This is a genomic window from Pseudomonas sp. NS1(2017) (assembly GCF_002269425.1).
Taxonomy (GTDB): domain Bacteria; phylum Pseudomonadota; class Gammaproteobacteria; order Pseudomonadales; family Pseudomonadaceae; genus Aquipseudomonas; species Aquipseudomonas reactans.
Window position 1 is genome coordinate 4,540,897 of the sequence record NZ_CP022960.1, and the last position, 40,526, is coordinate 4,581,422.

43 protein-coding genes, 1 pseudogene and 1 riboswitch (1 of these 45 running past the window's edge) are annotated in these 40,526 nt (G+C 58.8%); of the genes and pseudogenes, 21 read left to right on the forward strand and 23 right to left on the reverse strand.

What is annotated here, in order from left to right; genetic code table 11:
• Nucleotides 1–119, reverse strand: partial view of a glucarate dehydratase gene (gene gudD, locus CI807_RS21315; RefSeq protein WP_095016092.1) — the 5' end (the start) only. The gene continues 1,207 nt to the left of window position 1, outside the view; 119 of the gene's 1,326 nt are visible here — the first part of the coding sequence; the start codon lies at nucleotides 117–119; the stop codon falls past the left edge of the window.
• A gap of 19 nt (nucleotides 120–138) precedes the next feature.
• On the reverse strand, nucleotides 139–1,500 hold the full coding sequence (locus CI807_RS21320) for an MFS transporter (RefSeq protein ID WP_095016093.1): 1,362 nt from the start codon (nucleotides 1,498–1,500) through the stop codon (nucleotides 139–141).
• A gap of 382 nt (nucleotides 1,501–1,882) precedes the next feature.
• Between CI807_RS21320 and CI807_RS21325 the strand changes: the two genes are divergently transcribed.
• From CI807_RS21325 to CI807_RS21345, 5 genes are all read left to right on the forward strand, one after another.
• On the forward strand, nucleotides 1,883–2,602 hold the full coding sequence (locus tag CI807_RS21325; RefSeq protein ID WP_016976456.1) for a FadR/GntR family transcriptional regulator: 720 nt from the start codon (nucleotides 1,883–1,885) through the stop codon (nucleotides 2,600–2,602).
• Nucleotides 2,599–3,294: a tRNA (adenine(22)-N(1))-methyltransferase TrmK gene (locus CI807_RS21330; protein ID WP_095016094.1), complete on the forward strand. Its 696-nt coding sequence runs from the start codon at nucleotides 2,599–2,601 to the stop codon at nucleotides 3,292–3,294. The genes CI807_RS21325 and CI807_RS21330 overlap by 4 nt, the downstream gene beginning before the upstream one ends.
• Before the next feature lie 39 nt (nucleotides 3,295–3,333).
• Nucleotides 3,334–3,624, forward strand: a complete 291-nt coding sequence (locus tag CI807_RS21335) for a DUF3144 domain-containing protein (RefSeq protein ID WP_095016095.1) — start codon at nucleotides 3,334–3,336, stop codon at nucleotides 3,622–3,624.
• Between the two features lie 904 nt (nucleotides 3,625–4,528).
• Nucleotides 4,529–5,902 carry a methyl-accepting chemotaxis protein gene (locus CI807_RS21340; protein ID WP_371858014.1) on the forward strand — a complete coding sequence of 458 codons (1,374 nt, stop codon included), beginning with the start codon at nucleotides 4,529–4,531 and terminating at the stop codon, nucleotides 5,900–5,902.
• Nucleotides 5,903–6,054: 152 nt separating this feature from the next.
• The gene (locus CI807_RS21345) at nucleotides 6,055–7,791 is read left to right on the forward strand and encodes an OPT family oligopeptide transporter (protein WP_095016097.1); all 1,737 of its coding nucleotides are present in this window, start codon (nucleotides 6,055–6,057) and stop codon (nucleotides 7,789–7,791) included.
• Nucleotides 7,792–7,829: 38 nt separating this feature from the next.
• Here CI807_RS21345 and CI807_RS21350 read toward each other — a convergent pair whose 3' ends face one another.
• Nucleotides 7,830–8,270 carry a hotdog fold domain-containing protein gene (locus tag CI807_RS21350; protein WP_016976467.1) on the reverse strand — a complete coding sequence of 147 codons (441 nt, stop codon included), beginning with the start codon at nucleotides 8,268–8,270 and terminating at the stop codon, nucleotides 7,830–7,832.
• Between the two features lie 136 nt (nucleotides 8,271–8,406).
• Between CI807_RS21350 and CI807_RS21355 the strand changes: the two genes are divergently transcribed.
• The gene (locus CI807_RS21355; RefSeq protein ID WP_016976468.1) at nucleotides 8,407–9,033 is read left to right on the forward strand and encodes a TetR/AcrR family transcriptional regulator; all 627 of its coding nucleotides are present in this window, start codon (nucleotides 8,407–8,409) and stop codon (nucleotides 9,031–9,033) included.
• On the opposite strand, the gene CI807_RS21360 is transcribed toward CI807_RS21355, so the two are convergent.
• Complete coding sequence (locus tag CI807_RS21360; RefSeq protein WP_016976469.1) at nucleotides 9,011–9,466, reverse strand: VOC family protein; 456 nt, start codon at nucleotides 9,464–9,466, stop codon at nucleotides 9,011–9,013. The two genes, CI807_RS21355 and CI807_RS21360, sit on opposite strands and share 23 nt — an antisense overlap.
• Before the next feature lie 130 nt (nucleotides 9,467–9,596).
• Between CI807_RS21360 and CI807_RS21365 the strand changes: the two are divergent.
• Nucleotides 9,597–10,224 (forward strand): annotated as a pseudogene (locus tag CI807_RS21365) (glutathione S-transferase family protein).
• Here the strand turns inward: CI807_RS21365 and CI807_RS21370 are convergent.
• Entirely contained in the window at nucleotides 10,225–10,851 is a 627-nt protein-coding gene (locus CI807_RS21370; RefSeq protein ID WP_095016098.1) for a LysE family translocator, read from the reverse strand.
• A 126-nt stretch (nucleotides 10,852–10,977) separates the two neighbouring features.
• On the opposite strand from CI807_RS21370, the gene CI807_RS21375 reads away from it, so the two are divergent.
• A complete protein-coding gene (locus CI807_RS21375; RefSeq protein WP_095016099.1) occupies nucleotides 10,978–11,700 on the forward strand; it encodes a BPL-N domain-containing protein in 723 nt (240 codons plus the stop codon).
• A gap of 12 nt (nucleotides 11,701–11,712) precedes the next feature.
• On the opposite strand, the gene solA is transcribed toward CI807_RS21375, so the two are convergent.
• The gene (gene solA / locus CI807_RS21380; RefSeq protein WP_095016100.1) at nucleotides 11,713–12,888 is read right to left on the reverse strand and encodes an N-methyl-L-tryptophan oxidase; all 1,176 of its coding nucleotides are present in this window, start codon (nucleotides 12,886–12,888) and stop codon (nucleotides 11,713–11,715) included.
• A gap of 67 nt (nucleotides 12,889–12,955) precedes the next feature.
• Nucleotides 12,956–14,194 carry an epoxide hydrolase family protein gene (locus CI807_RS21385; protein WP_095016101.1) on the reverse strand — a complete coding sequence of 413 codons (1,239 nt, stop codon included), beginning with the start codon at nucleotides 14,192–14,194 and terminating at the stop codon, nucleotides 12,956–12,958.
• A gap of 108 nt (nucleotides 14,195–14,302) precedes the next feature.
• Here CI807_RS21385 and CI807_RS21390 point away from each other — a divergent pair, with 108 nt between their 5' ends.
• A complete protein-coding gene (locus CI807_RS21390) occupies nucleotides 14,303–14,890 on the forward strand; it encodes a TetR/AcrR family transcriptional regulator (protein WP_095016102.1) in 588 nt (195 codons plus the stop codon).
• Here the strand turns inward: CI807_RS21390 and CI807_RS21395 are convergent, their stop codons facing one another.
• From CI807_RS21395 to CI807_RS21405, 3 genes are all read right to left on the reverse strand, one after another.
• Nucleotides 14,891–16,138 carry a hypothetical protein gene (locus CI807_RS21395; protein WP_095016103.1) on the reverse strand — a complete coding sequence of 416 codons (1,248 nt, stop codon included), beginning with the start codon at nucleotides 16,136–16,138 and terminating at the stop codon, nucleotides 14,891–14,893. It abuts the gene before it with no gap.
• 70 nt (nucleotides 16,139–16,208) lie between these two features.
• Entirely contained in the window at nucleotides 16,209–16,571 is a 363-nt protein-coding gene (locus CI807_RS21400) for a hypothetical protein (protein ID WP_095016104.1), read from the reverse strand.
• A gap of 47 nt (nucleotides 16,572–16,618) precedes the next feature.
• On the reverse strand, nucleotides 16,619–17,482 hold the full coding sequence (locus tag CI807_RS21405; protein ID WP_028617169.1) for a LysR family transcriptional regulator: 864 nt from the start codon (nucleotides 17,480–17,482) through the stop codon (nucleotides 16,619–16,621).
• 112 nt (nucleotides 17,483–17,594) lie between these two features.
• Here CI807_RS21405 and CI807_RS21410 point away from each other — a divergent pair, with 112 nt between their 5' ends.
• Nucleotides 17,595–18,203 (forward strand): LysE family translocator, encoded by a 609-nt coding sequence (locus tag CI807_RS21410; RefSeq protein ID WP_095017592.1) that lies wholly within the window; start codon nucleotides 17,595–17,597, stop codon nucleotides 18,201–18,203.
• A gap of 17 nt (nucleotides 18,204–18,220) precedes the next feature.
• Here the strand turns inward: CI807_RS21410 and CI807_RS21415 are convergent, their stop codons facing one another.
• Nucleotides 18,221–18,520 carry a hypothetical protein gene (locus tag CI807_RS21415; RefSeq protein ID WP_068932124.1) on the reverse strand — a complete coding sequence of 100 codons (300 nt, stop codon included), beginning with the start codon at nucleotides 18,518–18,520 and terminating at the stop codon, nucleotides 18,221–18,223.
• Between the two features lie 286 nt (nucleotides 18,521–18,806).
• Here CI807_RS21415 and CI807_RS21420 point away from each other — a divergent pair, with 286 nt between their 5' ends.
• Nucleotides 18,807–20,645 (forward strand): ATP-binding protein, encoded by a 1,839-nt coding sequence (locus CI807_RS21420; protein ID WP_095016105.1) that lies wholly within the window; start codon nucleotides 18,807–18,809, stop codon nucleotides 20,643–20,645.
• A 318-nt stretch (nucleotides 20,646–20,963) separates the two neighbouring features.
• Here CI807_RS21420 and drt3b read toward each other — a convergent pair whose 3' ends face one another.
• A complete protein-coding gene (drt3b, locus tag CI807_RS21425; protein ID WP_157742057.1) occupies nucleotides 20,964–22,952 on the reverse strand; it encodes an antiviral reverse transcriptase Drt3b in 1,989 nt (662 codons plus the stop codon).
• Nucleotides 22,953–22,954: 2 nt separating this feature from the next.
• Nucleotides 22,955–24,220 carry an antiviral reverse transcriptase Drt3a gene (gene drt3a / locus CI807_RS21430; protein WP_095016107.1) on the reverse strand — a complete coding sequence of 422 codons (1,266 nt, stop codon included), beginning with the start codon at nucleotides 24,218–24,220 and terminating at the stop codon, nucleotides 22,955–22,957.
• Between the two features lie 37 nt (nucleotides 24,221–24,257).
• Here drt3a and CI807_RS32170 point away from each other — a divergent pair, with 37 nt between their 5' ends.
• Entirely contained in the window at nucleotides 24,258–24,833 is a 576-nt protein-coding gene (locus CI807_RS32170) for an SLATT domain-containing protein (RefSeq protein ID WP_157742059.1), read from the forward strand.
• Nucleotides 24,834–25,261: 428 nt separating this feature from the next.
• On the opposite strand, the gene CI807_RS21435 is transcribed toward CI807_RS32170, so the two are convergent.
• Nucleotides 25,262–25,501 carry a DUF6124 family protein gene (locus tag CI807_RS21435; protein ID WP_095016108.1) on the reverse strand — a complete coding sequence of 80 codons (240 nt, stop codon included), beginning with the start codon at nucleotides 25,499–25,501 and terminating at the stop codon, nucleotides 25,262–25,264.
• 342 nt (nucleotides 25,502–25,843) lie between these two features.
• A complete protein-coding gene (locus tag CI807_RS21440) occupies nucleotides 25,844–26,833 on the reverse strand; it encodes a zinc-dependent alcohol dehydrogenase family protein (protein WP_095016109.1) in 990 nt (329 codons plus the stop codon).
• A 103-nt stretch (nucleotides 26,834–26,936) separates the two neighbouring features.
• Between CI807_RS21440 and CI807_RS21445 the strand changes: the two genes are divergently transcribed.
• Entirely contained in the window at nucleotides 26,937–27,821 is an 885-nt protein-coding gene (locus CI807_RS21445; protein ID WP_095016110.1) for a LysR family transcriptional regulator, read from the forward strand.
• Between the two features lie 44 nt (nucleotides 27,822–27,865).
• On the opposite strand, the gene CI807_RS21450 is transcribed toward CI807_RS21445, so the two are convergent.
• The 4 genes from CI807_RS21450 to CI807_RS21465 form a co-directional block, all read right to left on the reverse strand.
• Nucleotides 27,866–29,098 carry a serine hydrolase gene (locus tag CI807_RS21450; RefSeq protein WP_095016111.1) on the reverse strand — a complete coding sequence of 411 codons (1,233 nt, stop codon included), beginning with the start codon at nucleotides 29,096–29,098 and terminating at the stop codon, nucleotides 27,866–27,868.
• A gap of 173 nt (nucleotides 29,099–29,271) precedes the next feature.
• On the reverse strand, nucleotides 29,272–29,790 hold the full coding sequence (locus CI807_RS21455; protein WP_177409593.1) for a flavin reductase family protein: 519 nt from the start codon (nucleotides 29,788–29,790) through the stop codon (nucleotides 29,272–29,274).
• The gene (locus tag CI807_RS21460; RefSeq protein ID WP_095016112.1) at nucleotides 29,790–30,818 is read right to left on the reverse strand and encodes a methionine synthase; all 1,029 of its coding nucleotides are present in this window, start codon (nucleotides 30,816–30,818) and stop codon (nucleotides 29,790–29,792) included. The genes CI807_RS21455 and CI807_RS21460 overlap by 1 nt, the downstream gene beginning before the upstream one ends.
• A gap of 28 nt (nucleotides 30,819–30,846) precedes the next feature.
• Nucleotides 30,847–31,830: a DUF1852 domain-containing protein gene (locus CI807_RS21465; RefSeq protein ID WP_095016113.1), complete on the reverse strand. Its 984-nt coding sequence runs from the start codon at nucleotides 31,828–31,830 to the stop codon at nucleotides 30,847–30,849.
• Between the two features lie 279 nt (nucleotides 31,831–32,109).
• Between CI807_RS21465 and CI807_RS21470 the strand changes: the two genes are divergently transcribed.
• Complete coding sequence (locus tag CI807_RS21470; protein ID WP_095016114.1) at nucleotides 32,110–32,343, forward strand: hypothetical protein; 234 nt, start codon at nucleotides 32,110–32,112, stop codon at nucleotides 32,341–32,343.
• On the opposite strand, the gene CI807_RS21475 is transcribed toward CI807_RS21470, so the two are convergent.
• A complete protein-coding gene (locus CI807_RS21475) occupies nucleotides 32,340–32,804 on the reverse strand; it encodes a putative adhesin (RefSeq protein ID WP_095016115.1) in 465 nt (154 codons plus the stop codon). The genes CI807_RS21470 and CI807_RS21475 overlap by 4 nt on opposite strands.
• 178 nt (nucleotides 32,805–32,982) lie before the next feature.
• On the opposite strand from CI807_RS21475, the gene CI807_RS21480 reads away from it, so the two are divergent.
• The 6 genes from CI807_RS21480 (at nucleotide 32,983) to CI807_RS21505 (ending at nucleotide 36,269) form a co-directional block, all read left to right on the forward strand.
• Complete coding sequence (locus CI807_RS21480; protein ID WP_095016116.1) at nucleotides 32,983–33,543, forward strand: nucleotidyltransferase family protein; 561 nt, start codon at nucleotides 32,983–32,985, stop codon at nucleotides 33,541–33,543.
• 65 nt (nucleotides 33,544–33,608) lie between these two features.
• Nucleotides 33,609–34,049 carry a TspO/MBR family protein gene (locus tag CI807_RS21485; RefSeq protein WP_095016117.1) on the forward strand — a complete coding sequence of 147 codons (441 nt, stop codon included), beginning with the start codon at nucleotides 33,609–33,611 and terminating at the stop codon, nucleotides 34,047–34,049.
• On the forward strand, nucleotides 34,049–34,993 hold the full coding sequence (locus tag CI807_RS21490) for an alpha/beta hydrolase fold domain-containing protein (RefSeq protein ID WP_095016118.1): 945 nt from the start codon (nucleotides 34,049–34,051) through the stop codon (nucleotides 34,991–34,993). The genes CI807_RS21485 and CI807_RS21490 overlap by 1 nt, the downstream gene beginning before the upstream one ends.
• A gap of 34 nt (nucleotides 34,994–35,027) precedes the next feature.
• A complete protein-coding gene (locus CI807_RS21495; protein ID WP_256578567.1) occupies nucleotides 35,028–35,492 on the forward strand; it encodes a GNAT family N-acetyltransferase in 465 nt (154 codons plus the stop codon).
• 58 nt (nucleotides 35,493–35,550) lie between these two features.
• On the forward strand, nucleotides 35,551–35,775 hold the full coding sequence (locus CI807_RS21500) for a hypothetical protein (protein ID WP_095016120.1): 225 nt from the start codon (nucleotides 35,551–35,553) through the stop codon (nucleotides 35,773–35,775).
• Nucleotides 35,772–36,269, forward strand: a complete 498-nt coding sequence (locus tag CI807_RS21505; protein ID WP_095016121.1) for a GNAT family N-acetyltransferase — start codon at nucleotides 35,772–35,774, stop codon at nucleotides 36,267–36,269. The genes CI807_RS21500 and CI807_RS21505 overlap by 4 nt, the downstream gene beginning before the upstream one ends.
• Nucleotides 36,270–36,386: 117 nt before the next feature.
• Here CI807_RS21505 and CI807_RS21510 read toward each other — a convergent pair whose 3' ends face one another.
• Genes CI807_RS21510 through CI807_RS21520 form a run of 3 tightly spaced genes read right to left on the reverse strand, consistent with a single transcriptional unit; the run spans nucleotide 36,387 to nucleotide 39,159 of the window.
• Entirely contained in the window at nucleotides 36,387–37,151 is a 765-nt protein-coding gene (locus CI807_RS21510; RefSeq protein ID WP_095016122.1) for an ABC transporter ATP-binding protein, read from the reverse strand.
• Complete coding sequence (locus CI807_RS21515) at nucleotides 37,148–38,152, reverse strand: iron ABC transporter permease (protein WP_095016123.1); 1,005 nt, start codon at nucleotides 38,150–38,152, stop codon at nucleotides 37,148–37,150. Before CI807_RS21515 ends, CI807_RS21510 begins: the two co-directional genes overlap by 4 nt.
• Entirely contained in the window at nucleotides 38,149–39,159 is a 1,011-nt protein-coding gene (locus CI807_RS21520; RefSeq protein WP_095016124.1) for an ABC transporter substrate-binding protein, read from the reverse strand. The genes CI807_RS21515 and CI807_RS21520 overlap by 4 nt, the downstream gene beginning before the upstream one ends.
• A 101-nt stretch (nucleotides 39,160–39,260) precedes the next feature.
• Nucleotides 39,261–39,456: riboswitch (cobalamin riboswitch) on the reverse strand.
• A 103-nt stretch (nucleotides 39,457–39,559) separates the two neighbouring features.
• Here CI807_RS21520 and CI807_RS21525 point away from each other — a divergent pair.
• Nucleotides 39,560–40,003: a hypothetical protein gene (locus CI807_RS21525; protein ID WP_095016125.1), complete on the forward strand. Its 444-nt coding sequence runs from the start codon at nucleotides 39,560–39,562 to the stop codon at nucleotides 40,001–40,003.
• Nucleotides 40,004–40,526: the final 523 nt, after the last annotated feature.

Consider the following 40,526-nt stretch of genomic DNA (forward strand, 5'->3'; position numbering starts at 1 on the left):
TTGAGGATGACGATATTGCGTGTGAAGTACGGGCCGTGGGCGCCGCTGAGGTTGAGCAACATGCTGTCGTGGCCGGCGACGGGGATGACCTGGAAGTGAGTAACGACGGGCGTAGTCATGGCAAGTTCCTGAATAGTCTTAAAGAGGTTTGCTGAGGGCGGCGCGGGTGGGCACGGCGCTCGGTGAAGCCAGCGCGGCAGAGGGCGCGGTCTTGGCGAAAAACACCAGGATTGCGGCGAGCACCGACGTGCCGGCCAGGCCATAGAGGCCGCCCTGGATCGAGCCGGTGGTCTGTTCCAGGAAGCCGAACGTGGTGGGTGCAACAAAACCGCCCAGGTTGCCGATAGAGTTGATCAACGCGATCACGGCGGCGGCGATACGCACATCCAGGTAGCCCTGGGGAATCGGCCAGAACAGCGACGATGCCGACTTGAAGCCGATTGCCGCAAAGCAGATCGCCACAAAGGCAAAGATCGGCCCGCCCGTGGTGGACATGAACATGCCCGCTGCCGCAATCAACAGCGCTGCCGCCACCCAGGCCTGCTGGAACTTGAACTTGCCCGACAACGAGGCGAAGGCGTACATGGCGATGATCGAGATCAGCCAGGGGATCGAGTTGAAGAAACCGACCTGCACATCACTGAGGTCACCCATCTTCTTGATGATGCTCGGCAGCCAGAAAGTGGCGGCGTAGATCGTCAGTTGGATGCAGAAATACAGCGCGCAGAACAGCAGAATCTGGCGGTCCTTGAGCAGCTTGCCGAGGGTCGGCTTGACGCTGGTGAGGGCCTCACGGTCGCGCTGTTCCTGGTCGATGGCATTGACCAGCGCGTCCTGCTCTTCGCGGCTCATCCACTTGGCGTCGTGGGGTTTGGAGTCGAGCCAGAACCACACAAAGAAGCCAATCACTACCGAGGCCAAGCCTTCAATGGCGAACATCCATTGCCAGCCGTGGAAGCCAAAGCCTTCGATCTGCAACAGCACGCCGGAAAGCGGGCCGGAAATCAGCGATGCAACCGCCGAGCCGCTCAGGAAGATCGCAATGGCTTTACCGCGCTCCACGCCGGGCAGCCAGCGGGTGAAGTAGTAGATCACCCCAGGAAAGAAGCCGGCCTCGGCCACGCCTAGCAGGAAACGCAGGATGTAGAAGTGGGTTTCGTTCTGGATGAACGCCATCAGCGTGGCGACAATGCCCCAGGTGAACATGATGCGGGTCAGCCAGATACGCGCGCCGACCTTTTGCAGCAGCATGTTGGAGGGCACTTCGAAGAGGGCATAGCCGATGAAGAACAGCCCGGCGCCGAAGCCATAGGCGGCTGCGCCGATGCCCAGGTCATGCTCCATGTGCGTGCGCACAAAGCCGATGTTGACCCGGTCGATGTAGTTGAGGATGAACATGATCACGAACAGTGGGAGCACATGGCGCTTCACTTTGCTCACGGCGCGCGCGAGGACGGGATCACTTTCGGGTGCGGCAGATACATGGATTGAATTGGTCACAATTCAAAACTCCCCCTGATTATTTTTATGCGGGTTTGCGTGTTTTGTTGATAGACATCATACAAGTTGTTTTTTTCAGGTCGCAATGGGGGTGATGATGTTTTTGTGTTTATAAGCAGGTTTATCGAGCGTTTATTAGGTTCTAAGGGGTGTTCGAGGCTGGATATTTGCGAAGGTCGGCAAAACGATTGATATTGGTTGTCATACAAGTTGAGGTCTTCTGCTTCACACGACATGCTGTGTAGGAGCGAGCTTGCTCGCGAAAAACGTCAACGATAACGCGGGCACCCTGGATGAACGCGGCGTGCTCAGGTTTTTCGCGAGCAAGCTCGCTCCTACAGGGTGTTAAGCTCGCACCCGCTAACTCTGTGGATTCGTCACTATGCCCATTGAACATGGACCCGCTGTCCGTAAACGCTCCACCAACCTGGCCCAGGGCGTGGTCGATGCGTTGACCCAGCGCATCCTGCTCGGTCAATTAAAACCCGGCGAAAAACTGCCCTCGGAATCCACCATCGTGCTTGAGCACGGCGTGAGTCGAACCGTCGTGCGCGAAGCGATCTCCAAGTTGCAGGCGTCGGGACTGGTCGAGACCCGCCACGGCATCGGCACCTTTGTGCTGGCGCAACAGGCGCAGCAGGGCTTGCGCCTGCATGTGGACACGGTCGCCAGCGTGCGCAACATGCTCGAACTGCGCCTGGGTCTGGAAGTGCAAGCCGTCGCACTGGCCGCCGTGCGCCGCACCGACCAACAACTGGCCCATATGCGCCAGGCACTCGACGACTACCAGGCTTCCCTGGCCAACAACGACAGCTGCGTGGAAGAAGACAAGCGCTTTCACCAACTGATCGCCGAGGCCACCGGCAATACCTTCTTCAGCGAAATCATGCTGCACCTGGGCAATGCGATGATCCCGCGTACCCAGGTGAAAGGCGATGAACGTGGCGGCGCCGACTTTGCCAAGCTCGGCCAGTTGGCCAACCTGGAACATGAAGCAATCTTCAACGCGATCAAACGCCAGGACCCGGACGCCGCCCGCGCCGCCATGGTGTTGCACCTGACCAACAGCCGGGACCGTTTTTCGGGGGAGCAGGGGCGTTGAACGAACACACCTTATCCCTGCGCCTGGAGCGCGTCGCCGCCAACGTACCGACGGGCGCGCGCCTGGCCGATATCGGCTCCGATCACGGTTATTTGCCGGTGGCGCTGATGCGTCGCGGCCTGATCACGGCGGCAGTGGCGGGGGAGGTCGCGATCACGCCCTTTCATGCGGCACAACGTACCGTGCGCGACAACGGCCTGGAGCGGCAGATCAGCGTGCGCCTGGCTGATGGTTTGACGGCCATGAAGCCCGATGACGGCATCACCGCGATCAGCGTCTGCGGCATGGGCGGCGAGACTATCCGTGACATTCTCGAAAGCGGTAAGCGGCACCTGAGCGGCCAGGAACGATTGATCCTGCAACCCAATGGTGGCGAGCAACCGCTGCGCCAATGGCTGATGGACAACGGTTACTCGATCCTCAGTGAAGAGCTGCTGCGGGAGAACCGCTTCTACTACGAAATCATCGTCGCTGAGCGCGCAGAGGCGGTGGTTTACACCGCTGAACAACTGTACTTTGGCCCGCTGCAAATGCAGGCGCGCAGCCCAGTGTTTATCGCCAAGTGGCAACGTATGCTGCGCCAAAAACACAAGACCCTGGCCAGCTTCGAGCACGCTCGGCAAGCGGTGCCGGAAGAGAAGCGAAAAGAGATCGCGCAGCAGACCAGATGGATTACCGCGCTACTGGCCTGATACCCCTTCATTCAAACCTGATGACCTAGGACACCCACCATGGCCGACGCCACCGACCCCACCTTCTACGACCGCGCCGACGCGCACATCGACCTGTCGAACGAGCAACTCCAGGCTCACGAAAACCTCGGCCAGGTCAGCGCCTCGATGATGTTCGGCACCACGCGCTTCAATGCCTGGGCCAGCGCACGCAACTTCAAGTCCGGCGCGGAAATGGCCGATGCGCGGGAGGCGATGTTGAAGTACTTCTGCGACCAGTACCGGATGATGCTTGAGGATAATCTGGACGATCACATCAATAATTTTGACCGGTACATGTCGACCCGATAGGCCACTGTTACAGGTCTGCACAGGCCTTGAGTGCTTTTGCCCCATTTTCGCGCACGCTACGTTCTCGATTGCTCCCCGCGCCGCCTATCTCGGGCGCGCTGACAGCGGCCCGTATCTTGCTAGTGCCAAGCTAATCAATGACATGGCATTTTGCCGTCAGTCATTTCAAGGCTTCACCCCGCGGTGCACCGCGTGGGTCGTTTTTGGGGAGTGGTCGGACATGCACAGCCTTTTGTCACCGGGTATTCGCCTGCTGGGGCGTTTCGGCTTTGCGCGCAAGTTCCAGATCCTGTTCTTCCTGTTCATGCTGCCCCTGGCGGGTAGCCTGTGGATGATCGGCTCGGACTATCGCGACAAATTGACCGTGATTTCCAGCGAGCAGTCCGGCGTCCGGCAACTGTTGGCCCTGGATGCGCTGGATGGCCAGTTGACGGCCCAGCGCAACCTGGCCGCGCGCTGGAAGGCGGCGGACATCCTGCACGCGCCGACCCCGGCGGCGAAGGCGGCGATGGACAAGGTGGATGCCAATTTCCCGGTGATCCTGCAAAGCCTGCAAGCCCTGGGCGATTCGCTCAAAGCCCAGAATGCCAGTGCCGATATCCTCGCGCGCTTCGAGGCGTTGCAGGCGACAGTCAAGGGCATGGACTCCCAATCCCTGCGCACCGTGGGCTGGTGGCCGGACGGTTACGACCGTTTCACCTCGGCCCTGACCGCGATGCAGACCCTTCGCGAGCAGATCACCCTCGACGCCGGGTTGATCCTCGACCCGTGGCTGGAAACCTACCTGCTGATGCAGATGTCCACCCAGCACACCCCCGACCTGATCGAGCGTATTGGCCGCATGGCCAGTGTCGGCCAGTCGTCCATCGCTTCGGGGCAGTTCACCCTGCAAAGCCGTTTGCAGATGCGTGACCTGCGCAGTCGCATCGGCGATGCGCGGGACCAATTGGTCAAGGCCGCGGCCTCGCTCAAGGCCAAGCAGTATGCCGGTCTGGAGCCATGGACGGCGCAGTACGACAGCAGCCTGCAACGCCTGGACAACGAACTCAAAGTGCTCGACGACGGCGTATTCGGCGGCACCATCAAACTCGATACAGCGGCTTTCGAAACCAGTGTCGACGGCGTGCTCGACAGCCTGGGCGCGCTGCGTAACCAATCGCTCAATTCGCTGGATGCGCGCCTGGGCCACTACCGTGATCGCTCACTGCAGAAGTTCGTCCCGGTGGCGGCGACCTTCAGCCTGTTGGCGTTGGCTGCGTTGTACCTGTTCATCTGCCTGCAAGCTTCGATCCGCCGCAGCGCCAGTGGCATCACCACCCTGGCTGAGTCGCTGCGCGACGGCAACCTGTGCGTCGAGGTGGCGGTGGAAGGGCGCGACGAGCTCGCGGCCATCAGCACCGCGCTGAACGTGGCGGTGGTGCAGTTGCGCACCAGCCTGTTGGGAGTCAATCACGAGACGCAACAACTGGGGGCGGCGGTGCTGACCCTCAACTCCCAGTCGGGTAGCACCCTCACCGAAGTCGAAGACCAGCAACAGCAAATCAGCCAGATTGCCGCCGCCGCCACCCAATTGGCCGCGACGTCCCTGGGCGTCGCCAAAAGCTGCGAACAAGCCTCGGGCAGCGCCCAGCAGACCCGACGCATCGCCGAAGACAGCAGTCGCGACAGCCAGCGCACCACGGCCAGTATCCAGCAACTCAACCTGCGCCTGACCGACACCGCCGATGCGCTGGAGCAGGTCAGCCAGCAAGGCCAGCAGATTCAATCGGTGGTCGACACCATCCGTGGCATTGCCGAACAGACCAACCTGCTGGCGCTCAACGCCGCCATCGAAGCCGCCCGTGCCGGTGAGCAGGGCCGCGGGTTTGCCGTGGTGGCCGATGAAGTGCGCAGCCTGTCGCAACGCACTCAGGCGTCCACCGCGCAGATTGCCGGCACGGTCGACAGCCTGCGCGCCACGGTCAGCCAGGCGGTCACGTTGATGGGCGCCGCGTGTGAACAGGCCCTGACGGATGCTGAATCCGTCACCGGGCTGGGCACACGCCTGGGCGAGATTGCCGGTGCGGTCCAACACGTCACCGACACCCTGGCGCAGATCGCCACTGCTGTTGAAGAACAAGCGGCGACGGCGGATGAAGTGAGCGGCAATATCCAGCAAGTGGACCAGGCGGCAGGGCGTTTGCTTGACGGCGCGCGGGCAGTGAATCGGGCGGCCGACACCTTGAGCAAGGGCAGCCAGGCATTGAGCGATAACACCGCACGGTTTCGCCTGGGCTGAGCAGGTTTTTGTGGTCAGCAAACTTCCTATGGTGAGCCCGCTCGCCACAGGAAGCCCGATCACCACAACAAGCTCCCCCCACCACAGGAACCTTCGGCTTCTACAGGGCTCACTTACTAGGTCGCTCTGTTTCGTCGCCGAAAGGACTCCGCATGACTTCAGCCCCGCCAACAACCCTCCCGCACGGCCCCGTCACCCGCGAACTCAGCCTGCGCGCCGTCATCACCGGCAGTGTCCTCGGCATCCTGCTCACGCCGTCCAATGTCTACGCCGGGTTGAAAATCGGTTGGTCGTTCAACATGTCGATCATCGCGCTGCTGATCGGCTACGCCATCTTTCAAGGCGTGGCCAAGCGTTCCACCGACCTCCTGCCGTGGACCTTGCACGAAAGCAACATCAACCAGACCGTCGCCTCAGCCGCCGCTTCAATCATTTCCGGCGGACTGGTAGCGCCGATCCCGGCCTATACCTTGCTGACGGGCAACCAGTTGGACGCTATCCCCATGATTGCCTGGGTGTTCTCGGTGAGTTTCCTGGGCATCTGGATCGCCTGGTATCTACGGCCCTCGTTGCTGAATGACAAGGCACTGAAATTCCCCGAGGGCATGGCCACCCTGGAGACCTTGCTGCACATCTACAACCATGGGCGCGAAGCCGCGACGCGCTTGAAGGTGCTGCTCAGCGCCGCGTTGCTCTCCGGGCTGGTCAAGTGGGTCGATACCTTTATGTGGGCCTTCCCGCGCTGGTCGCCCAGCGCCCAGTTGGAGCGCCTGACCTTCACCGCCGACCCTTCGCTGTTGCTAGTGGGCTTTGGCGGCATCATTGGTATTCGCGTGGGCCTGACCCTGCTGCTCGGCGCCTTGCTCGCCTGGGGTGGCCTGGGCCCCTGGTTGTTGGCGCAACACCTGGTGACCTTGCCGGTGGGCAGCAGCGGCCCGCAGTTCGCCGCGCTGGTGGAGTGGTTGCTGTGGCCGGGCGTAAGCCTGATGGTGTGTTCCACCTTGGCCTCGCTGGCGATTCGTTTGTGGGCCTTGTACCGATCAACCGACGCCAGCGGCGGTTCGACTTGGACAGTGCCCAAGCCGGGGCCGGCAGCCGGTTTTGTATTGTCGATCGTGCTGGTGGTGAGCCTGCAGGCAGCGCTATTTGGCATCAATCTCGGTATGGCCTTGCTCACCATTCCATTGGCGATCTGCCTCGCCGCCGTCGCCGCGCGCGTGGTGGGTGCCACCGGCATTCCGCCTATCGGCGCCATTGGGCAACTGTCCCAGCTGAGCTTCGGCATCGTCGCGCCGGGGCAGGTGCCGATCAACCTGATGAGCGCCAACACGGCCGGTGGTTCGGCCGGGCAGTGCACCGACTTGATGAATGATTTCAAGGTGGGCAAGGCCATTGGTGCCACGCCGCATAAGCAGGTGATCGCGCAGATCCTGGGGATTTTCATCGGCAGTGTCGTTGGCGTCTTCGCCTACCTGGCGTTGATCCCGGATCCGCAAACCATGCTGCTCACCGAAGAGTGGCCGGCCCCGGCGGTCGCTACCTGGAAAGCCGTGGCGCAAACCCTCACCCATGGCTTGGATTCACTGTCCACCAGCATCCGCTGGGCAATTGCCATCGGCGGCTTGGTCGGTGTTCTGCTGGGTGTGGCGGACAGCCTCTTGCCTGCCCATCGCGCCCGCTTCCTCCCGAGTGCCGCAGCCCTGGGCCTGGCCTTTGTGCTGCCGGCCTCGGTCTCGCTGATGATGGCCCTGGGCGCCATACTGACCTGGCTGCTGAGCTGCCGCTGGCCGAGCCTCACCGAGCGCTTTGCGATTACCGCCGCCGCTGGCTTGATTGCGGGGGAGAGCATCACCGGCGTAGGGGCTTCACTGTGGTCGATGGTGCACTGAAGCGTGGCTCGGCAGTTGCCGAGCCAGCCGCCATGGCCTCAGGCGATCTTCACATTCATGGTGATCCTGGCGGTAAACACCTTCACTTCGCCCTCATCAAAAATATCCACCGGCACGATCTTGTCCCCCGCGGTGGACCAATCAATGCCGCTGCCATCCGCCACGGCGCGGATGTTCGACTTGGCCTTCGCCAGGTACTCCACGGTCATGCCCTTCGGAATCCACTTGGCGCCTTGGGGGATCGACACGTCCGTCATCGTCCCACCGGCCAGCTCGGCGGCGTTGCACAGGGCGATGGCATGCACCGAGGCCAGGTGATTGGTGATTTCCTTGCGAAACGGCACGTTGACCACGGCATGCCCTGGACGCAGTTCGGCGATTTGCGGGTTGATGGTGCTGAAGTAGGGCGCCACCTGGCAGGCCATTTGGCTGAACGCTTCGGGGCCTGCGCTGTTGAACATGTTGAGAAACTGGCTCATGGATAATCCTCCTGACAATGATTACAGAATAATATTCTGTAACGGAACAATATTCCGTAAAATCCAGCCATGTCAAGCCGTGCCTTCTCTGCGGGCGGCTGTACCTTTAGACTCCGTACATTTGGCGAGCCACTTCATGCACGCACCTGATCTGATCGAGCGCACCTTCCCGGGCCGGCGCAGCGACCTCAAGCGCAGCATCCTGCGCGAGGCCCTGGCCAGCTTTAACGACGTGGGTATTGAAGCGACGAATATCGAAACCATCCGCGCGCGGTGCGAGACCAGTGTGGGCGCGATCTACCATCATTTCGGCAACAAGGAAGGCATCGTCGCCGCGCTGTTTTTTGCCGCGCTGGAAGATCAGGCCGCCTTGCGAGAGCAGCACCTCAAGCAGGCGCAAACCGCCCAGGCTGGCGTGGAAGCACTGGTGCGCAGTTATGTGGAGTGGGTGGATGCGCAACCCGAATGGGCGCGTTTTATGTTCCAGAGCCGTTTCGCCGTGGCCAACGGCCCGCACAAGGACGAACTGCTCACCCGCAACAAGCAGCGCAATGCACAGCTGACCGAGTGGATGAGCGATGAAGGCCGCCGTGAGGCGTTCAGCCATATCCCGGCAGAACTGCTGCTGTCACTGATCATCGGCTCGGCCGAAAGCTATGCCCGTGCCTGGTTATCCGGCCGGGTCAAGCACAGCCCGAATCACTACGCCGCGTTGCTGGCGCAGGCGGCGTGGGCCTCGATCAGCCAAACGCCTCCACAATAAACGCCTCCAGCGTCGCCTCTTCGAGGATCTCCATGGAGAAATGCCCGAAGCGCTTGGGCAACCAGATAATGCGCCCCCCGGACGGCGATTGCAGGTTCTCGCGGGCCAGGGGCACGCCGTTTTCGTTCTCCGGCTGCACACCGGCGGCGATCAGCTCGTCATAGGCAATCTCGATGTCCGGCGTGGTGTAGCAATGGCGGTAAATCATGCCTTCGCCGTGGGCGTCCAACAGTTCGCGCAGGTTGCCGGCGATTGGCTGGACCAGCATGAAGCGTTCTTGCCCCATCAGCACCACGGCATAGCGCACATGCAGGCCGCCGCGCTCCCACACGAACGTCTTGGAGATGCGTGCCTTGAGAATGCGTGCGTAATAGGCACAGGCTTCTTCAAGGTTTTCGACCAGTATGTCGACGTGGCTGAATTTCAGATCCATGGTGTGCCTCCTCTCGAACCGATCCCCATGGTAACCACGGCGTCCGTCACGTAGAAAATTATTTGTCGGCACTCCCGAAGGCTGGCGTAGTCTGTTTCCAAGACATTCCTCTCGCCCTGCGGAGCCTTCAATGATCATCGTCCACCACCTCAACAACTCACGCTCGCAACGCATCCTGTGGCTGCTCGAAGAACTCGGCCTGCCCTACGAGATCAAGCGCTACCAACGCGACCCGAAAACCAACCTCGCCCCGCCGGAGCTCAAGGCGATCAACCCGCTGGGCAAATCCCCGGTGATCGAAGACGGCGGCCTGGTGCTGATCGAGTCCGCCGCCATCATCGACTACCTGATCCGCCGCCACGGCCAGGGTCGTCTGCAACCGGACCCCGCCAGCGCCACCTACGATCACTACGTGCAGTGGCTGCACTTTGCCGAAGGCTCGGCCATAGTTGCCGTTGATGCTCAACCTCTACGTCGGCCGCCTGGGCGAGGCAGGCGCGCCGTTGCATCCGCGTATCGAATCGGAAGTCGCCAACTACCTCGGTTACCTGAACGACGTGCTCGCGGGCAAAGCCTACCTGCTTGGCGATGAGCTGAGCGGCGCAGACATCCAGATGAGTTTTATCGGTGAAATCGCCAGGGCCCAGGGCAAGTTGCAGGCCTACCCGAACCTGGCGGCGTGGGTGGAGAAATTCCAGGCGCGACCTGCGTATCGCAAGGCGGTGGAGCAGGGCGGGACGTATGCGTTTGCCAAGTGATTAACGCTGCTGCAACGCCACCTTTAGCCCCAGCCCCATAAACAGCGTGCCGATGATTTTGCCTTCCCAGCGCCGCAGTTTGGACAGCCCCTTGATGCCTCGGCTCAAGGGGCGGATGGCGAGGGCGAGCAGGCTGGTGTACACCGCGCTGAGCACCGAGAAGATCAGGCCCAGCACCGCGAACTGTACCAGCGACGAGCCGGATTCCGGGTGGACGAATTGCGGCAGGAACGCCAGGAAGAAAATCGCGGTCTTCGGGTTGAGCACCTCGGCGCCCACCGCCTGGAAAAATGCCTGGCGCGGGGTGACGGCAGGCAAGGTCAGCCCCGCCTGTGTGCCGGTCTTGGCCATGAACGCGCGTATGCCCAGGTAGATCAGGTAGGCCGCACCGGCCCACTTCACCGCGTTGAACGCCGTGGCCGAGGTCATCAGGATCGCCGACAACCCCAACGCCGCGCCCAGGGTATGCAGCAGGTCGCCGCACGCCACGCCCAGCCCGGTTGCTACGCCGACCTTGCGCCCGCCTTGCACGGTGCGGGTGATCACCAGCAACACAGAGGGGCCTGGAATCAGAAACAGGCCAATCACTACGGCGACATAGGTGATGAGGGAGGCGAGTTCAAACATGGCGGACGCTCTCGAAATAGGGCACGGCCCCCAGTTATCCTCAAGTGAATGGCGTTTACAACTGTTAACGGATTGAACGGCGCAATCGCTATAGGCTTTGGGGTGTCTGCCCTGGAGCCCATCGCCATGAACCTGCGAGCCGTCACTGCCACGTTGTTTGCCTTTGTCCTGTTGCTGCCGTCACCGGCCGAGGCCGCGACGCCTATCACCCATGTCGCCATCTACCGGGGCCCGGCGGGTTGTGACGACTGTTCCGAAAATGTGGCGAACGCCCTGCAACGACTCAATCCCAACTATCACATCGATTTTGTGGGCGCAGATGAGTCGATCGACATCACGCCGCAAACCCTGGCGCGCTATGACCTCTACGTGCAACCCGGCGGCGGCCAGGATATCCCCGCAGCGCTGCGCAGCCTGGGTGATGCGCGCAGCGAGGCCATCCGCAGCTACGTCGCCAACGGCGGCCGCTACCTGGGCTTGTGCATGGGCGCCTACCTGGCGGATGACAACAACCTCGGCCTGATCCCCCAGGACCTCGACGGCGAAGCCGGCCGCCCCGGTTTCGAAGTGCCCGGCATCGCCGACGCCGCGGTGCAGGTCACGTGGGCGGGCAAGCCTGACCACGTCTTCTTCCAGGACGGCCCCTACTTTCCGAAAGGGTCGTACAAAACCATCGCCACCTACCGCAACGGAGACGTCGCGGCGGCGCGGTATACCTATGAAAAGGGCGTGGTGGTGCTGAGCGGCCCGCACCCTGAGGCCAGCCGGGAGTGGTTTGAAAATGCCGAGATCCCGCTGAGCAAAATGCCCGAGGGTGATCTGTTTGGTTCGTTGGTCCGCAGCTTTTGAAGCCTCTCGTTCTTAGAACGATTGCCCTTCAAAACGCTTCAACGAAAACGACGACAGATCCAACTCGCTCTCGCCCTTCACGCACCACTGCGCAAACGCCTCACCCAATGCCGCCGAATGCTTGAAGCCATGCCCCGAACACGGCGACACCACCAAGGTGTGCTGCAGCCTCGGGTGCCGGTCGATGATGAAATGATGGTCCGGCGTCACCGTGTAGGCGCACACCGCCGACTTGACCACCTTGGCCGTCAGCCCGGCGATACGGCCCTGCACCTGTTGCTCGTACATCTCCCGCTCCTGGGCGGGCGAAACGGTGCGGTCCAGCGTCTGCGGCGTGGACACGGTGTGATACTGCGCCGTCGCCACTTTCAAACTGCCCTCGCCAGGTAACGCGGGGAAGCCGTAGTTGGTATGACCCTCGCCCGGCCCATGGGTAAAAATGAACGTAGGAGACGCGCCGACCAGCGCCGCATCCGGCTCCGTTTCGAACCAGAACAGCTGCTGACGATAGACCTTGAGCAACCGATCAAACGGCGCCCCCAGCAAACCCCCCGCCCAGTTGCCCGCGCTGACCACCAGCTTGTCGGCCTGCAAGGTGCGCTGGTCAGTGGTCACCGTGACGCCTTGTTCATCCGAACTGATGTGGGTCACGGTTTCGCCTGTGTAAAACGTCGCGCCCTGTTGCTCGGCCAGGCGCAGTTGCACCTCGATGCAACGCTCGGGCCGCACAAACCCGCCGCCCGGTTCGTAATAGCCGATGGCGCTGTCGGCCACCTGGGCAAATTGGGGGAAGCGCTGGCGAATCTGCGCCGCGTCCAGCACCTCATGCTCGATACCGTAGGTTTGCGCCAGGCCGATGGTACGCAGGGTGAAGTCGGTTTCATCGCTTGGGTCGAAATCCTCACGGGAGGTGAGCACCAGCAACCCCGACTGTTCGAACAGCGACTCCCCCGACAGCGCCTCCAACTCCCGCCAGATGCGATGCGAATTGCGTACGATGGGCACGTACTGCGCGCCTTCACCCACCGACAACCGCGTGATCCGCGTATCGCCATGGCTGGAGCCAAACGTGTGGGGCGGGTGATGACGGTCGATACCGGCGACCTTTACACCGGCCTTGGCCAGTTGGTACACCGTGGCGGCACCCATGGCGCCCAAGCCGATGACCAGCGATTCATAACGTTCCAATGTCGATACTCGCTAGAGGGGAGGCCACATAGTTGAGTGCAGCCACGGCTAAAACACAAGGGTCCAATCAGCCTGTGGTTGCGCGAAACGGCCGGAATGCCTTCCACAGTTCCTCGGCAAAAATCTGCGGCTGTTCAAACGCCGCAAAATGCCCGCCCTTGTCCACAGCATTCCAATAGAACAGGTTGGCCCATGCCGCTTCTGCCCACGCCCGTGGCGGCTTGAAGGTTTCGGCGGGGAAAATGCTCGCGCCCATCGGCACCTGGATAAGCTCCACGCCGCCGCGCGACGACGAGAAGAAGTCCGCGCCACGAATGGTCGCGCCCACGCCTTCCCAATACAGGCGCGCGCTGGACGTGCCGGTGCCGGTGAACCAGTACAACGAGATGTCATCGAGCATCTGGTCGCGGGTGAGGGCGTCTTCGGGACGGCCGTTGTTGTCGGTCCACTCCCAGAACTTTTCATACATCCACGTGGCCAGGGCCACCGGCGAATCGTTCAGGGCATAGCCGATGGTTTGCGGGCGGGTGTTCATCTGGTTGGCGTAGCCGGCCTTGTCGCTGACGTAACGCTCGATGTCTTCAAGGGCCTGGCGCTCTTCTTCGGTGGGGTGGGCGGGTAATTGCGCCGGCACCACCATCGGCAAATTGACGTGCGCCGCCTTTAACCCCTCGGGTGCCTGGCCGGCCAACGCGGTGGTGATGGCCGCGCCCCAGTCGCCGCCCTGGGCCACCCAGTGCTTGTAACCCAACCGCTGCGTCATCAGCACCGCCCAGGCCCGGGCGATGCGCGCCGGGTTCCAGCCTTGCTCGGTGGGTTTATCGGAAAAACCGTAGCCGGGAATCGCCGGCACCACCACATGAAACGCATCTTCAGCCTTGCCGCCGAACGCCATCGGATCGGTGAGGCGCTCGATCACATTCAGGAACTCCAGCACCGAGCCGGGCCAACCGTGGGTCAGCAGGATTGGCGTAGCGTTCGGGTGCGGCGAGCGTGCGTGAATGAAGTAAATACCCACGCCGTCGATCCGCGTGCGGAACTGCGGGAAGCTGTTCAAGCGCGCTTCAAACGTGCGCCAGTCATAACCGTTGAGCCAGTAGTCCACCAGCGACTTCGCGGCATCCAACGGCACACCTTGGGACCAGTCCTCCACCAACTCCTGATCGGGCCAACGGGCCAGGCGCAAACGCAGTTGCAAATCCTCGATGGCGGCCTGGGGCACGTGCACCTCAAACGGGGTGACGGCCTCTGTGGTTGGCGGCAATACCAAGGGGCGATGGGCGGAAAAATCGAATGTCGCGGGCATTTCTGTCTCCAGGGTTCAATGGTTTGTAACGACCGCTACAAAATAGCCTGAGCAGAAATCCCTCGTCAATGATATTGTATCGGCCGATACAGAATCGGCAGATGACCCATGGCGAGAAAAATTGCGTTTGATTACGACCAGGCCGTCGAGAAGGCCAAGGTGTTGTTCTGGCAGCGCGGCTACGTCGCCACCGGCCTGCGTGACTTGCTCAAGGTCATGGACATCGGCGAAAGCTCCTTTTACAACTCGCTCAAGAGCAAGAAGCAGCTGTACCTGGCCTGCGTGCAACGCTACGAAGATGACGTGGTGGCGCGGCGCCTGGAAGCCCTGGTGTCGGCGCCTACGGCCGCCGAGGGCATCCGCGCATTTTTCAGCGTGATTCTTGATGACCTGGAAGGCGCACAGATGCCATCGCCCCTGTGCATGGTGGCCGCGATGGTGACGGACGTGGTGTTGTCAGACCCGGAGTTGCGCGAGCGCGCCGAGCAGGGGTTGGAAGCGGTGCGCGGCATCATGGCCGAGCGCCTGGGCGAAGATCAGGCCCAGGGCCTTCTCCCAGCCGCCCTCGACCCACAAGTGACCGCCTCGGTGATCCTCACCTATCTGCAAGGCCTGTGGCGCATGGCGCTGGTGAAGTTCGAGCGACCTGGCTTCGAACACCAGGTCGACACGTTTTTGCAGGGGCAGGGGCTTTAGTCAGCGCACCACGTCCAGCGTCTGGATTTCATTCACGTAGTGGGTCTGGCTCGACGTCGACTCCAGCGTCAACGCGACGCCCAGGTCTTCGATAAACGCGCGATTGGACGAATAACCGTCCTGCTCGCAAGTCAACCGAATGGCATCGCCCGTCAGCGACGCAAACACCTGACGCGCCGGGAAGCGCTCGCCCACCTTGCAGGTCAAGGTGGTTTCGAGCGGTTTGTCGGTAGGCTTGACCGGCACATTGGCCATCTTCAGGTGTGCACTCAGGGTCTGGCCCGGCGCCCAGCTCGTCGGCAGTTTCACCTCGGCCTCGCGGGTCTGCAGCACCTGGCCTTCGCCCACGCCGTTCATTTTCGATTTCAACTGGATCAGATCCGCCAGCATCAAACGGTCCACATTGAAGGCGGCGCCGTAGGCTTCGTTCTTCACCAGCAAACCGCCCTCGGCCTTGAAGCGGATGGTGATCGGCGCGTCTTTGCCCGCGGCGTTCTTCGACAGGTAGCTGTAGTTCAACGTCTTGAACTTGGGCTGCAACAGCGGTGCGTCGAGGCTCTGGAGTACATTGGGCGGCACGGGCACATCGGCCAGATTGGTGTCGGCCACGGTGCGCGGGTAGTCCACCGGCGCGATGTCCGGCCGCAACAGCGCCAGCAGCCCGGCATTCACGCCGCCCTGCACCGAACAGCTCACACGGGAATGCTTGCCCTCCGGCTCCACGATCAGCACCCGCTCCACATTGCGCAGCCCCGGTGCCTTGCCCGGCATCGGCTTGATCGCCTGCCAACTGTTGCCCACCTTCAACTCGCTGCGCGTGTATTGGCCGTCGCCTTTTTGCAGGGCCGCCGGTTGATCCAGCAACGCCGCCACGCGCGGGGCGACTTCATCAATCGTGCCGTCCACCGTGAAGCCCCAGAAGTAATACAGGCCCAACGGGCCAAGATCGCTGACCTCATCGTTGTAGGACAGCAGCTTCAAGCCCGCGATGGCCGGCGCACTCACCGGCACTGCCGAGGCCTTGGGTTCGGTGCGGTCGCGCACCGCGATCCAGGTGAAGTCCTTTTGCTGCTTGAGCGGCGCATAGGCCTGCCAGGCGTCGCGATGGGTGTTCAGGCGGCTGAAGAACGTCTCGTCACAACGGGTGAAGGCCTTGAGCGTGTCGACCAACGCGGCGTCGTCGGCCTGGGCAAAGGAAGGCGCCAGCAGGGCAGACGCGAGCAGGGCAGCGGAAAACGGCAACTTCATGGGACAGGACTTCCTTATCGGCAGGCGAGGAACAGGGCGGGGGCATTATCCAGCAGTTGGGTGTCAGTCTCTAGTTGGCTGAGCGCATCAGGCGCAAACGCCAGTTACCGCCGTGCTGGGCGTGGCAGGCTTCTTCAGAATCCAGGTGAACGCAACGCGCCAATTGAACGGGCGGGATCTGGGCGTCGTGCAGGGCGGTGGCGGTCAACTCGCGGATACGCACATCCAGCCCCGTCGCCACGGCCTGCGCCTGGCTGGCGCGGGTGTCGAAGACCCAGGTGATGCGCAGGCTGCCTGGGAAGTCGGCGTAATTGACCGTGTGGGTCAGCCATTCAAACCCTGGGATTTCGGCTTTGGCGGTTTCGCAGGCGTCGGTGAGCGCGGCGACAAGGCGGCGTTCGATGCGGGTGCTGTCGCGTTTTGATGAACTCACAGAGAGCTCCGTAAGAAGGCAGGTGCCGCAGATTAACAGGGCGCGCGCTACGCCTGAACCCTAAGCGCACGGATGATAAACGCATGCAGACTGTTGACCGCCTTGGACCCGCGAGAGTCTCGACTGCGCAGAATCGACACCTCCATCGGTTCAATACTCCCCAATCCTTGTTCGCTACCCAAGACCTGCAGTGACGGCTGCACCGTGCACTGAGTGATCGCGGCAATCGCGAGCCCGCCCTCGACCGCCGCCACTTGGCCGGCGAGGCTGGAGCTGTTGTACACCACCTTGAACTGACGCCCCTGCTGGGCCAGTGAATTCACCGCATACCGCCGTGCCAGGCTGGCGCTTTCGTACACGGCGATTGGCACCGGGTCCCGGCGCCACAGTTCGAACTGAGGCGAGCCCACCCACACCATCGGCTCCTTGAACAGAAAGGTGCCACTGTGCGGCGAGTCCCTGGACACTAGCGCCAGATCAAGATCACCGCTGCGCACCCGTGGGATCAGGGCGGTGGACTGTTCACAGGTCAACTCGATGTCCACACCGGCGTAGCGCGGCGCAAAACGCTTGAGCACCGGCGTGAGGTACTTGGCCGCATAGTCTTCCGCGACCCCAAGGCGGATGCGCCCGGTCAAGGTTTCGCCATGAAACGCTGCCTGGGTCTCGGCGTGCAGGGCGAGCATGCGACGCGCATAACCCAGCAGCGTCTGGCCGTCATCGGTCAACTGCAGATGCCTCGGGCCACGGTTCAACAAGGGCCGTCCCAGCGCGGCTTCCAATTTCTTCATCTGCATGCTGACGGCAGACTGCGACCGGTTCACCTCATGGGCCGCGCCCGACAGCGAACCGGCGTCCACCACTGCCACAAAGCACTTGAGCCAATCGATCTGCAAATCACTGGAAGGCATGCGGGTTATCTCTATTCGTTAATCGAATGGCTGCGGCGTGAATTATGCGCTTTTCATGATAGCCGTTCGCTCGCAGGATGCAGGCTTGAATCCACCGTTGCCGGACCTGATCATGCCCTTCGAGACTTGGTTACTCTACTTTTTCACCTGCTGCGGCATCGCCGTAGTGCCAGGCCCCAATGCGTTGCTGGTGCTGACCCATGGCGCGCTCCACGGCAGCCGCAAAACCCTGTTCACCATCAGCGGTGGCGTGCTCGGCTTTGCCATGGTGCTGACGCTGTGCGCGTTGGGCCTGGGCGCACTGATCCAGGCTTCGGCCACCTGGTTCATGGCCTTGAAAGTGGCCGGCGGGCTTTATCTGATCTGGCTGGGTTTCGGCCTGTGGCGCTCGGCCCCCGTCAGCCTTGATGCGACCGGCACGGTGAGCCAGCGACACTGGTCGCTGTTTCGCCAAGGGTGGGTATCGGCCCTGTCAAACCCCAAGGCCTTGTTGCTGTTCACCGCGTTTATTCCGCCATTCCTCGACCCACACAGAAACCTCATCGCGCAGACCGCCGCCATTGCGCTGACCTACGCCGTCGTCGAGTTTGTCGTTGAATACACCGTGGCCAGCGCCGCGCATCGGGTTCGGCCTTGGTTGGCGCGAACCGGGCGGCGGTTCAACAAAGTCTGCGGTGGGTTCTTTGTTCTGTTTGGGTTGGCGTTACCCATTCACAGCTGAGGGCAATGGCACTGGCGTCAGTCCTTGCGACCTTCGCACACCGCCTTCAAGCCCAGCACGGTAGTGGGCGTCTGGCCGATATGTGTGGTGGTACTCACCACCATGTTGGCGCCGCTGTCGCCTTCCAGGTGATACGGCTTGCCGTCGCAGACTTTCGCGGCCTTCTGGTTGATGTTCTCAAGCAGGCCTTCCCGGGAATTGAAGATGCTGCCATGGCTGGTGATCATGTATTCGCCCGGCGCGACTTCATTGGCGCCGGTGAACGTGCAGCCGGTCAAGGCCGAGGAGATGCATCCGAGCAGCAGGAGTTTTTTCACGTCCATGTTCTCAAGTAGGGGGGGAAGGCCGGGAAGTCTACAGCAATGCCAAGCTGTTTTTGCGGTTGCATCTGCGACCCCAACGTCAGCAACAACAAAGATCAACTGTAGGAGCTGGCTTGCCTGCGAAAGCGGAGTCTCAGACAAGCATAAATCTGCTGACAGGCCGCTCTCCCAGCCTAGCCAAAGCCCAAGCAACACCACCACCGAACGTCTGCCCCTAGCGCGTGGTCACAGCTTTGCTGATAACCTGCTAATAGCTCAATGCCATTCCCTTGGTAGTCCCATGAAAACCCTACGCACCGCCTTCCCGGCCGCTTTCCCCCTTGGCGTTTCCCGTGAATCGGAAACCGCCCTGTCGGACATCGAATTCCTGCACCGCATCAGCCTCGACCTGATCGGCGAGCAAGACCTCGAAGCCCTCTACGGCAAGATCGTCGACGCCGCCGTGTCCATCACCGGCTCGCAGTTCGGCACCATGCAGTTGCTGTGCCCTCAGGGCCATCCCTCCGGCCACGGCGGTGAACTGCAACTGCTGTGCTCGCGCGGTCTGCCACCGGAAGCAGTCGGGTTCTGGCAATGGGTGAGCCCAATGGCCTACAGCAGTTGCACCATGGCCCTGCAAATGGGGCAGCGCGCCATCATCCCCGACTTCGAAGAGTGGGTGGACATTGCCGGCACCGAAGACCTGATCGCCTTCCGCCGCGCGGGCATCCGTTCCGCCCAAACCACGCCGCTGCGCTCCCGCGATGGTCGCCTGCTCGGCATGATTTCCACCCACTGGAGCACGCCGCACCAGCCGTCCGAGCGCGACCTGCGTCTGCTCGACATCCTCGCCCGCCAAGCCGCCGACCTGCTGGAACGCACCATCGCCGACGAGGCCCTGCGCGACGCCGAAGCCAAACTGCGTGCCCTCAACGAAACACTGGAGCAGCGTGTAGCCGAACGCACCGCCCTGCTCATGCAGGCCGAAGAAAAACTGCGCCAATCACAAAAAATGGAAGCCGTCGGCCAACTCACCGGCGGCCTGGCCCACGACTTCAACAACTTGCTCGCCGGCATCTCCGGCGCGCTCGAACTGATGAACCGCCGCATCACCCAAGGCCGCCTGGCCGACGTCGACAAATACATGGTCGCCGCCCAAGGCTCGGCCAAACGCGCCGCCGTCCTCACCCAGCGCCTGCTGGCCTTCTCGCGCCGGCAAACCCTGGAACCGCGCGCCACCAACGTCAACACCCTGATGTACGGCATGGCCGAACTCATCCAACGCACCGCCGGCCCCGGCATCCAGATCGAAACCACCGGCGCCCCTGACGCCTGGACCGCCTTCGTCGACGTCAGCCAACTGGAAAATGCCCTGCTCAACCTGTGCATCAACGCCCGCGACGCTATGCCCCAAGGCGGCCGCATCCAACTGCAAACCAGCAACCACTGGCTCGACGCCACTGCCGCCCGCGCCTACGACCTGGCCGAAGGCCCCTACCTGCGCCTGAGCGTCACCGACACCGGCACCGGCATGTCCCCCGAAGTCATGGCCCACGTATTCGAACCCTTCTTCACCACCAAACCCATCGGCCAAGGCACCGGCCTGGGCCTGTCCATGATCTACGGCTTCGCCCAACAATCCGGCGGCCAAGTGCACCTGCACTCCACCGAAGGCGAAGGAACCTGCGTGTCCCTCTACCTCCCACGCCACCACGGCGCCGCGCCGGGTGATGAACTGGCCCCAGGGCAAGTGGATATCGAAGTCGCCCAACACGGCGAAACCGTGCTGTTGGTGGACGACGAGTCCACTGTGCGCATGCTGCTCGCCGACGTCCTGGGCGAACTGGGTTACACCGTGATCGAAGCTGCTGACAGCGCGGCGGGGCTGAAGCTGTTGAGGTCGGATGTGCATATTGATTTGCTGGTGACGGATGTGGGGTTGCCGGGGGGGATGAATGGGCGGCAGATGGCGGAGGCGGGGATGGAGCTGCGGCCGGGGTTGAAGACGTTGTTTATTACGGGGTATGCGGAGAATGCGGTGATGGGGTATGGGCAGTTGGGCGCGGGGATGGGGGTGTTGACGAAGCCGTTTGCGGTGGAGGTGTTGGGGGGGAGGGTTAGGGAGTTGTTGGGGAGGTAGGGGCTTGCCGGTACACCTAGCACAGGGGGGTAACCATTAAGCGTAGTGAATCTAGATAGTATATTGGTATGTGAAATTGATTAATACCATTGGTTAAGTCTCCATAAAATATATAGGCGGATCGTTTTATGAAGGATTACTTCGGATGAGATAAGATGATTCTTCTGCCGAAAAATTGCACTACGCTGGCTGTAGTGTGTAAACACCTTTCGGTGGACTGAAATTTTTATTACCATCTCAGTGATCTTCCCACTCAACTTGTCGCATTGAGTCGCCTAGTGGGAATTTAGCCAGCGAGTGCGAGGTCATTATGTAGATCTAATAGACACTATGCAACTCTTTTTTCTCTAAAAGACTCATCATTGCAGCTTGGTTCCAAGATGAGCAGAATTTTACTTTTTCTAAGTCCTGAGTTACCAACAGTGTGTCATATCCGACCGTGAGGTGGCTCGCTAAACCGGTGCTTTCAAGTGCTCTCCTTACTAAAATCGCTCTAGTCGTGGTATCCAGGTATGGGCATGTAGCAGCTTCGAAGAATAGATAAGCTTTATTTGTTGATGACTTAATGTCACTCAGGTCTCTTAGTGTTTCATTGATGGATGAGTTGACCCTCGCACGAATAGTGGAGTAATTTGGGTTGTCCTTGATGTAATACAGTAAAACTATTATTTCAAAGTAAGTTAGCGTTCTTGATGAGTTGATTTCAAATATTGAGTTTAAATCTTTTGCAGATAACATGTAATCGTCGCCAAGACAGCTCGATACGATTAGCATATTTAGAGACTCTAACAGTGTGTCATCTGAGTATTGCCGTGATATCTTAGAAAATTCGCTACTTTTGAAGAAGTCCAAGCATTTGCTGAAGATTTGACTTTTGATTAAGGGGGACTCAGTAGATATGGAGTGGTCGCAAAACTCTCCAATCACAGTTGCCATCTTGCATAATTGAACTGCCCCTGAATGGCTTGGATTAACAGTAAAGAAATGGAATGATAAATCAATTATCACAATAAAAAAATCTGAAAATATAGCTAGGTTTTTATTTTCAAAATCTCTTTTTATGTTTTTTTTGCAAAATTTAAGTGAGATATTTGTTAATGCTTTTATTAAGAAGTTACAGGCCATGGTGTAAGATGAAGGGTCGTCAAGACACAGAGATTTTATTTCATTGGCAAAAGAAATTATGATGTGTTGTTTCTTCATTAATCTCTTTGGGAGAAGTTTGTGCTCGCCTTCATTTTTTTCCACGAGTTTTTCTTCTAGTTGCTTAAGTCTTGACTTGATTTCAAGCATTGTTTGAGTTTTTTTTGTTACAAATGGCCGTCTGACTTTTGCAGTTTTTGATTTGTTAAGGCTCAATTTATATTTTTTTATAATTTTATCGACGGTATTGTAAACTGTCAGAGCCTCATGGTCACTTCTTGAGAAAACGTAAATGTCATCAACATACCTTCTTATTTCATAATGTTCGCCTGCTTCTAGTTTGTCCTCCAATAATGATTTTTTAATATCGCTATCAATTTTTTGAAAAATGATTTCGGCAAAAATCCTGCTGACTTCTGGGCCAATCAAAATGCCAGAAGAGTCATTATGATTTGATGTTTTCATTAGTCTGTTAAAAACAGAGCCGAAAGTGTTTTTTACATCTGAGTTATTTTTGGAGAAGTCCTTTTCTTGATTTGACCAATTTATTGATTCAGTGTAAATGCTGTCGAAACATTTGCTAACGTCAAGAGACCAGAAAACTGAAAACTTTCTTTCAAGCCTCATGAATTCGTACGAATCAAAAAAATTATATAGTCTGCGATAACCATGATATGAAAAATATGATGTGAGATGTTTGTAGGTCATCTCGTTCGCTGTATCAACCATTTTATCATTTTTGTACTCGTTGACCCATTGCATGTTATTTTTTTTGTAATATTTGCTAGCTATTTTTTTTGGGGCTCTGATGCTGAAATCGCTAAGACTGCAGAGGTTCATTATTTTGTACTGGAACTCTTTGTAAAAGCTCACAATCTCATTTTGAGAAGCGGGATGTAGTAATGATAATTCCCGAAAAGATTCACTGTCTTTTCTTATTTTGTAAGGTAGAGGGACTGTATGTGTTGATTGATCTTTTATTATGATGCTGTCAATTAGAGCTCTAGTGGTAGGGTGTTCAACTTTTGAGTGGCCAGATGAGATTTTTAATAGATTGTATATTCCCACATTCTCGAAAACTATAGGAACCTCATAGGGGCAGGTTTCTGTTAATACGACTCGATCATAGTCGGTTTTACGTACGCGCATCATATTGTTTTTCAAGGTTATTTGCTCCAATGCATACGTATTTTAGATAATTCTTTGTAAGAGAAAGAATAGTATGTAATTTTTTCATACCCGTTTACGAAGCTAAACCCAGAAAGTTTTCGCCTATCGTATGACGTAATTGAGGATGAGAGTTTTTTAAATAAAGGATGCGATTTAGAAAAAAGAGCACGGTGAAATGTTCTGTCAAGCTCTGTTAAACGACAGTTGGTACTTGGCGTTCTGTGGTGGTAGTTGAAATATATGCCTGTTTTTATAATGACGTTAGTCCCGGTTGAATTAATTTCATAGTTTCCGGTCAGAGCCTTTAAGCGTTTTTCTAATAGTTGGAAATCATTTGGTTCTTTATCTGACGAACAATATGATAAGAGTGAGCTAAATAGTCTTGATTTTATTTTTTTAATTTTGTTTGTGGAAATCTCAATTTCTACCCTTCGTTTGGCTCTAAATCCACTGTTTGGGATATAAGTGCTAAATATTTTGAATTCGTAGCCAAGGTATTCAAGGGTCTCAAACTTTTCTTTTTTGTTTGTTGCGAGTGAAGAGACTTCTGATTTGCTGATTTGAACGTCTGATCGTTTGCCGTTATCATGCAAAGTTAAGTCGTCGCTCAAGAATTCTTTTACGTAGTTTGTGGTTTCTTCTGCTTTGTCATTTGAGGTCAAAATAATGATGTCGTCTACAAAGCGTGCGTAAAAGTTTACGTGTTCTAATCGTTTGAGCTTGGTGTCAAAATGCCTGAGATAGATTTCAGATAAGTATGCACTTATATCAAGCCCGCGGGGTAGGCCTTGGATATTTTTGATATCTAAAGCTCGGAATAAATTTTTTATCAAATTTAGTGTTTTCAGCGAGCAAAGCGACTCATCCTCAATCATTGTGAGCACGGCCGCTCGATTTATGCTCTCGTAAAAATTTTTAATATCGTAGCGGTGTGCTCTGTAAGGTGTGCCGTCTTGAAGTGATGATATCAGTGCAGATATTATTTCGCTTCTGTTGGGTTGTTTGATTCGAGCATTAAGCTTCAAATTTCTTATGATTAGCTTGGAGGCCGTTCTGGCGCACTGATTGTTATAAGTTAGAACTTTCTTTTTGTTTATTTCGAAGTCTTTAAATGGATCTATGAATGCAGTGCCATCGTTGATTTTTTTTAATATTTCACTTGCGATCAGTTCGCGACCTGCACTATCATTTGAATGCTCGTCGTTTCGATTTCTTGAAATAAATCTAGTAAGATTTCTCACTGTGAACGGCGATTCAATCAATTTTAACCACTCCTGTTAGTCGCGTATCGAGAGAACTATGTCAGCGGAAGATACCAATTGTGATGCTTTGAGGCAAATGATTTCTAAAACAGTCTCGGCTAGATTCCAAGCAAGCCGACGTCTTGATTTTCATAATAAATTATCTTTGTTTAGTATATCACTGTTTTCGATAATACTGATTTTAGTTGCTTTATTGCAGTTGGTTGGGTTTCGGTTTTCTTTTGGCGATGTGGTTGTTAATATTGGTCAAGTGTTTTTGTCGATAGTTATTTTATGTTTCTCGATAGCTATAAGTATGAGTGACTTTAGTTTGAGGTCATTTAAGTTTCATGAGTGTGGCGTCCAATTAAACGAATTGGCCTATAAGCTCATGAATAAATGGGGAGTTGTGCTCTCGGATCGGGAGTATGAGGAAAGGTTGAGTGAGTATTTTAATATTCTGAGTAAGTATGAGAATCATACTGAGTCAGATAACTCTAGGGTTAATAGAAAAACTAAATATGTTGATGGGTCTGCTGTTGGGTATTACCTTAGGTTTTCACTGTATTTTATGCTAATTGCTGTTTCTCTAGTGTGGTTTTTAATTCTCGTAGCTAAGTCAGTGTTTTGCTAGATTTTTTGCACCCTATTATGTGCGTGGGGGTGTGTGTTTATGCAGAGTTTTTAATGGCTCTTGAGGGTGATTAAAATTGATAGGATATTTTGTGATGCATAAGGCATCGTAATTGGTTTTTCATGTCGCTAGCTATGTTTTGCGTGCCTATTCTCTGGTGACGTGACGTGACGTGACGTGACGTGACGTGACGTGACGTGACGTGACGTGACGTAGTCGTGGTCTGCATCGATTTTAAGTTCTGGCCGTTAACTAATTGGTTTGATGTTTATGTTGTGGCTGTTTTAATTATAATTGCCTGTGAGAATAATTATTTGTTTGGGGTTTGAGGGGGGCTAATGTGTAAGGTATCTAATCGCCGAAACTTAATGATTGTTTGCGAAGGCTCGGCGATTAATAGTTGGTTGATAAGTCAGAGGGGGCGTTCGTCAGTTGGCGCTAGGTGCTTCGCGATCGAGGAGTTTTGCCGTTAGAAGTACGCCTAGTTCGCTCAGTTGATAGATTGCCAGCGCTACGTCACGGTGGTTACCGCTCAAATTTTCAGACAGTTCAAGCAGCAACGTACTAACTGAGCTAAAGGTCTCATAGCTGTTGGCAATTAATGCTTCATTGCTTACGTCTGGCGCTACGCAAAACAGAGCAGTTGAATCCGATGAACCTTCAAACATGTTTGCATTCCTGTTTTTTGGCTACCATCCCCCAGCTACTAAACAAAGGGAGGCAGCTGTACGCAGGTTAGTAGACCGGGGAATCCAAACGAAAGCCGGCGCGCCCGGAGGCGCCCTGCGCACAGCCACCATCAAGTGCAGACGGAGTCGTCTGACTGATTGAAGCTTGTGCACTTTGTCTGGATAAACCATCAGGCTACTAAACCCGATCACCGAAAAATTCAGCGACCGCGCAACCATAGATTCCACCACCCCAGCACACAAGCCAGCGGATTCTGGGCTACGCGTAGGCAATCGGGCAACCCACTCCCCACCTTTGGGAAATGTCCTAGGACGATTCCCTCACACCGTCACCACCACCTTGCCCACTTGCTGGTTCGCCTCCAAATACCGGTGCGCGTCCTGCACCTCATCCAACCCAAACGTCTTCGCAATCACCGGCGCCAATGCGCCCGATGCCAGCCCGTCCAAAATAAACGCCTTGGCCCGCGCCAACACCACAGGGTCACCGACGATCTCGGCGTACAAATACCCCTTGAGCGTCAAACATTTCCCCAACACGGTGAACAACGGAAACGGCGTCGGCTCGGCACTCAACGCGCCGTACTCCAGCAAGATCCCGCCCTGGGCCATGCTTTGGGTGAGCGCTTCAAAACCCAGCCCGCCGATGGGGTCGAACACGACGCGGGCGCCTTTGCCGTCGGTGAGTTGCATCACGCGTTGCACCAGGTCTTCTTCGTCGCTGACGATGACGTGGTGGGCGCCGGCGTCGAGCAGGGCTTGTTGTTTGGCGCGGGTGCGGGTGACGGCGATGGCGGTGGCGCCGACGCTGCGGGCGATCTGGAAGGCGGCGAGGCCGACGCTGCTGGAGGCGGCGGTCACCAGTACGTAGTCGCCTGTGGTGAGTTTGGCTTGTTCGACCAGGGCGCCCCAGGCGGTGACGTATTGCATCCAGGAGGCGGCGGCTTGGACGAAGCTGAGGTTTTGTGGGTGTTTGACGGTGAGGTGGGCGGGTACGTTGGCGACTTCGCCGTAGGTGCCCCAGCGGGCGATGTCGAGCGGTGGGATGACGCTGACGGCGTCGCCCACTTTAAGGTCGGTGACGTTGGCGCCGACGGCGGCGACCACGCCGGCGGCTTCGTAGCCCAGGCGGCTGGGGAATTCGGCTTCTTGCAGGTAGGCGTGGTTGCGGAACATCACTTCGGCGCGGTTGAGGCCGAAGGCTTTGACGTCGATTTGCACTTCATCGGCGGCGGGGGCGGGCACGTCGATGTCTTCGAGTTGCAAGACGCTGGCGTCGCCGTAGGCGTGGATTCGGACAATGCGTGGCATGGGGGTAGACCTCGGTGTGGATCGATAAGACGTTCAATTTAGGCTTGGGAAGGCGTGGGATAAAGGCCTAGGATGGCGCAACACTAGAAACAATGGGTTTCCAATGGACCGCCTTACCTTGATGGCCACCTTCGTCAAAGCCGTGGAGCTGGGCTCGTTCAGTGCGGTGGCGGATGAGTTGAACCTGTCGCCGCAATTGATCGGCAAGCAGGTGAAGATGCTGGAGCAGCACCTGGGTGTGTCGCTGCTCAACCGCACCACGCGCAAGCAGAGCCTGACCGACTTTGGGCGCACGTTTTACCAACGTGCCAAGCTGATTCTGGCCGACATGGACGCCGCCGAAGAAATGGCCGCCGTCACCCGTGGCGTGCCCAGCGGGCGCCTCCGTATCAACGCGCCGGTCACGTTCGGCGTGAGCACACTGGCGCCGCGTTTGCTGGAGTACATGGTCAAGTACCCGCAGGTGTCGGTGGACCTGACCTTGTCCAACGAGCTGATCGACCTGGTGGAAGACGGCTACGACGTGGTGTTTCGCATCGGCGAGCTGGCCGACAGCGGCCTGACCGCCTTGCCCCTCAAGCCGTATCAGATGGTGTTGTGCGCGGCGCCGGCCTATCTGGCGCGGCGACCCACCCTCACCACACCTTGGGATTTGCAGGAGCATGAGTGCCTGGCGTTTGCCTATTCGGACGGGCGCTCGCATTTGCAGTTCGACGGGCCGGACGGGCGTGTGGAGGTGCCGATTACAAGCCGTTTGACGATTAATCAGGGCGACCCGCTGCTCTCGGCGGCGGTGGCCGGGCTGGGCGTGGTGTTGTTGCCCCAGGAGTTGGTGAACGACGCGCTGCGCAAGGGCACGTTGGTGGCGTTGTTGCCGGGCTACAGTGTGCCGGTGTTGCCGATGAACTTGCTGTACACGGCGGGTCGGCAGGTGACGCCGAAGGTGCGCAGTTTTGTGGACTTTGTAAAAGGGGTGTTGGGGCGGTGATTGAGGGGGCGGGCCAGCGTCAGAATGGCTCGCCCCCTGTTCAGTTACGGCAGCACCTTGGCGATGGCGTCAAACGCGACCATGTCGTCGATCACTTTGCCGCCCGTGGGTTGGGTCTGGGCCTGCCACACCACGATCACCACGTTTTTGGTCGGGTTGATATAGACGTACTGGCCAAAGGTGCCGGCGGCGGTGAAGGCTTTGTCGGCCTTGGACGCGTCGGTCCAGCCGGGCCACCACATGGAGGCGAACTCGCCGTAGGCGCCATCTGAACCGGTGACCGCGCTGGCGAAGCTCAACCAACCTTCCGGCAACACTTGCTTGCCACCGGCCTTGCCGCCGCTGAGTACGAATTGGCCGAAGCGGCCGTAGTCTTCCAGGGTGGCGCTGATGCCACTGCCACCCACTTCGTTGCCGTTGGCGCCATCAAGCCACCATTTGGCATCGGTCTGCATGCCGTAGGGGCCCCAGATTTTTTCGCTGAGGTATTGGGTGAGGGGCTTGCCCACGGCGGCGCTGACCAGTTGGCCCAGCACTTGGGTTTCGCCGGTGCTGTAGTTGGTGCGGGTGCCCGGCGGCGCGGCGGTGGAGAGGGTGGCCATGAACTTGAGCAGGGAGCCGGTCACCTGCTCGCTGCGCAGTTGGATCAGGTGGCGTTCGTCGGAGGTGGGGTCGGTGTATTTTTCGTTCCATTTGACCCCGGAGCGCATGGCCAGGATCTGCCGCACCGTGACCTGGTCGTAGGCGCTGCCGGCCAGGGCGGGCAGGTAGTGGGTGACTTTGTCGTCCAGGCTTTTGATCGAGCCGTCCTGCAGGGCTGCGCCCACCAGGGTGGAGGTGACGGATTTGGCCACCGACATCGACATCCAGCGGGTCTCGGCGGTGTTGCCGTGGGCGTAGCGCTCGTCGACGATCTTGCCGTCCTTGAGCACCAGCAGGCCAGTGACGCGGTTGGTCGCCACGTAGTCGTCGAGGCTGTAGTGCTTGCCTTTGAACTCGAACGCCACGGGGGCCAGGGGTTTGGCGCTGCGCGGCAGGGGAAACGGATGCCCACCCGCCTTGATGGTGCGCACCGGGAACAGGCGGTCGGTGTTGCGGAAGGTGGTGATCGCCAGTTCCGGGCTGAGTTTGCCGTCGTAGATAGCTTGCACGTCGCCAATCGGCTCCTGTGCGTGGGGGTAAGGCTGGGTCGCGCAGGCGGCCAGCGACAGGGCGAGTGTGGCGGCGCCCATCAACACGGGCAGGGCGCGGCGCTTGAAGCGCGGGAGCACGGGCATAAGAACCTCTTTATTATTGTGGGTCGGTCTTAAGGGGCGGCGACGCGTCAGCGAGGCTGGCGTGCCGGAACCAGCATGCGGTGGGGGATTTTTTTTGGCGCGCGGGATCGGGCCAGTTTATGCGTGGGATTGGGACAGCGGCCGCCCTTGGCGAGGGCGGCGCGGGTAACGGCTCACACCACGCCGGGCGCGGCGAGGTTGCAATATTGCCCTTTGAAATACAGCAGGGGTTGCGCCGCCGCCGTCTCTTGCAGGTTCAGCGCTTTCACTTCACCGATCACGATCAGGTGATCGCCGGCGGTGTGTTCGGCGTGAATCTCGCAATCGAGCCAATGCAGGCTGCCGGCAATGATCGGGTTGCCCAGGGGCGATGCTTGCCAGTCGACGTCGTGCCATTTGTCGGTGCCACGCCGCGCGAACTGGTTGGAGATCTTGACCTGCTCGCCCGAGAGGATGTTGACGGCAAACCGACCGGCCTGGCGGATCTTGGGGTAGCTGGCGGAACTGGCCATGACGCTGAATGACACCAACGGTGGGTTCATCGACACGCTGTAGAACGACTGGCAGGTGAAGCCAATCGGCTCGTCATCAATGTGCGATGTAATCACCGTGATGCCGGAGGCGTAGTGCCCGAGCGCTTCGCGAAAGCTCAAGGGCTCAATGGCCGCACAGGGACGTGACAGGATGGACATCAGTTCGACAGTTCTCGGCGGATGATTTCAGCGCCGGCACTCAACGCCTGCAGCTTGCCTCGCGCAACGTGGCGGGGCAGGGGCGCCATGCCGCAGTTGGTGCACGGGTAAAGCTTGTCGGCATCCACGAACTGCAGGGCTTTGCGCAGGGTATTGGCGACTTCTTCGGGCGTTTCAATGGCGTGGTTGGCCACGTCAATGGCACCGACCATCACTTTTTTACCGCGAATCAGTTCGATGAGTTCCATGGGCACATGGGAGTTGTGGCATTCCAGCGAGACGATATCGATGCTCGATTGCTGCAGCTTGGGAAACGCCTCTTCGTATTGGCGCCACTCGGAGCCCAGGGTCTTTTTCCAATCGGTATTGGCCTTGATGCCGTAGCCGTAGCAGATGTGCACCGCTGTTTCACATTTAAGGCCTTCGATGGCTCTTTCCAGGGTGGCAACGCCCCAGTCGTTCACCTCGTCAAAGAAGACGTTAAAGGCAGGCTCGTCAAACTGGATGATATCCACGCCCGCCGCTTCCAATTCCCGGGCTTCTTCATTGAGGATCTTGGCGAATTCCCAGGCCAGTTTTTCGCGACTTTTGTAGTGGTTGTCATACAGCGTATCGATCATCGTCATAGGGCCTGGCAGCGCCCACTTGATCGGTTGGTTGGTTTGCTGGCGCAGGAACTTGGCGTCTTCGACAAACACCGGCTTTTGACGCGCGACAGCCCCCACTACGGTCGGCACGCTCGCGTCATAACGGTCACGGATTCTGACGGTTTCGCGCTTCTCGAAATCCACACCGCTGAGGTGTTCGATGAAGGTGGTGACGAAGTGTTGGCGTGTTTGTTCGCCATCACTGACGATATCAATCCCGGCGTTTTGTTGTTCTTGCAGCGACAAGCGCAACGCGTCTTGCTTGCCCTCGATCAATGCTTCTTCTTGCAGTTTCCAGGGCGACCAGAGTGTTTCGGGTTGTGCCAGCCAGGACGGTTTAGGCAAGCTGCCGGCGGTTGATGTAGGCAATAACTTTTTCATTAAAGGGTGACCTTGTCTTTTAAGGGAATCAACGCGCGCAGTGGGCAGACCACTGCTCCAGTACCGACTGGTAGGGCTTGATGAAGTTTTCTTCAACGAACTTGCCCTGCTCGATGGCCAGTCGGCCGCGCTCTTCGCGGTCGTACACAATCCGCGTCAGTGAATAGTCCTGGTGTTGCAGGCTGGGTTGATAGGATTTGCCGGCTGCAGAGTTCGCGTTGTAGATCTCTGGGCGGTAGATCTTCTGGAAGGTGTCCATGGTGCTGATGGTGCTGATCAGCTCAAGGGTGCTGTAGTCGCTGAGCAAATCCCCGGAAAAGTAAAACGCCAGGGGCGCAACGCTATTGGCCGGCATGAAATAGCGAACCTTGAGCCCCATCTTGTTGAAGTATTCATCCGTCAGGGAATATTCATCTTGCTGGTATTCAACACCCAGCACAGGGTGCAGGTTTTCGGTGCGGTGATAGGTCTTGGCGCTCGACACGCTCAGGCAGATCACGGGCGGTTTGTTGAAGTGCTCTTTGTACGTGCTGGAATTGACGAAGCTCTTGAACAACTTCCCGTGCAGCTCGCCAAAGTCAGCGGGCGTGCTGAACTGGGCTTGGTCTTTGTTGTGCTCCAGCAAGCGCACGCTGAAGTCATAGTCGCGTACATAAGAGGAAAAGTTATTGCCGACAATGCCGGCCAGGCGCTCGTTGGTTTTGCGATCGACAATATTGGTTTTCAATATTTCAATCAAAGGAATGGCATGGCCGCTGCGCTGGGCATCCATGTCCATTTCCACGGAAATGATTTCAAGCTCGACCGTGTAGCGATCGCCGTTGGGGTTGTCCCAATGGGCCAAGGCATTGAAGCGGTTGTCGATCATCCGCAACGTGTTGCGCAAGTTTTCTTGACGGCTCGCGCCCCTCGCCAGGTTGGCAAAGTTGGTGGTGATGCGCGTATTTTCGGCGGGATGGTAGTTCTCGTCGAAACGAATGCTCTTGACCGTAAATGCAAACTCTTTGTTCATTGTGATGCCACACCCTGATTGCCGCGATAGCCCCTGAACGTGTTCAGAGGCTTGTTCAGCGGTCTATAACCTGTCTTTAAGTAGGGTGCATCTTAGGCGGGGAGCAACATGAGCAAAACTGAATTGATTTCACTGCAGCTTTAGCCCTCCTCATGATGGGGTGCGCGTGCGTTGCACGGCCAGCGCCAAAACCAGCCCCTTTGTGGGCAAACCGGTCTACCATGCCTCCCCGGCAGTGGTTCCACGCGCTACCGACCTCTCTCTTGCAAGGTATCGCCCATGTCCATCGACCAGATTTCCCTCCCTAAAGGCGTAGGCCCTCACGCCACCAAGCTCCTCGACGCCATCACCGGCGCATCCACCCACGACGAACTCAACCGCGCCGGCGGCAAGGCCGAAGGTTTTGTGCTCGGGCTGGAATCCACCAAGGCGATCAAGAGCCAGATCGCCGAGTCGCTGTATGTGGCCTACGACGACGCGGCGAGCAATCGGGCAACGGAATTGAAGGGCTAGCGCCAGGCAGGTTTCTTCGGGTCCGGATTGAACGGCCTGAGCGACTGTTGCCAGGCGGGGGCCGGCAAGTTACTGCGGCAGGCGCACCAATGCACCGGCGTCGGATTGTTGATATCGCCCCAGCCCTGGGCTTCATAGGACGCCATGATCTGGCTCAACCGCCAGGCGTCACCGGCCCCGGCGATCAACTGCGTATGGGGCGCCGGCGTGGGGTTGATCGTCAGCGGCGGGTTGGTGGAGTCCAGCAGCCAGTAATCCTTCACCAGCCCGCCCCGGGACACGACGTTAGGGGCTAGACGCGGGTTCATCGAATTGGGGTTGGATTCGATCCGGCCCGCCACGTTGTCCCGGATGGGAATGCCGTCGGCCGTCCAGAAGTACAGCGTGAAGCCCTTTGGCAGCGCAAAAGGGGGAAACCCGTCCCCACAGGCCAGCCCGTGCCCCGACAATACAATCGCCATGCTGATTCCCCGCTCGTTTGAGGTGTGCCGAGCGCCCCTTCGCAGGAGGGGCGAGTTGAATTCAGAACGTGCGAGGTGGGCGGAATATTCCAGTCGCGGGCAAAAATAACCCAGAAATCTTGTCATGAGGGTGCGCTACAGTGGGTGTCTGACGCTGGCCCGATAGAAAGGAATGCCCATGACATTGACCGTCGAAACCCTGCTCAACCTGGCCATGGCCAACCCCATCAACGCCGAAATCACCGCGCGCCTGCCTGACCTGGGGGTGGACCAGTGCTTTCTCACGGCGGGCTGCCTGTTCCAGGCCGTGTGGAACCATCAGTCGAATCTACCTGCGGCCCAGGGTGTAAAGGACTACGACGTTTTCTATTTCGATACGGACCTGTCCTACGAGGCTGAGGACGCGGTGATCCGTGCGGCTGAGCGGTTGTTCCAGGACCTGGGCGTCAACGTCGAGGTGAAGAACCAGGCGCGGGTTCATCTCTGGTATGGCGAGCGGTTTGGTCGGCCGTATCCGCAGTTGCACACGGCCAAACAGGGCATCGACCGGTATCTGGTGGCGGGCACCTGCATCGGTCTGGAGATTGCCACGGGCGAGTTGTATGCGCCGTATGGGCTGGAGGACGTGGCGCAGGGCGTGCTGCGCATCAACCCGCTGCATCCGGAACCTGAGTTGTTTGTGCAGAAGGCCCTCAGTTATCAGGCGCGCTGGCCTTGGCTGGAAATAGTGGCGCCCTGAATCGCAGTGAACTTTTACCCGCGTCCTGCACGTCCAAGCTTGAAATGCCCAGCCAAGGACCGACTATGACCTTCTTCATCTTCCTGCTCGCCTGCGCCGCCGCTGCCAGTACCGGCATCCTTTTCAAACCCGGTGCCTGGTACGAATCCCTGGTCAAACCCAGTTTCACCCCGCCCAATTGGCTGTTTCCGGTGGCGTGGACGATCATCTACCTGCTGCTGGCCTGGGCCGGTTACCGCCTCAGCCTGATCCCTGGCAGCCAAACCGTGTTGGCGCTGTGGGCGGCGCAAATTGCGTTGAATACCCTGTGGACGCCGGTGTTTTTCGGCGCCCATCGCATCCTCGCCGGCATGGTGATTCTGGCCGTGTTATGGCTGACCGTCGCCACGATGGTGGTGTTGGCGGTGCAGTTGGACCTGATCACTGGCTTGATCCTGTTCCCGTACCTGGCGTGGCTGTGTGTGGCGGCGGCGCTGAATTTCTCGATCCTGCGCAATAACCGCTGATGGCCGTTAAAGCCTGGCCCGCCAGTGAGCCCGAACTGGCTGAGATGCGGCGCTTCAACCAAAAGCTCGCCTGGTTGCCGCGCTTCAAGATCCGCAATCGCGTCACGCCGCGTTTGATCCAGGCGTTGTTGCGGGTCAGCCAAAAGATCAAGCGAGCCCCTTTGGCTGAAACCCACTACGTCGACTCAGTGCCCGTGCGCATCCTGCGCCCCAGCGGCCAGCCCAAGGGCGTGGTACTGGATATCCACGGTGGCGGCTGGGTGATCGGCAATGCGCAGATGGATGACGACCTCAACCTGGGCATGGTCAATGCCTGCGACGTGGCGGTGGTGTCGGTGGATTATCGGCTGGCGGTCGACACGCCGGTCGAAGGGCTGATGGACGACTGCCTGGCGGCGGCGCGGTGGCTGCTCACCACGGAGGAATTTGCCGGGCTGCCGATGATTGTCGTCGGCGAATCGGCCGGTGGGCACTTGGCAGCGGCGACCTTGCTGGCGCTGAAGAAATGGCCAGAATTGCTCCAGCGGGTGAGCGGGGCGGTGTTGTATTACGGCGTCTACGACCTGACCGGCACCCCCAGCGTGCGCGCGGCGGGGCCCGATACGTTGTTGCTGGACGGGCCGGGCATGGTCGACGCGCTGCGCCTGCTCACGCCGGGGTTGAGCGATGACGCGCGACGCCAGCCGCCGTTGTCACCCTTGTATGGCGACTTTGAAGGCTTGCCGCCGGCGTTGATGTTCGTGGGTGCGCTTGATCCGTTGAAGGATGACACGCTGTTGATCGCTGAGCGGTGGCCGGGGGCTGAGGCGCATGTGTTGCCGGAGGCGGCCCATGGGTTTATTCATTTTCCGGTGGTGATGGGGAAGGAAGTACTTGCCTTTAGCCGTGAGTGGATAAGCCAGCGAGTGAACGGGGAAGTACTCAACCTTCCATCGTCCGATTAATCTGTCGCCTTCAATACAGCGCCAAGGAACAAACGTGCCTGTGAACTCACTTAGCCTGCGCCCGGCGATTGTCACCGACCTCCCGTCAATCTACCGAGGCGAGTTGGCCTACATCCAACAGTGGGAGCCCACTCACGAAGCTGGCTGGCGCTCGCAGGTGGAGCGCAACCTCGCTCTGTGGGTCGATAACTTCGAGCTGCTCACGGTAGCGGTGCTCGACGGTCAATTTGTCGGGTATTCGCTATGGAGACCCGAGGACAGTTTCGCCGAGCTCTACACGATCAATGTCAGTGAAGCTTATCGGCGCCAGGGGATAGGTCGGGCATTACTGGATGCCTATGGGGTTGCGGCGTTGGGCAGCGGCTGCACTCACCTGAGTTTAAGCGTGCGTCCAGACAACCCTGCCCGGCGGATGTATGAATGTGCAGGGTTTATCGCGGTGGGGACAGACTCCCACGGTTATCTTCGCTATGAACGCGCAAATGGATTGGGAACTTAAAACTTGATCGATTAGTCAGGTTAATCAGTTGCTCTTATTCTATAATAAGGACTCCCCCATGCGCGAATACACCCTCGACTATCTGTTCAACGACGAGCCCCGCACCCATGTGTTCGAACTCAAGCAACCCCAATTGCAGGTGCATGAAGCGGCGTTGCACCTGCTACAGCTGCATTTCGGCGACGCCGAGAATGGCTTGATCCTGCCGCCCGCGGATGCGAGCCCGGACGAAATTCTGGAGCAGGCGCAGGTGCTGGGGATTACGCAGATAGCCGTTGCATGAGTTCAAGCCCGATCATTCAGGTGGCCACTGCGGCGGATATCCCTGAGGTATTGAGGTTCGTGCTGCAAGCCCGTGCCGAGCTTTTCCCCAAGCTCAGTGCGACGGGGATGCCGGCGGACTTGGCGCAGTTCGAGGCGATCTATCTGCACGGCGATGGACGATTTCTGATCGCGCGTGATGAGGGCCAGATCGTCGCAGCCATCGGCTATCTGCCCTATGACGAGCGTTTCCCGCAGTTGAATTACCAGGGCCGCAAGACCGTGGAGGTGGTGCGCCTGTTTGTGCTGCCGGCGTTTCGTCGTTTTGGTCTGGCGGGCGAGTTGTACCGTGCGCTGGAGGCGCAGGCCAAAGCAGATCGGGTCGCGGTGATGTACCTGCACACCCATCCGTTTTTGCCGGGGGCGATTGATTTTTGGCTTCGGCAGGGGTTCGAGGTGGTGGATGTGGACGCGGACCCGGTGTGGCGCACGACGCATATGCAGCGCACCCTCTAACCCCACCACCCGCTGTAGGAGCTGGCTTGCCGGCGATGGCGGTGTATCAGCAAACAGAGAGGCAAGCAGGTCTGGCGCTATCGCCGGCAAGCCGGCTCCTACAGTGGGATATTTTGATCAGTTTGGGCGTAGCCGCAATATCTGCGCCCCATCAAACGGGTCCGTCAGGTAATGCGCCTGCACCCCAAACGTCTCCTGCAAACGCTGCGGCGTCAACACCTCCAGTGGCTTGCCCAACGCCACCAACCGTCCGTGGTCCAGCACTGCCAGCCGATCACAGGTCAGCGCCTGATTCAGATCATGCAGGGCAATCAAGGTGGTGACGGGCAACCCTTGCACGCCCTTCAAAATGCCAAGCTGATGCTGGATATCCAAATGATTGGTCGGCTCATCCAGCAACAGGATCTGCGGCCGTTGCGCCAACGCACGGGCGATGTGCACGCGCTGGCGCTCACCGCCCGAGAGGCTGCGCCAGGCGCGATGGCTCAGGTGGGTCGCGTCGACGTCGTGCAGGGCCTGGTTGACGATGATGTCGTCTTCATTCGACCACGGGCTCATCGCCGACAACCACGGCGTGCGGCCCAGCGCCACGGCGTCGAACACGCGGATGGCGTCGTCGGTGTCGGCCTGCTGTTCCACCACCGCCAGTTGTTGCGCGATGGCGCGGCGCGACAGCTTGCCCAGTCGCTGGCCGCCCAGCAGCACCTCGCCGGCCGCTGGCGTGCGCAGGCCGGCGAGCAGTTTGAGCAAGGTGGATTTGCCGGAGCCGTTCGGCCCGACAATCCCCAATGTTTCGCCCGGCTGAACGTCCAGATGAATGTCGCTCAGCAACTGCGCCTCGCGCACTTTGAAACCCAATCCTGTGCAGCTCAGCACGGTCATCGCGCATTCCTCCGGCCAATGAGGATCAGCGCAAACACCGGCGCACCGACCAGAGCCGTGACCACGCCGACCGGAATCACTTGGCCCTTGATCAGCGTGCGCGACAGCACATCCGCCGCAATCAAGAACAACGCGCCGCCCAACGCGCTGGCCGGCAGCAAGCGCGAGTGCCCGGTGCCGAGCAGCAGGCGCACGGCGTGGGGAATCACCAGCCCCACGAAGCCGATGGAGCCGACAATCGACACCATCACCGCCGTCACCAGCGCCGCGCAGCCCACCAGCACAAACTGCACGCGGCGCACCGGAATGCCGAGGGACGCCGCCGAGTCGCTGCCGAAGGTAAACGCATCCAGCGCCCGACGGTGCCACAGGCACACCGCCAAGCCTGCAACCGCCACTGGCACTGCCAGCCACACCGAAGGCCAGCGCACGCCGCTGAGGTTGCCGAGCAGCCAGAACATGATGCCGCGCGCCTGTTCGGAACTGGCGGATTTGGTGATCAGGAACGCGGTGAGCGCATTGAACAACTGCGACCCGGCAATGCCCGCCAGGATGATCTGGCCGGTGCCGCTAGCCGAACCGCTGGCGCGCGCGAGCAGGATCACCAGCGCAAACGCGGCCATGGCGCCGACAAACGCGCCCGCCGACAACGAAATCAAACCGCCGCCCACACCGATCAACGCCACCAGCACCGCGCCGGTCGAGGCGCCGGCGCTGATGCCCAGCAGGTACGGATCGGCCAGCGGGTTGCGCAGCAGCGATTGCAATATCACGCCACACGTCGCCAGCCCGGCGCCACACGCAGCGGCGACCAGGGCGCGGGTGAGGCGGTAGTTCCACACCACGCCTTCGTCGATAGGGTCGAGCACGTAGCCAGCCGCCCACAGTTTGTTGGCGAGGACTTGGAGTACCACCTGCGGCGAGATGGCGGTTTCGCCGATGGCCACGCCCGCGAGTACGGCGGCTAATAGCAGGGCCAGGGCGAGTAGGGTGCGTATCATTTGGACAGATCGTAGCCGTCGATGGCCGTGGCCAGTTGTTCAAGGCCGTCGAACGTGCGGATGCTGGCCTGCAGCGCCAGGGCGTCGAGGATGATGATGCGGTTGTTTTTCACCGCGTCCATGTTGCGGGTGACCGGGTCGCTGCGCAGAAAGGCCAGTTTCTTTTCATGATCGTCGGCAGGGTAGCGGCGGCGGTCCATGCGCGCGATCACCAGCACGGTCGGGTTGGCCTTGGCGAGGGTTTCCCAGCCGACGGCGGGCCACTCTTCGTCGGACTGCACGACATTATGCAAACCGAGGGTTTCCAGCATGAACTCCGGAATGCCCTTGTGGCCGGCCACATAAGGGTCACTGGCCATCTCGGAACTGGAGAACCACACCAAGGCGCTGGCTTGCTTGAGGCCCTTGCTCTGCACGGTGGCGACGGATTTGGCCAGGCGTGCCTTGAGTTCGTCGTTCAACTGTTGGCCGCGCGCCTGCACGTCGAAGATCTCGGCGAGTTGGCTGATGCTTTTATAGATCGTCTCGATGCGAAACGGCTCCAGCCGCGTGCCGTCGGCGCCGACCAGGTTGTCCTTGCCTTCGCAGTCCGAAGGCAACAGGTAGGTGGGGATCTTCAGCTCATGAAATTGCTCGCGGGTGCCGACCACGCCTTGCGGCCCGACTACCCATTCCAGCTCGGCGGCCACCAGCTGCGGGCGCTTGGCGATCACCGCTTCGAAGCTAGGTTCGTTGTTGGCCAGGCGCTCGATGCTGTCGTTCTGCGCCTTGTACTGCGGCAATACGCTGTTGAACCACAACGAGGTGCCGACCACTTTGTCGCCCACGCCCAAGGCGTAGAGCATTTCGGTAGCGGCCTGGCCGATGGTCACGCTGCGGGCCGGGGCTTGCTGGAAGGTTAGGGTGCTGCCGCAGTTTTCCACGGTCAACGGGTAGTGGGTGGGTGCGGCTTGGGCCAGGGCACAGAAGCCCAGACCGGTAAGCAGGGCGGTAACGCGTGGCAGCATGGGGCTATCTCCGAGTGAAGCGTGCGTGCCATTCGGAAATACACCCTCGAGCGCTGTGGTAGCGACAGGCAAGAATGTCCTTCCCGGACACCCCGCCGGTTAGTAGTTGAGCTCGAGCCGGCAGGTCTCCTGACTGATGCGTCGTCGCCCGGCTCCGGCCTTCCCGGACAAGGTCCAGTGGCATCAGGGAGCAGGCTCAGCACCTACAGTTGCGGGGGCAGTTCCGATTGGCGCGGGTGTGCCGCGCTTCGGATTCCCTATTAGTCCCGTTTGGGAACCGGCGCGGTATGGTAGTCGATCACGCGGTTGAACGGGAGGGCGTGAACTCAACGGTAGCTCTCTGGCGGTGAGGCTCCTATGATGCTCAGCCCATGGATCGCTTTATCACAAGGAATACACCGTGAAATCAGTTGTCGCGCTCGTCCTTATCGCCACCCTGGCCGGTTGTGCCACTCAGGGTAAATCTGAAAAGCAGATTCTCGACGAGGCCTCCACCGCCTATGTCAAGTCGATGCCCGCCGACTCAGACAAGCTGCGCTTGCACACGATGAGCATCCCCAAAAGCGGTATGTTCGGCGACACCCTGGCGATTTCCATGGCCGGCGACCAAAACGCTGCCAGCCTCAGGAGCGAATTGCTGAATACCAAGCGCTTGGGCGATGTGTTCTTTTTGATCATGGGGGCCGGCACCCCGGTTGACGTTGCCGTGATCGGCAAAGCCGTCGAAGGGCAGGATTTGAAGGGCCTGCAGATTTACTACTCGGGCACCGATGCGCAGAAGGACAAAGTGCGTGCGGCGGTTGAGAAGTCTCAGGCGCAGTTTCATTACATCAGTGCGCAGTGAGGGGGCGGCCAAAGGGGGCAGGTATCTACATTACGCTGGGTACGGCGCTGGCGGCTTGACGGTCGGCCGCAATCTTACTGTTACTCCTGCGATCCAGAATGTGAGGCTTGCCTGCGAAGGCGGCCTGACGGCTGGCCTGGATGTTGGATCAGACCGGGTACATATCCGTTATTTAGGTAACGGCTGCTGTGGGTTCCGCTCTTACAGCGGGTCACTTTTTTGAAGAGCGCAAAAAGTAACCAAAAACGCTTCGCCCCAACACTCGGCACCTCGCCTAGGCTCGGTGTGCCCGTAATCCGACAGTGATTTGGGGGGCCGCCGCCACGCGCCATCCATGGCGCGGGGCGGCTAAACCGGCATCCCTGCCGGTTTACCCCCCAAATCCCTGCCGAATTCCGGCCAGCGTGTTTGACGGGGCGCCTAAGATCAAGATCAAAATCAAGAGCACAGCGGCCTGACAGCCGGCTTGAGTGGTGTGGAGCAAAGGCAGAATCAAACGCAGATCACTGTAGGAGCCGGCTTG

Excerpts from the sequence above, each read along its gene's own strand:
- CI807_RS21325 (WP_016976456.1), top strand. The coding sequence starts at position 1,883 with ATGCCCATTGAACATGGACCCGCTGTCCGTAAACGCTCCACCAACCTG.
- CI807_RS21335 (WP_095016095.1), top strand. The coding sequence starts at position 3,334 with ATGGCCGACGCCACCGACCCCACCTTCTACGACCGCGCCGACGCGCAC.
- CI807_RS21340 (WP_371858014.1), top strand. The coding sequence starts at position 4,529 with ATGCGTGACCTGCGCAGTCGCATCGGCGATGCGCGGGACCAATTGGTC.
- CI807_RS21345 (WP_095016097.1), top strand. The coding sequence starts at position 6,055 with ATGACTTCAGCCCCGCCAACAACCCTCCCGCACGGCCCCGTCACCCGC.
- CI807_RS21350 (WP_016976467.1), bottom strand. The coding sequence starts at position 8,270 with ATGAGCCAGTTTCTCAACATGTTCAACAGCGCAGGCCCCGAAGCGTTC.
- CI807_RS21355 (WP_016976468.1), top strand. The coding sequence starts at position 8,407 with ATGCACGCACCTGATCTGATCGAGCGCACCTTCCCGGGCCGGCGCAGC.
- CI807_RS21360 (WP_016976469.1), bottom strand. The coding sequence starts at position 9,466 with ATGGATCTGAAATTCAGCCACGTCGACATACTGGTCGAAAACCTTGAA.
- CI807_RS21370 (WP_095016098.1), bottom strand. The coding sequence starts at position 10,851 with ATGTTTGAACTCGCCTCCCTCATCACCTATGTCGCCGTAGTGATTGGC.
- CI807_RS21375 (WP_095016099.1), top strand. The coding sequence starts at position 10,978 with ATGAACCTGCGAGCCGTCACTGCCACGTTGTTTGCCTTTGTCCTGTTG.
- CI807_RS21385 (WP_095016101.1), bottom strand. The coding sequence starts at position 14,194 with ATGCCCGCGACATTCGATTTTTCCGCCCATCGCCCCTTGGTATTGCCG.
- CI807_RS21390 (WP_095016102.1), top strand. The coding sequence starts at position 14,303 with ATGGCGAGAAAAATTGCGTTTGATTACGACCAGGCCGTCGAGAAGGCC.
- CI807_RS21395 (WP_095016103.1), bottom strand. The coding sequence starts at position 16,138 with ATGAAGTTGCCGTTTTCCGCTGCCCTGCTCGCGTCTGCCCTGCTGGCG.
- CI807_RS21405 (WP_028617169.1), bottom strand. The coding sequence starts at position 17,482 with ATGCCTTCCAGTGATTTGCAGATCGATTGGCTCAAGTGCTTTGTGGCA.
- CI807_RS21410 (WP_095017592.1), top strand. The coding sequence starts at position 17,595 with ATGCCCTTCGAGACTTGGTTACTCTACTTTTTCACCTGCTGCGGCATC.
- CI807_RS21420 (WP_095016105.1), top strand. The coding sequence starts at position 18,807 with ATGAAAACCCTACGCACCGCCTTCCCGGCCGCTTTCCCCCTTGGCGTT.
- CI807_RS32170 (WP_157742059.1), top strand. The coding sequence starts at position 24,258 with ATGTCAGCGGAAGATACCAATTGTGATGCTTTGAGGCAAATGATTTCT.
- CI807_RS21435 (WP_095016108.1), bottom strand. The coding sequence starts at position 25,501 with ATGTTTGAAGGTTCATCGGATTCAACTGCTCTGTTTTGCGTAGCGCCA.
- CI807_RS21440 (WP_095016109.1), bottom strand. The coding sequence starts at position 26,833 with ATGCCACGCATTGTCCGAATCCACGCCTACGGCGACGCCAGCGTCTTG.
- CI807_RS21445 (WP_095016110.1), top strand. The coding sequence starts at position 26,937 with ATGGACCGCCTTACCTTGATGGCCACCTTCGTCAAAGCCGTGGAGCTG.
- CI807_RS21450 (WP_095016111.1), bottom strand. The coding sequence starts at position 29,098 with ATGCCCGTGCTCCCGCGCTTCAAGCGCCGCGCCCTGCCCGTGTTGATG.
- CI807_RS21455 (WP_177409593.1), bottom strand. The coding sequence starts at position 29,790 with ATGTCCATCCTGTCACGTCCCTGTGCGGCCATTGAGCCCTTGAGCTTT.
- CI807_RS21460 (WP_095016112.1), bottom strand. The coding sequence starts at position 30,818 with ATGAAAAAGTTATTGCCTACATCAACCGCCGGCAGCTTGCCTAAACCG.
- CI807_RS21465 (WP_095016113.1), bottom strand. The coding sequence starts at position 31,830 with ATGAACAAAGAGTTTGCATTTACGGTCAAGAGCATTCGTTTCGACGAG.
- CI807_RS21470 (WP_095016114.1), top strand. The coding sequence starts at position 32,110 with ATGTCCATCGACCAGATTTCCCTCCCTAAAGGCGTAGGCCCTCACGCC.
- CI807_RS21475 (WP_095016115.1), bottom strand. The coding sequence starts at position 32,804 with ATGGCGATTGTATTGTCGGGGCACGGGCTGGCCTGTGGGGACGGGTTT.
- CI807_RS21480 (WP_095016116.1), top strand. The coding sequence starts at position 32,983 with ATGACATTGACCGTCGAAACCCTGCTCAACCTGGCCATGGCCAACCCC.
- CI807_RS21485 (WP_095016117.1), top strand. The coding sequence starts at position 33,609 with ATGACCTTCTTCATCTTCCTGCTCGCCTGCGCCGCCGCTGCCAGTACC.
- CI807_RS21490 (WP_095016118.1), top strand. The coding sequence starts at position 34,049 with ATGGCCGTTAAAGCCTGGCCCGCCAGTGAGCCCGAACTGGCTGAGATG.
- CI807_RS21500 (WP_095016120.1), top strand. The coding sequence starts at position 35,551 with ATGCGCGAATACACCCTCGACTATCTGTTCAACGACGAGCCCCGCACC.
- CI807_RS21505 (WP_095016121.1), top strand. The coding sequence starts at position 35,772 with ATGAGTTCAAGCCCGATCATTCAGGTGGCCACTGCGGCGGATATCCCT.
- CI807_RS21510 (WP_095016122.1), bottom strand. The coding sequence starts at position 37,151 with ATGACCGTGCTGAGCTGCACAGGATTGGGTTTCAAAGTGCGCGAGGCG.
- CI807_RS21515 (WP_095016123.1), bottom strand. The coding sequence starts at position 38,152 with ATGATACGCACCCTACTCGCCCTGGCCCTGCTATTAGCCGCCGTACTC.
- CI807_RS21520 (WP_095016124.1), bottom strand. The coding sequence starts at position 39,159 with ATGCTGCCACGCGTTACCGCCCTGCTTACCGGTCTGGGCTTCTGTGCC.